General features: G+C 67.8%; 44 protein-coding genes and 1 pseudogene (1 of these 45 only partly in view). 17 read left to right on the top strand and 28 right to left on the bottom strand.

What is annotated here, in order from left to right:
• The first annotated feature begins 233 nt into the window (after positions 1 to 233).
• A complete protein-coding gene (locus Q9R39_RS11020) occupies positions 234 to 587 on the top strand; it encodes a hypothetical protein (RefSeq protein WP_311277483.1) in 354 nt (117 codons plus the stop codon).
• A gap of 42 nt (positions 588 to 629) precedes the next feature.
• Here Q9R39_RS11020 and Q9R39_RS11015 read toward each other — a convergent pair whose 3' ends face one another.
• The 9 genes from Q9R39_RS11015 to Q9R39_RS10975 form a co-directional block, all read right to left on the bottom strand.
• Complete coding sequence (locus Q9R39_RS11015; RefSeq protein ID WP_311277482.1) at positions 630 to 4,076, bottom strand: DEAD/DEAH box helicase family protein; 3,447 nt, start codon at positions 4,074 to 4,076, stop codon at positions 630 to 632.
• A gap of 1,221 nt (positions 4,077 to 5,297) precedes the next feature.
• The gene (locus Q9R39_RS11010) at positions 5,298 to 5,699 is read right to left on the bottom strand and encodes a hypothetical protein (RefSeq protein WP_311277481.1); all 402 of its coding nucleotides are present in this window, start codon (positions 5,697 to 5,699) and stop codon (positions 5,298 to 5,300) included.
• Positions 5,696 to 6,877 carry an ATP/GTP-binding protein gene (locus Q9R39_RS11005; protein ID WP_311277480.1) on the bottom strand — a complete coding sequence of 394 codons (1,182 nt, stop codon included), beginning with the start codon at positions 6,875 to 6,877 and terminating at the stop codon, positions 5,696 to 5,698. Before Q9R39_RS11005 ends, Q9R39_RS11010 begins: the two co-directional genes overlap by 4 nt.
• Before the next feature lie 159 nt (positions 6,878 to 7,036).
• Positions 7,037 to 8,125 carry a 5-methylcytosine-specific restriction endonuclease system specificity protein McrC gene (gene mcrC, locus Q9R39_RS11000; protein WP_311277479.1) on the bottom strand — a complete coding sequence of 363 codons (1,089 nt, stop codon included), beginning with the start codon at positions 8,123 to 8,125 and terminating at the stop codon, positions 7,037 to 7,039.
• A complete protein-coding gene (locus Q9R39_RS10995) occupies positions 8,125 to 9,945 on the bottom strand; it encodes an AAA family ATPase (RefSeq protein ID WP_311277478.1) in 1,821 nt (606 codons plus the stop codon). Before Q9R39_RS10995 ends, mcrC begins: the two co-directional genes overlap by 1 nt.
• On the bottom strand, positions 9,942 to 11,129 hold the full coding sequence (locus Q9R39_RS10990) for a restriction endonuclease subunit S (RefSeq protein WP_311277477.1): 1,188 nt from the start codon (positions 11,127 to 11,129) through the stop codon (positions 9,942 to 9,944). Before Q9R39_RS10990 ends, Q9R39_RS10995 begins: the two co-directional genes overlap by 4 nt.
• The gene (locus Q9R39_RS10985) at positions 11,126 to 12,649 is read right to left on the bottom strand and encodes a class I SAM-dependent DNA methyltransferase (protein WP_311277476.1); all 1,524 of its coding nucleotides are present in this window, start codon (positions 12,647 to 12,649) and stop codon (positions 11,126 to 11,128) included. Before Q9R39_RS10985 ends, Q9R39_RS10990 begins: the two co-directional genes overlap by 4 nt.
• Before the next feature lie 206 nt (positions 12,650 to 12,855).
• Positions 12,856 to 13,458, bottom strand: coding sequence for a TetR/AcrR family transcriptional regulator (locus Q9R39_RS10980; protein ID WP_078113297.1), 603 nt, complete (start codon positions 13,456 to 13,458; stop codon positions 12,856 to 12,858).
• Positions 13,459 to 13,556: 98 nt separating this feature from the next.
• A complete protein-coding gene (locus Q9R39_RS10975) occupies positions 13,557 to 14,720 on the bottom strand; it encodes a glycoside hydrolase family 3 N-terminal domain-containing protein (RefSeq protein WP_311277475.1) in 1,164 nt (387 codons plus the stop codon).
• A 98-nt stretch (positions 14,721 to 14,818) separates the two neighbouring features.
• Here Q9R39_RS10975 and Q9R39_RS10970 point away from each other — a divergent pair, with 98 nt between their 5' ends.
• The 5 genes and pseudogenes from Q9R39_RS10970 to Q9R39_RS10950 all read left to right on the top strand — a co-directional run.
• On the top strand, positions 14,819 to 15,376 hold the full coding sequence (locus Q9R39_RS10970) for a universal stress protein (protein WP_265968519.1): 558 nt from the start codon (positions 14,819 to 14,821) through the stop codon (positions 15,374 to 15,376).
• A 391-nt stretch (positions 15,377 to 15,767) separates the two neighbouring features.
• Entirely contained in the window at positions 15,768 to 16,733 is a 966-nt protein-coding gene (locus tag Q9R39_RS10965; RefSeq protein WP_311277474.1) for a GlxA family transcriptional regulator, read from the top strand.
• 36 nt (positions 16,734 to 16,769) lie between these two features.
• Positions 16,770 to 17,492 (top strand): DJ-1/PfpI family protein, encoded by a 723-nt coding sequence (locus Q9R39_RS10960; protein ID WP_311277473.1) that lies wholly within the window; start codon positions 16,770 to 16,772, stop codon positions 17,490 to 17,492.
• A 75-nt stretch (positions 17,493 to 17,567) separates the two neighbouring features.
• Positions 17,568 to 17,768: a DUF2613 domain-containing protein gene (locus tag Q9R39_RS10955; protein WP_004023745.1), complete on the top strand. Its 201-nt coding sequence runs from the start codon at positions 17,568 to 17,570 to the stop codon at positions 17,766 to 17,768.
• Positions 17,769 to 17,820: 52 nt separating this feature from the next.
• A pseudogene (locus tag Q9R39_RS10950) lies at positions 17,821 to 19,887 on the top strand (DUF3367 domain-containing protein); the annotation flags it as partial.
• 2,111 nt (positions 19,888 to 21,998) lie between these two features.
• On the opposite strand, the gene Q9R39_RS10945 reads toward Q9R39_RS10950, so the two are convergent.
• Positions 21,999 to 23,339: an acyltransferase gene (locus tag Q9R39_RS10945; RefSeq protein ID WP_311277472.1), complete on the bottom strand. Its 1,341-nt coding sequence runs from the start codon at positions 23,337 to 23,339 to the stop codon at positions 21,999 to 22,001.
• 44 nt (positions 23,340 to 23,383) lie between these two features.
• Between Q9R39_RS10945 and Q9R39_RS10940 the strand changes: the two genes are divergently transcribed.
• Positions 23,384 to 24,565 carry a DUF3068 domain-containing protein gene (locus Q9R39_RS10940; RefSeq protein ID WP_311277471.1) on the top strand — a complete coding sequence of 394 codons (1,182 nt, stop codon included), beginning with the start codon at positions 23,384 to 23,386 and terminating at the stop codon, positions 24,563 to 24,565.
• Between the two features lie 12 nt (positions 24,566 to 24,577).
• Here Q9R39_RS10940 and Q9R39_RS10935 read toward each other — a convergent pair whose 3' ends face one another.
• Positions 24,578 to 25,048 (bottom strand): SRPBCC family protein, encoded by a 471-nt coding sequence (locus Q9R39_RS10935; protein ID WP_078113249.1) that lies wholly within the window; start codon positions 25,046 to 25,048, stop codon positions 24,578 to 24,580.
• A gap of 49 nt (positions 25,049 to 25,097) precedes the next feature.
• Entirely contained in the window at positions 25,098 to 26,282 is a 1,185-nt protein-coding gene (locus tag Q9R39_RS10930) for a polysaccharide biosynthesis protein (protein WP_311277470.1), read from the bottom strand.
• 162 nt (positions 26,283 to 26,444) lie between these two features.
• Here Q9R39_RS10930 and Q9R39_RS10925 point away from each other — a divergent pair, with 162 nt between their 5' ends.
• Together Q9R39_RS10925 and Q9R39_RS10920 are read left to right on the top strand one after the other, a co-directional pair.
• Positions 26,445 to 27,383 (top strand): CoA ester lyase, encoded by a 939-nt coding sequence (locus tag Q9R39_RS10925; protein ID WP_058252230.1) that lies wholly within the window; start codon positions 26,445 to 26,447, stop codon positions 27,381 to 27,383.
• 13 nt (positions 27,384 to 27,396) lie between these two features.
• Entirely contained in the window at positions 27,397 to 29,283 is a 1,887-nt protein-coding gene (locus Q9R39_RS10920) for a hypothetical protein (protein ID WP_311277469.1), read from the top strand.
• On the opposite strand, the gene Q9R39_RS10915 is transcribed toward Q9R39_RS10920, so the two are convergent.
• The gene (locus Q9R39_RS10915) at positions 29,240 to 30,400 is read right to left on the bottom strand and encodes a glycosyltransferase family 4 protein (protein WP_311277468.1); all 1,161 of its coding nucleotides are present in this window, start codon (positions 30,398 to 30,400) and stop codon (positions 29,240 to 29,242) included. The genes Q9R39_RS10920 and Q9R39_RS10915 overlap by 44 nt on opposite strands.
• 103 nt (positions 30,401 to 30,503) lie before the next feature.
• On the opposite strand from Q9R39_RS10915, the gene Q9R39_RS10910 reads away from it, so the two are divergent.
• Positions 30,504 to 31,271 carry a class I SAM-dependent methyltransferase gene (locus tag Q9R39_RS10910; protein ID WP_058252233.1) on the top strand — a complete coding sequence of 256 codons (768 nt, stop codon included), beginning with the start codon at positions 30,504 to 30,506 and terminating at the stop codon, positions 31,269 to 31,271.
• Positions 31,272 to 31,377: 106 nt separating this feature from the next.
• On the opposite strand, the gene Q9R39_RS10905 is transcribed toward Q9R39_RS10910, so the two are convergent.
• From Q9R39_RS10905 to Q9R39_RS10870, 8 genes are all read right to left on the bottom strand, one after another.
• Positions 31,378 to 32,199 carry a hypothetical protein gene (locus Q9R39_RS10905; protein ID WP_311277467.1) on the bottom strand — a complete coding sequence of 274 codons (822 nt, stop codon included), beginning with the start codon at positions 32,197 to 32,199 and terminating at the stop codon, positions 31,378 to 31,380.
• A gap of 55 nt (positions 32,200 to 32,254) precedes the next feature.
• Positions 32,255 to 34,801 (bottom strand): FtsX-like permease family protein, encoded by a 2,547-nt coding sequence (locus Q9R39_RS10900; protein ID WP_311277518.1) that lies wholly within the window; start codon positions 34,799 to 34,801, stop codon positions 32,255 to 32,257.
• 21 nt (positions 34,802 to 34,822) lie between these two features.
• Entirely contained in the window at positions 34,823 to 35,638 is an 816-nt protein-coding gene (locus Q9R39_RS10895) for an ABC transporter ATP-binding protein (protein ID WP_058252235.1), read from the bottom strand.
• Positions 35,639 to 35,731: 93 nt separating this feature from the next.
• On the bottom strand, positions 35,732 to 36,739 hold the full coding sequence (locus Q9R39_RS10890; RefSeq protein WP_058252236.1) for an esterase-like activity of phytase family protein: 1,008 nt from the start codon (positions 36,737 to 36,739) through the stop codon (positions 35,732 to 35,734).
• A gap of 75 nt (positions 36,740 to 36,814) precedes the next feature.
• Positions 36,815 to 38,641: a phosphoenolpyruvate carboxykinase (GTP) gene (locus Q9R39_RS10885; RefSeq protein ID WP_058252237.1), complete on the bottom strand. Its 1,827-nt coding sequence runs from the start codon at positions 38,639 to 38,641 to the stop codon at positions 36,815 to 36,817.
• 211 nt (positions 38,642 to 38,852) lie between these two features.
• Positions 38,853 to 39,257 carry a DUF6802 family protein gene (locus tag Q9R39_RS10880; protein WP_396275656.1) on the bottom strand — a complete coding sequence of 135 codons (405 nt, stop codon included), beginning with the start codon at positions 39,255 to 39,257 and terminating at the stop codon, positions 38,853 to 38,855.
• Positions 39,254 to 40,801: a hypothetical protein gene (locus tag Q9R39_RS10875; protein ID WP_311277466.1), complete on the bottom strand. Its 1,548-nt coding sequence runs from the start codon at positions 40,799 to 40,801 to the stop codon at positions 39,254 to 39,256. The genes Q9R39_RS10880 and Q9R39_RS10875 overlap by 4 nt, the downstream gene beginning before the upstream one ends.
• Positions 40,798 to 41,676 carry a hypothetical protein gene (locus Q9R39_RS10870; protein ID WP_311277465.1) on the bottom strand — a complete coding sequence of 293 codons (879 nt, stop codon included), beginning with the start codon at positions 41,674 to 41,676 and terminating at the stop codon, positions 40,798 to 40,800. Before Q9R39_RS10870 ends, Q9R39_RS10875 begins: the two co-directional genes overlap by 4 nt.
• Before the next feature lie 223 nt (positions 41,677 to 41,899).
• Here Q9R39_RS10870 and trmB point away from each other — a divergent pair, with 223 nt between their 5' ends.
• The 3 genes from trmB to Q9R39_RS10855 all read left to right on the top strand — a co-directional run bounded on the left by trmB (position 41,900) and on the right by Q9R39_RS10855 (position 46,835).
• On the top strand, positions 41,900 to 42,691 hold the full coding sequence (gene trmB / locus Q9R39_RS10865) for a tRNA (guanosine(46)-N7)-methyltransferase TrmB (protein ID WP_311277464.1): 792 nt from the start codon (positions 41,900 to 41,902) through the stop codon (positions 42,689 to 42,691).
• A complete protein-coding gene (locus Q9R39_RS10860; protein ID WP_058252241.1) occupies positions 42,684 to 43,355 on the top strand; it encodes an NYN domain-containing protein in 672 nt (223 codons plus the stop codon). Before trmB ends, Q9R39_RS10860 begins: the two co-directional genes overlap by 8 nt.
• A gap of 219 nt (positions 43,356 to 43,574) precedes the next feature.
• Complete coding sequence (locus tag Q9R39_RS10855; RefSeq protein WP_058252242.1) at positions 43,575 to 46,835, top strand: MMPL family transporter; 3,261 nt, start codon at positions 43,575 to 43,577, stop codon at positions 46,833 to 46,835.
• A gap of 179 nt (positions 46,836 to 47,014) precedes the next feature.
• Here Q9R39_RS10855 and Q9R39_RS10850 read toward each other — a convergent pair whose 3' ends face one another.
• From Q9R39_RS10850 to Q9R39_RS10840, 3 genes are read right to left on the bottom strand one after another with little or no spacing between them, the layout of a single operon-like run.
• Positions 47,015 to 47,692: a response regulator transcription factor gene (locus Q9R39_RS10850; protein WP_058252243.1), complete on the bottom strand. Its 678-nt coding sequence runs from the start codon at positions 47,690 to 47,692 to the stop codon at positions 47,015 to 47,017.
• 22 nt (positions 47,693 to 47,714) lie between these two features.
• Complete coding sequence (gene macS / locus Q9R39_RS10845; RefSeq protein ID WP_265968529.1) at positions 47,715 to 48,926, bottom strand: MacS family sensor histidine kinase; 1,212 nt, start codon at positions 48,924 to 48,926, stop codon at positions 47,715 to 47,717.
• Positions 48,923 to 50,248 (bottom strand): AI-2E family transporter, encoded by a 1,326-nt coding sequence (locus Q9R39_RS10840; RefSeq protein WP_265968531.1) that lies wholly within the window; start codon positions 50,246 to 50,248, stop codon positions 48,923 to 48,925. The genes macS and Q9R39_RS10840 overlap by 4 nt, the downstream gene beginning before the upstream one ends.
• 115 nt (positions 50,249 to 50,363) lie before the next feature.
• Between Q9R39_RS10840 and Q9R39_RS10835 the strand changes: the two genes are divergently transcribed.
• The gene (locus Q9R39_RS10835; RefSeq protein ID WP_159371612.1) at positions 50,364 to 51,629 is read left to right on the top strand and encodes a YbhN family protein; all 1,266 of its coding nucleotides are present in this window, start codon (positions 50,364 to 50,366) and stop codon (positions 51,627 to 51,629) included.
• Positions 51,630 to 51,635: 6 nt separating this feature from the next.
• Positions 51,636 to 52,103, top strand: coding sequence for a DUF3054 domain-containing protein (locus tag Q9R39_RS10830; RefSeq protein WP_058252246.1), 468 nt, complete (start codon positions 51,636 to 51,638; stop codon positions 52,101 to 52,103).
• 27 nt (positions 52,104 to 52,130) lie between these two features.
• On the opposite strand, the gene Q9R39_RS10825 is transcribed toward Q9R39_RS10830, so the two are convergent.
• Positions 52,131 to 53,768: an NTF2-like N-terminal transpeptidase domain-containing protein gene (locus tag Q9R39_RS10825; RefSeq protein ID WP_311277463.1), complete on the bottom strand. Its 1,638-nt coding sequence runs from the start codon at positions 53,766 to 53,768 to the stop codon at positions 52,131 to 52,133.
• A gap of 204 nt (positions 53,769 to 53,972) precedes the next feature.
• Here Q9R39_RS10825 and Q9R39_RS10820 point away from each other — a divergent pair, with 204 nt between their 5' ends.
• Positions 53,973 to 54,737: a pirin-like bicupin family protein gene (locus tag Q9R39_RS10820; RefSeq protein ID WP_058252248.1), complete on the top strand. Its 765-nt coding sequence runs from the start codon at positions 53,973 to 53,975 to the stop codon at positions 54,735 to 54,737.
• Between the two features lie 124 nt (positions 54,738 to 54,861).
• On the opposite strand, the gene Q9R39_RS10815 is transcribed toward Q9R39_RS10820, so the two are convergent.
• The 3 genes from Q9R39_RS10815 to Q9R39_RS10805 all read right to left on the bottom strand — a co-directional run bounded on the left by Q9R39_RS10815 (position 54,862) and on the right by Q9R39_RS10805 (position 57,334).
• Positions 54,862 to 55,779: an NAD(P)-dependent oxidoreductase gene (locus Q9R39_RS10815; RefSeq protein WP_211539468.1), complete on the bottom strand. Its 918-nt coding sequence runs from the start codon at positions 55,777 to 55,779 to the stop codon at positions 54,862 to 54,864.
• Positions 55,780 to 55,855: 76 nt separating this feature from the next.
• On the bottom strand, positions 55,856 to 56,575 hold the full coding sequence (locus Q9R39_RS10810; RefSeq protein WP_058252317.1) for a sterol desaturase family protein: 720 nt from the start codon (positions 56,573 to 56,575) through the stop codon (positions 55,856 to 55,858).
• Positions 56,576 to 56,590: 15 nt separating this feature from the next.
• Entirely contained in the window at positions 56,591 to 57,334 is a 744-nt protein-coding gene (locus Q9R39_RS10805) for a FadR/GntR family transcriptional regulator (protein WP_211539467.1), read from the bottom strand.
• 93 nt (positions 57,335 to 57,427) lie between these two features.
• Here Q9R39_RS10805 and Q9R39_RS10800 point away from each other — a divergent pair, with 93 nt between their 5' ends.
• Positions 57,428 to 57,671, top strand: partial view of a pyridoxamine 5'-phosphate oxidase family protein gene (locus Q9R39_RS10800; protein ID WP_211539466.1) — the 5' portion only. The gene runs 203 nt beyond the window's last position; 244 of the gene's 447 nt are visible here — the first part of the coding sequence; the start codon lies at positions 57,428 to 57,430; the stop codon falls past the right edge of the window.

Here is a 57,671-nt window from a genome sequence, read left to right as displayed (position 1 = left end):
CACATTTAAAGGAGGGCTCTACCACTGGTTTGAGAGCTGCCCCTGCACGCCGGTCGGGGGCCGCTCTCGCCTTGGTCAGGGTTTCGCGAGACCTTGAACATATCGGTGCAGGCTTCGTCGGAGCCGAGGCGCGACCCGATGTCGCGCGGCCAGAACTCGCGGGCGGTGACGGCAAGCTGTCACCCAGAGGAGGGGTAATGCTCATGAGAAAGCTCTTCGCGACACTCGCTGCCATGGCAGCCCTGTTCGCCGGAATTGGTACTGCTGCAGCCCATCCCGACGATCCCAGGGAACAGGGAGTGATCGGAGTATGGTACGTCGACGCCACTGGCATCGAGGGTTCGCAGAAGGGCCTGACACGGCTCAACCTGTCAATCAGCCAGTCCAAACTGTTCGCGGATCTCATGGGTTCGGTACCACCGAACGTCCAGGTAGCCATTCCCGGAGTCATTCTCGTCACCCCGAATGCGATCAACAAGTTCTACTACAAGAACGCGGTTGGCAAGTGCGTCTCCTTCCATATCGAACCGACGAGACAACATGAGGTATACGCGGTTGCATGGAATCCAAGCGCCTGCAAACCGTAATACGAAGCACCGCACAGGTCCTTGCGTCGCAACGGCTTTCCCCTACGCCGACTGCCCGCCCGCCTCGTCGAATCCTTCGATGATCTGGACGAGCCGCGACAATCTGTCCATGTCGAAGACCTGGTCCGGCCCCTGCGGCGCCCTGTCGATGAATGGCGGGTCGTACAGCTTGCCCGGTTCCATCGACCCGTTGCGGGTCAGGTAGTCGACGATGAGGCCGACGAAGTCGATCTGGTCGGCAGTGGCGTTGGTTTCGGTGAGGAACGCCGTGAAGCGTTCGTTGACTGCCTGCCGATCGAGTCCGACGAGGGAGCGGATGAACTTCGGCAGGCCGTGTGCGTCGGCGATCGCCTGCTGGAGTTCCTCGGGGGTGCCCGCGCCGCTGCGTCCGAGCAGTTCCTGCAGCGAGTCGAGGTCGCTCTGCGTCAACGGTTTCCCGGTCCGGAGCTTCTGCAGAGCAAGGTTGTCCGGCTGGTACCGGAGGTAGTCGCGGATCTTTGCGGTGAACCGTTCCTTGTCGGTGCCGGTGCGCATGATCGGCATGTCGACTTCTTCGACATCGCCGATGAAGGTGTCGGTGAGTTCGGTGTAGACGATCGGCTGTTTGGTCTTCTCGAGCAGGCCGACGAGTGACCGGATCTCCTTGCGCGCGTCCTCGAGCATTTCCGGCGTGACGTCGACCCACCATTCGTCGGACGCGACTTCGCGCAGGAGCGCTTCCTTGCTCTTGATCTTCGGAATCGTGAGCTGCTCGAGGAGGCCGTCTGCGACCTCCCGCACCCGGTCCCGGCGTCGTGAGAACTTGGTCTCGTCCCCCTCGATGACCGCGAGTTGGCCGCTGAGCATGATCAAGTCGAAACGTTTGGCCATCTCATCGGTGTCGCGGATGGTGGTGGGCAGATCAGCGAGGCTGTCGACGATCTCGCGAACCTTGGGCTCCGACAACGACTCCCATCGCGAGCGATCGCGGTAGGTCTCGACCTGACGACGCCGTGGCCGCACGAGGAAATTGTCGAGATTCATGGACTGAACGTGTCGGTGGAGACCGTCGGCGACGTCGTCTCGAAGGGCGGGATAGCTGTGCGACCGGTCGAGCGCGAAGACGATGTCGGTGCGCTTCTCGAAGAGCTTCTGCGACAGACTCTTGGCGATGGTTCCCTCGGCTGCGTCCGGATGCGCACCGAAGAATTCGACGTTGCCGCACAGGTCGAAGATGAAGAAGTCCTTCTTGTCCTGGTCAGGCCCGTAAAGGCCGGGCCGCAATCGGGTTCCGCGGCCGACCATCTGCCAGAACTTGGTCTTGGACCGGACCGGCTTGAAGAAGACGAGGTTCACGACGTCGGGGACGTCGATGCCGGTGTCCAGCATGTCGACGGAGATGGCGATGTGCGGCTCTGACTCCGGCTGCGAGAATCGATCGATCAGGTCTTGGCCGTGCGAGACGGAGTGGGTGATCACCGCCGCGAAGGTTCCTTTGTACTGGGGATAACTGACGTCGAAGCGTTGCGCGATGAAGTCAGCGTGGCGCTGGTTCTTGGCGAAGATGATCGTCTTGCCGAGGCGGTCGCCGCCCGCAACCTTGTGGCCTTTCGTCATGAGCACTTCGAGGGCCTTGTCGACCGTGTCGGTGTTGAACAGCCATTTGTTGACGGCCTCGGCGTCGACGGCGTCGGGGTACTCATCATGGGAGGCGTCGAGTTCCCAGTCCTGGGCCTCCCAGCGCTTCTTCTCTTCGTCGGAGAGATCGTTGTACTTGATGCCCTGCCGCTGAAACCCGAGAGGCACGTTGACGGCTCGCGGCGGCACGAGGTAGCCGTCTTTGATGGCCTCTTCGAGCTCGTAGTCATCTGTGGGGACCCCGGTTTCGAGCCCGAACAACTGGAAGGTGTTGAAGTCGACGTCGTCCTTCGGCGTGGCGGTGAGGCCCAGGAGGAACGAGTCGAAGTACTCGAAGATTCGGCGATACTTCTGGTACACGGATCGGTGAGCCTCGTCGATGACGACGAGGTCGAAGTATCCGGGGCCGAATCTACGACGGCCGTCGTAGATCTCGTTGATCAGGCCCATCATCGTCGGATAGGTCGACATGTAGACGCGTCCGTCTGTGTTCTTGTCGGTCAGCAGGTTCACCGGCGGGGCCTCGGGTAAAAAGGTCTTGTAGGCATTCACCGCCTGCTTGACCAGTGCCACGCGGTCGGCGAGGAACAGGATGCGCTTCGCCCAGTTCGCGCGCATCAACATGTCAGAGAGTGCGATGACCGTGCGCGTCTTGCCAGACCCGGTCGCCATCACCAGAAGGGCGGACCGCTGACGCTCGCTTTCGAATCTGTCGGTGACCCGCCTGATCGCTCGCGTCTGGTAGTGGCGTTCGACGATGGACGTAGGAACGTCGATCTCGGCGAGCTTCTTGCGCGAGGTTCGGCGCTGAATCTCGAGCTCGAGCTCATCGCGTGTATAGAAGCCTTCGACGAGTCGCGGCGGATAGTTGAGATCGTCATGGAGATAGATCTCGAAGCCATTGGTATAGAAGATGATCGGCCGACGTCCCGTCATCGCCTCCAGGCAGTCCGCATACAGCTTGGCCTGATGTTTGCCGGCGCCGGCATCCTTCGACGTTCGCTTGGCTTCGACGACCGCGAGCGGCAGCCCGTCGCTTCCCCACAGAACGTAGTCGACGTAACCGTTCTTGCCATCCGGCATCCCGGTCACCGGGTACTCGCGGTCCCGCGTTTCGGTCAGAGGCCAACCCGCCTCATGCAACATCAGGTCGATGATGTCGCTGCGGGTTTGGGCTTCGTTGTAGTCGTGGGTGTCCGGGTGCGGGGCGGCCGTGTCCTTTGCTGCAGCGACCTGGGCTCGCAAGGTCGCGACGAGTTCCTCGAGTGTGGCTTTCTCTGCGTCTGCGGCTTTGAGTTGGTCGTCGCGGGCGGTGAGCTGGGCTGTGAGGTCAGCACGCTGTTGGACGGCGTGCGCGAGCTCGGCATCTTTCTGCTCCAGCTGGACGTTCAGTTGCTGCAGTTGGGCAACCGTCTTGGCGACGCCTGGGCCCCCGCCGGGTTTGGGCAGCCGCTCCCGGTCGAGCTGAGATTCCGCTGACGGCCTCGACTCCGGCTTTGACGCGTACTCGCGCGCTAGCCACGACAGGATGTGGAACAGCTCCTCCAGGACGCGGAGGCCGAACTCCTTGCCGACGGGTCGGTCGTCGTGGACTGCAAGGTTGCCGCTCTTCCGGATGAGGTTCATCTTCGGGAACAGCTGCGGAGGCAACAATCGCTGGAAGGCCGGCTCATGAATTCGTGCGGACAGGTCGTCCCGGTACGGGGCCGACAGGTGGTGCGCGGTGTAGAGCCACTTGACTGTCGACTCGAGCGTCCGCCGTGCGTAAAAGCAGGTGGTGCGGGCATCGAACAGCGCGTCGCGCTCTGCGCTCTTGGCGCTGGCGTAGATCTGCGGCCACTCTGCCTGCAGGAAATCGAAGTTGCCTGCCATCGCTGCCTCCTTCACCGTCATAGATCCTGACACATAGACGCCCTGCTGTTGCCGAGCCGGGCAGGGTAGCGAGGCGGTCTGACAGAGATCCGGGATGTCGGATTCGTCCGGAAGTTGTCACCACCGCGTGATCTAATCGGATTGACTTTGCAGACGGCTGGCGAGGGGTGCGCCGGACTGACCACGATGGGGTGACGTTGTCCGGTATCTCCGTGCACGCAATGGCAAACGAGGTCGGATTGCCCGTACGGGCGGTCGTGAAGTTGGCGCGTCGCCTTGGGGATAAGGGCGTGCGCGATCGGTCCAGTCTGGTCAGCTCGGTGGTCGCCGGCCAGATCCGGGAAAGACACAGCATGAAGTCATCTGTGGCACTGCGAACGCGGCGGGACCATCTCGCCAGGAGCGCAAGGTCCCGCCGGCTGTCCAAGGCCGAAGAGCAGGAGTACCGCAAGCTGGTCTCGGTGTTCGGCCTCCCCACAGCGAGTTCCATGCGACCCACCGGTAAGAAGTCGGGTGGGGCGTCAACCACGATGCGCGCACAGACCTCTGGTTCGGAGAAGGCTCCGCGGAAGCAACGAGCCGGCAGCAAGAATGCGGTAAGCGGGCCAGGCATGGCTAGGCCCACCAGCTCTGTCGCGATTGCCACTCTTGCCCAAGAGCTTCACCTGAGTACCGATTACATCGCGATGCTCGCCAGTAGGCATGGCGCTAGGAGTGATGCCGAGCATCCGAAGGTTCCGGGTGACATCGCGAAAGTCATCCGCAGTGCGTATGGACTACGTACGACTGTCGCCAAGCGAAAAAGGTATCAACTGCTCAAACGGCAGTTGGCCAGGAAACCGGGCGTTGGGAAGAGCCACGAGTTCGGCGAGCTCAAGTTCATGTTCGAAGGTAAGAACGAACCGAAAGGATCACGAACCAGACCCGCTACAAAGGCGAAACCCCGGTCGGGACAGGAGCCATCGGCACCGCCACGGCGTGTCTGTCGGCTGTGCCGCAAGGAGTTCTACTCGACGGAGCCATCACACGGGTGTGCCCTCGATCGGCGCACACCCCGATTGAACGACTTGCCGCCGATCAAGCCCGTCAAGAGCAAACGGCAGCGGCGACCCTCTGTCTTCGGACCCGAGTACGACATCTCACCACGTCACAGCAGTATCGAGGTACCTAACGGGCATCCCGGGACCGGGCGCCGCCGCTGACAGTGCTCGCGCTGGGTGATCAGGTGGTATCCCGCGTGTGTCCCTCGCCTTCGGTGTTCCAATCGCGCAGATCCGGTGGGTTGAGGGCGTCCCAAACACTCGCGTAGACCTCAGACACCAAAGGCCATACCATGTGTAGACCGTCCTCGACGGAGTCGACGGCTGCGGCGAGATCGCCGCAGATGACGAACTCGTGGGGGATCACACGACCTGCTGAGTCTTGACGCCCGAGCGGATCTGGAAAGCGCAGCGCGACTTGTCCGCCGTGGCGACGCCATGCGGTCGGCGCGCTCTGGAGATCCCCAAAAGCGCGTTCGTAGTCCGAGAGCGGATCGCCGAGTCCGGCGTTCAATAGAAACCGAAAGCCCCAGGTCCGACCCCGGGTGGCCCAGATCAAGCTGTCGTACTGCGGAGTATTCACTTCGGGTTCTTGATCACTTTGTCGTTGACGCCCTGTTCGAGGTCCAGCTTGAACTGCGTCAGGGTCGCTCGCAGATAGTCGTGCTTCGCCCGGGCCTGCGCGTTCATTTCCTTGAGTTTCGGTCCTGCCAACTGGACTGCTTCTGTCAGGATCGGCAGCGCAATCGCGGCGGCCTTACCTACCCTGGGCATCCTGGCCAGAAACTTCTCGACAGGCGCAAATTTCCCACCAGCTAGGCCAACTGCCAGCAACTCGGCACCGTCGGCAAGCGAGTCGAGCACCTTAAGAGGAATTTGATATCTCCCTTGCCATTGCACACGACGCTCCATCGGAAGAATAGACGCCACAGGAAGTACGAGATCGAGACCAACACGCTGTGTGAGGTCGATGTCGACCGCCTTCGGACCGTCGGACTTGAGTTCAAACTTGGCGGAAGAGAGCAGCATGAAGTCTTCGCCGATGGAAAGGGCCTCGGGAGTCTTGATGAGTTCGGCGACGGTCGACCGAAGGCGCTCGATGTCCTCCCCCGCCGTGAGGATGACCAGATCGCGGAACGTATCGACGTTCCAGTCTGGGAAAAGATCAGCTTTCGACAAGGCCAATATCCACACTCGGGGGAACTCGACAATGGGCCCGTCCGCCAGCAGATCGTCCTTCAGATGCAGAAGCCCATTGCGGAAGTTGAACATGAGTGACTTGAGATACCGCTCTTCCTCACCGGGGTACTCAAGTAACTTCTGTCCGTCTACCAGCAGAATTGCTACGTCGGAACGAAGCAGAGAGCGAAAACTGTCGATACGTCTGTTGCTCTCCTCTGCACTGCTGGGTTCGGTCTCGAACCAGTCGCCGGGGTAGTCGTGCCAAGCGAGCCTAAGGACGTCGAAGGGCCTTTTCTTGGCCGCGTCATTGTCTCCGCCTTTCAACCGGACGGAAAAGTAGTAGGTCGTGGACTTGAAGCGGGTGGTAATCGGCGCCATCGCTCGGTCTCGCATGCCGAGGTAATTTTGGTAGAGCCGACTCCCCTGGCCCATGTCGTCAGCTACGAGATCCCAGAGATCGTTCTTGTACGACCCCTCTTGGGTCGGGCCGAAGAACGACGAAACCAGAACCGTCTTGCCCGACCCGCTCTCGCCGAAGACGGCTATGTGCTGCTCGCGAACTCTTGGGTACTTGGCCATGCCAGGACGGTACAACACGCGTCTGCCAGCACAGCAGCGAAAGGGCAGCTGACCGGCCCGGGCAGGTCCGTCCTGCGGTCGTCGAGCCGGTCAAGGTCGGCGGCGGAGAACCCCGACGGCTCCACCCCTTAACGCGATTGACTATCTCGAGGGCCGACATCAAGTGTTCCGCGGAACACTCAGCAGCGTCTCCCGGATCGCAGCGGCGCTCCCACCTAGGTCCACGGTCAAGAACCGATAGCGATGCCCTTGGATTGTCGCCGATTCATCGACGTGCTGCCCGACCACTGGATATAGCAGCACGCCTTCGGCTGTCGTCGACAGAGCGTCGTTGCCGTGCTGCGATTGCACATACGCATAGAGCTGGAAAATGTGATCGCGGGAAAGCTTGTGAGCGCCGAACTGATTCGGCTTGAGCGCGTCAGCGAACTTGGTTTCCACGATGATGCGCCGCGACTCCGACTGCAGCAGGGTGTCGGTCTTCATGATCGGTAGCACGGCCGCCAGGCCACTGCTCGGGTCGGTGACCTGCCAGTGGTGTTGGACCTCGCCCGGGGCCACCGACCACCCAGCCGGTAACACTGCTCGGTAGAAGCCGCGAACGGCAGCCTCGTAGAGAGTGCGGATCTCCGCGGCTTCACGTTCGGGTTCGCGGTTGTGTTGCGTGCCTGATTCTTCTGCAGGAACAACCATTTGGATGAGGAGTCGTGCCGCGTCGAGTGCTTCGGCATCGTCCTGCTCGTTACGTCCCAGGGTCAGTTGCGCGGCCTCGCGCTGGGTCACCGATTTCGTCGAAACGCCATACTGCGCGAGGGTCTCGGCGAGACCGCGGGCTCGGCGTTCCAGGGTCAAATCACTGACGTGGCGCGCCGCGAGAATAAGTGCGGTCCGCAGCACACGGTTGCGGAGGTTGTCAACAGATAGTTCGTCGAAGCTGCAGGCGACACGACCCTGCGCAAGCAGCATCTTCGACTCGGTGGTGAGGACATCGATCTGGCCGCGCACCCGGGTCAATGTGGCTGAGCAGGATCGATACTGTCGCCCGAGGCTCCGTTGCAGGCGACGCTCGGCGGCGACGACCAGAATTTCGGACACCAGAACGAACAGCTCGTCAGGGTTGGCCTCAACACTGCTACTGCGTAAGTCCTGGTCGCGTTGATAGAGCCGGGAGGCGTACAGCATCAGCAGCCAGAGATTACGCACCGGGATCGCGGTGCTGCCACTGATGATGACCCCCGGCGCGGTCATTACGCGCCGATCAGCTTCGCGGTCTCGGTCTCGACTCTGGTGAGGTCGTCGAACCAGTACTCGCCCAGCAGAGGACGGATCTCCTGCTCGACGACGCCACGCAACCACGCCGACGCGTCGTTGATCGGTGCGTCGGTAGTGGGAGTGAAGAAGCTGTGGCCGATGCAGTATTGCGCACCGAGTGAACGGTCGTCCGCGATCTGAGCGTTGAGCGCGCCTATCCGTGTAGCGAGCCCGGTCAGGACGGTCTTGTCGATGCCGTTGCGCGTGCTCACCCACTCCTGCCACGCAGCGTTGAACTGCGGCGACAGATCGGCGAAGGCGAACCGTCGACGAAGCGCGAAGTCGACAATTGCCAGCGAACGGTCGGCGAGATTCATCGTGCCGATGAGGTAGAGATTCTCGGGGATATACGTCGGTTCCTCGTTGGGCTTGCGGTATGCGAGGGTGAGGGATTCGGAGGCGTCGCGCTTATCGGCTTCGAGAAGGGTTAGTAGCTCACCGAAGATCTGAGCGAGGTTGCCGCGATTGATCTCCTCGATGACCATAACGTGCTTCTTGCCGGGCTCGGCTACCGCGTCCTTGATGATGCCGAGGAAAAGCCCGTCCATCAGCCTCAGTGTGCCGTCACCGCTTGGTCGCCACCCGCGGACGAAGTCCTCGTAGGAGATAGTCGGATGGAACTGCACCGACTGCAGCAACTCTGCGGAACCGCTGCCGATGAGGGCGCGACCCAACCGCTTCGCCAACCATGTCTTACCGGTCCCGGGAGGACCTTGAAGGATGAGGTTCTTCTTTCGCTCGAGCGCAGTCAGGTGGTTCACGAGGCTCGAGCGTGCGTAGAAGCACCCGTCGGCGATGATGTCGTCGACTCCGTAGGTTGGAACTGACGGGGTCTCCTCTTCTGTCGTCTCGTCTTCGCCCTCCTCGACTACGTCGGGGGCGTCGTCTCCAAACCGATCAATCCAGAACTCAGAATTGCGAAACTCGTCATAATCCTGTTCGGCGCCATGGAAGGCAAAGTCGATGAGGGACTTCGACTTCCAATCCAGAGGCTTAACCCTCCATACAGTCTGCTGGTTGGTGTAGAAGTACCATTCGCGAATAGACTCCGACGGAGACCAGTCCACATCGATGCGGTAACCGTCGCCGTAGTTGTGCCTGATCGTACCGACGGCCTTCACCGCCATCACCGAGACGCGATTCCCCTTCGTCTCGAATGGTAGATCGTGTTTACGCGTGAACGCAGCCTTGATCGCTATACGCTCGCCTGGCTTCATCGCTTTTACGAGATCGAGGTACTTTCCCTCGTTCCCGTTGACCCACTGACCCTCGTCGACGAACCGCTGGGTCTGGTCTCCGAGCGGACCGTCGTAACCGTCAATGTCAGCAAAAAAAGCGCCGACAAACCAGGTGGAGTCGAGGTTGTCAGGCGGGACGTTGACCGAAACAGTCGATCGACGCTTCTTCGGGATGTACTCTTGGTAGGCGGGTATCGCCTTGAGGTCGGCTTCTGTGATCTCGATCGGGTGGTCGCGCAGCATCTTGTGCCCGAGCTCCGTGATCTGAGATTCGCCGTTCTTGACCTTCTCGACCGCCCGGGCACGTGTGACGAACGAGAGTGCCCAACCGATGCGGTTGTCCACCTTCCCTTGCCCCGAGTTCAGCGTTACGGCCAGCTGCTCGTCGCCCAGCTCCCCGCGATCGATCACAGCCTGCTTGAGTGCAGCGGTCTTCCATATCTTGCCGTCACTCAGCACCTCCAACACAGGTCGGGCGAACTTCGGCCACGGGGGAACGACGGGTTCGTTGCTGCTCAAAGCTCACCTCGGAACGCACGTGATTGAAGGGAACCAAAGAGGGAATCCAGCTCAGACGAGGAACTCGCGAGTACTTTTTCATGGCCTGCCAGACTGGCGGTCAACGTAGCGAACTCCGCCTGCATCTCAAGCGGCGGCACTTGTATCGGCATCGACTTGATGATTCCCATATTCAGACCCGCCATGATCGCCCCTTTAACCGTTCTAGCCAGGTAGTTCCTCGCGACCGGATGGTGCAGGAAATATGAGTGCAAGAATGCCGATTGCACGATTGATGCATCGGGAGTAATACAGCACAGATGCTTGGTATTGATCGCGACTGGAGTATCGTCAGGCACAATTGCGCATCGCCCGTTGGTGCCCATAATCGTGATGAGCACATCGCCCGGATAAACCGTGTACCTCTTCAGCTGGTCATACTTATCGTAGGTGATGAATCTTGGCTTCCCCCATTTGAACCTATTTTCTACCGCGTTGTCGATGCCAAGAACTGGCACGCCTGCATCCGTAAATTCATCGTGAAGGAGCTGACTTCCGAACGGGCCCGTTCGGATGGCACCCTTCGAACTTGAAGCAACGTCAGCAATCGTCATGCGTGGCCAAGATGGCGCTGGATCACCGAACATGTTTAGGAAGGCGGAAGTTGCTAACTCCTGCACCCTTATCGCGCTGACAGCGCGCCTGGTGCGGAGGGCGTCGGCGTGGTCGAGGATAGCTGCGATGCGGCGTTGTTCGGGGAGGGACGGTAGCGGGACTTCGAGCGCCTTCACGAAGTCGACAGGAACCCGTCGCTGTCCACCGCTACCAGTCATTCTCCGCTCACCATCTACCAGAAACTCTTTACGACGCAGGAAGTGCAGGAGATAGCGCTGATCTACAATCTGGCGATCTCCGCGGATAACGTGAAACTCTGTCGACCCCATTCCTTGTCGGTTATGGAGCTTTGCCTGGGCTATCTTTCCATTCTGGAAGCAAGGGGTTATCTTGGCTAGCAGAATGTCGCCATCAACGAACGGAGTGTATCCCTTCCGCACCTCCGAGAACTCGCGATCAACTCCGGAGGAGGTGGTACCGTCCTCGCGTATATCCGCCATACCCAGGAAGGAAACCGGACCATTCGGAATCGCGGACAAGCGAGGGTTTATCTCGGCAATGTCACCAAGCTGAGCGCTACTCGTTGTCATTCCGCACCCTTAGCCAGCATCTGCCGAAGCTCTGCGAGTCCGGACTGGATGTCTAACTCGACCTTCTCGAGTTCGTCGAGGATCTCCTCAGGGGCTCGATGCTCGACCTCTTCGTGCACGATCTCCTTGTAGCGGTTGAGACTGAGGTCGTAGCCCTGCTCCTCGATAGTGTTCCGCGGAACACAGAAGGACTGTTCCGTGCGAGCACGCTTGAGCTCGGAGCCATCGCGGTCAGACCACCGTCGCAGAACATCGGGCAAGTTGTTCTTCACGTGGTCGCCGTCGGAAAGATCGGCAAATGGTCCGAGCTTGTCCGAGTCCAACAACGGCGACCGCTTGTCGTCGAGCGAATATCCGTCGGCCTGGATGTCGTAGAACCAGACGTCCTCGGTGCCGCCGGAGTTGGTCTTGGTGAAGAACAGGATTGCGGTGGAGACGCCGGCGTATGGCTTGAAGACACCGGACGGGAGTTTCACCACGGCGTCGAGCTTGTGGTCATCGACGAGCATCTGTCGGAGTGTCTTGTGCGCCTTCGTCGATCCGAACAGCACACCATCGGGAACGATGACCGCGGCACGACCGCCAGGCTTCAAGAGCCTAAGGAACAGGGCGAGGAACAGCAGTTCAGTCTTCTTGGTCTTGACTATCTGTTGCAGGTCCTTGGCGGTGTTCTCGTAGTCGAGGCTACCGGCGAACGGCGGGTTCGCCAGGATCATCGAGTACGCGCCGGCGTCACCGGTGTTGGCTTCCGCCAACGAGTCCCGGTAGCGAATGTCTGGTTGCTCGACACCGTGCAGCAGCATGTTCATCGAACCAATACGCAACATGGTGTGGTCGAAGTCGAAACCGTGGAACATGTCGTTGTGAAAGTGCTCGGCTATCTTGCCCGAGTTGATCTCCTCGGCGTGGTGCTCGCGCATGTACTCGGTTGCAGCCACAAGAAATCCACATGTGCCTGAGGCCGGATCGACGATGGTGTCGCCGGGCTCGGGTGCCATCATCTCAACCATCAACTTGATGATGTGACGAGGCGTACGGAACTGGCCGTTCTGCCCGGAACTCGCGATCTTGGCGAGCATGTACTCGTAGACGTCACCCTTGGTGTCGAGATCGCGCATTTCGATCTTGTCGAGCAGGTCCACCACCTTGACCAACATCGCCGCGTTGGGGATCTGCAGGCGCGCGTCCTTCATGAAGTGCGCGTACGTGGAGTCCTCGTCGCGCATCGTCTGGATGAACGGGAAGACCTTCTTGTCCACGGTCTCGAACATCTCGTCGGCGGAGTAGTTCTTGAAGACCGACCATCTAAGTTCTTCGCGATCAACCGGGAATGGGTTGTCCTGTATGGGCTTCTTCGTCAAGTTCGCGCGGTTCAGGGCGCGCGTCTGCTCGTCGTCGAGGCGGCGGATGAACAGCAAGAAGGTGATCTGCTCCATCACCTGCAACGGGTTGGCAATGCCACCCGACCAGAACGCGTCCCAGACCGCGTCGACCTTGCTCTTCTGCTCTCCGGTGATCACTGAATGCACTCCGTACCGTTGTTGGCGAAACCCGAACAGAACTGTATAGCGGAGGGTTGTGACAGTGGTGGGTAGTTCGACCCTTAGGGGACTTGGGCGATTGTCTTACGAACCCTTCGAGGCTCGTCGCTTACGCTCCTCGCACCTCAGGGAGCAGGGGGCGGGCACCTCAGGGAGCGGAAGGCAGGCAACTCGGGAGCACGCACTCAGGCGTCGGTACCGACGCCCTTCAGGCCGCGCCAGGTGATGCCGACGAGGAGGTTGGTGGCCTTCTCGAGGTCGACGTCGCCCTCGGTGATGCGGTCGGCGACGGCCTCGGCGGCGCCGACGATCGCGACGGCGGTGAGTTCGAAGTCGATGTCGCTGTCGACCTCGACGGTCGTGCCCGCCTTGATCAGCTGGGCGACCATCTCGGTGACCCGCTGGCGGCTCTCGGAGACGATGCCGGCGAAACCGGCGGTGCCGATGGCGACGCGGTACAGCACCCGCCAGGACTGCCGGTGCTCGTGCACGAAGCGGAGAAACTCGCGGATCACCGTGACGGCCTGCTCACGCTGCGACAGCGACGGGTCGAAACCGACGCTCATCGCGTCGATGAACAGACCGGACTCGCGGGCGATGCACGCACTGAACAGTTCGTCCTTCGAGCCGTAGTACAAGTACAGCATCGGCTTGGAGATCTGCGCCTCGGATGCAATGGCGTCCATCGAGGTCTCGCGAAAACCGTTCTGCGCGAACACCTTGACGGCAGCATCGAGCATCTGTTGCTCGCGCACCGCGCGGGGCAGGCGCTTGGTTCCGCCCGACATGACCGCCACCTCCGTTCACGACAACCGTTCCGACCGACGATATCAACAACTTACCAATCGGTAAGGTGAAACCCCCGTCGACGCGGGGTCTCAGCAGGTCAACAGTTCACCACACCCTTGGACCGCAGGATGCGCACGACCTTGTCGTCGAGGCGGGCCGGCGCGAGGCGACCGGACGACACCGCACGCTCCAGGTTGTCGAGCACCGAACCGACACGGTCGGTGGACAGCCACAGCGCAACGTCGCCACCGGCGAGGATGAACTTCTCCACCGCCTGCTCGATGGGGTACTGCGCGCTGATCGCCGCCATGCCCGACAGGTCGTCGGAGTAGATCACACCGTTGAACCGCGGACCGTCGTAGCCGACGCCGGTGCGCAGCATCTGGATCGCGGGTCGGCTGATGCTGGCGGGCAACCCCTTCGTCAGACCCGGGACGATCAGGTGGCCGACCATCGCGCCCGCGGTCCCGGGGTCGCGCAGGAGAGTCCGGAACGGCACGAGATCGCTGTCCTGCAGCTCGGCGAGCGACGGGACCGTCACGACACCGAGGTGCGAGTCACCCGAGCCGTGCCCGTGTCCCGGAAAGTGCTTGTACACCGGCGTGATTCCCGCGTCGGCCAGTCCTGCCGCATAGGCGCCCGCGTACTCGGTCACGACCGCCGGGTCGTTGCTGAAGGACCGGTCGCCGATCACCTCGTTGTCGGACTCGTCGCTCACGTCGGCGACCGGCGCGAAATCGACGGTGACACCGAGGCGCTTGAGCTTGCGGCCCACATCCGCCGCGATCGCGCGCACCTGCTCGGGCGTCTTGGTCTGGGCGAGTTCACGGGCCGAGGCGTGGTCGATGCCGAGCGCGGACAGGCGCGACACCCGCCCGCCCTCCTGATCGACGGTGACCATCAGCGGGATCGGCGAGTTCTGCGAAATACGTGCTGCCGCACCGCTCGTCAGAATCGCCTTGTCGGTCCAGCTCCCGACGAAGATCCCGCCGATCTCCTCGTTCTCGACGATCTGCTGCGCGTCGGCCGCCCCGGTGACGCCGACGACGATCAGCTGCGCCAGCTTCTGGCGTACGGACAGTTTCGCGAGTTCGCTTGCACCACAACTGTTTGCGACCGGAACGGTCGTCGGCGACGCCGACGAAGACGTCGAAGCGAGCGACGACGCCGAGTACGAGGGAGTCGGTGGCGGTGAGTCCGGCATCGACGACGCGCACGCCGCCAGCGCCGCGCACAGTACGGCGACCGTCCCTGTCGTCATCGCATTCCGGATCCGGTTGTCACGGATCCCTTCACGACGAATCCGCCGGGGTCTGCGAGTTGGGCCCATGGCACGAGTCTGGCATGTAGTCTGAGCCAATGGACGTGGGGTCCGATTCGTCCGGGTCCGCCACCGCCGGGCGCGGTAGCGGCGGCAACAGTGCCGCACAAACACTGATGATCGCCTATGACGGGTCCCCGAACGCCGACCGCGCCATTCGCTACGCCGGACAATTCCTCCTCGCGCAATCCGCAGTGGTCGTCACCGCCTGGCAGCCCGGCGGCATGACGCCGGCACGTATGTCCACCCTCGCCGGCGGGATGCAGCCGTTCATCGACACCCAACTCGACGCCGGCGTCGACCAGGCGCTCGAAGACGAAGCCGCCTCGATCAACGAGCGCGGCGTGACACTCGCCGCCGAGTGCGGACTGACCGCACGCGGATCGCTCGTGGAGGTGGAGTCGACGGTGTGGGGTGCGCTCGTCGCCGCCGCCGAAGCGCTCGACGTCGATCTCCTGGTCACCGGCACCCGCGGGGCGTCGGGACTGAAGGCACTGCTGCGGTCCAGCGTCGCCGAGAGGGTCCTCAAACATTGCCATCGGCCGGTGTTCATCGTGCCCGCGAAGTGCGAGAAAGAACCGCAGGTCACGTTGTAGGGGATCTCTGCCGGGCAGGGATCTCTGCCGAGGTCACCAAGTGGCTTCGACACGGCGCCTCGCTTCGCTCGGGGCCGGCTCAACCAGCGGGGGGTGGCTTCGACACGGCGCCTCGCTCCGCTCGGAGCCGGCTCAACCAGCGGGGGCGGCACACCCGCCGGGCCGAGCGTCCCCACCTGACGGCCGAGCTAGTCGAGGTCACCAAGTGGCTTCGACACGGCGCCTCGCTCCGCTCGGAGCCGGCTCAACCAGCGGGGGGGGCGAGCCGGCTCGACCAGGGGGGCGGGCCCGCTCAACCGGCGGTGGGGACCAGCTCAATCAACAGTGACGTGTCCTGATCTGTGGGATGCGTGGCCTGGACGCCACGGGCGGCGTCGGAAACGATGTCTGCATGACGCGATCGGTGCTGATTCTCGGGTTCCCCGGGGTACAAGCCCTGGACGTGACGGGACCGGCCGACGTGTTCACCACCGCGTCGTACGCCCTCGCCGACCAGGGCGCGCAGGTCCGCTACGACCTGCGGCTGGTGTCGACGACCGGTCTGCCGGTGGGCACCGGCGTCGGGCTGGAGTTCGTCGCGCAGCCGCTGCCCGACCCGGCCGAGCCGCTCGACATCCTGATCCTCCCCGGCGGCACCGGCGTCCACGACGCCTCCCGCGACCCCGACGTCGTCGACTGGATCCGACGGGCGGCGCAACGGGCACGACGCGTCGTCAGCGTGTGCAACGGCGCGTTCCTCGCTGCCGAGGCCGGCCTCCTCGACGGCAAACGCGCGACGACGCACTGGGCCGTGACCGGGTTGCTCGCCGAGCGGTACCCGTCGATCCAGGTCGACGCCGAGGCCCTGTTCGTGCGCGGCAGCGACCGGGTGTGGAGTTCCGCGGGCGTCACCGCCGGTATCGACCTCTCGCTGGCCCTCATCGAGGAGGACCACGGCACCGAGCTCGCACAGCTCGTCGCGCGGTGGCTCGTCCTCTACATGCGGCGGCCGGGCGGTCAGAGCCAGTTCGCCCCACCGGTGTGGATGCCTCGGGCCCGGCGCACGGCGATCCGCGAGATCCAGGAACGCATCGAGGCCGAGCCGGGCCGGGTGCACCGCGTCGACGATCTCGCCCGCGACGCGTCGATGAGCCCGCGTCATTTCTCCCGCATCTTCACCGACGAGACCGGTGAGGCGCCGGGCGCCTATGTCGAACGGGTCCGGACCGACGCCGCCCGCCGGGCACTCACCCAGAGCGACGACACGATGCCGGTGATCGCCACCCGGTGCGGGTTCGGGTCGGCCGAGACGATGCGGCGCACCTTCGTCCGCCGGCTCGGCGTGCCGCCCGATCAGTACCGCCGCACCTTCCGCTAGACGCACACCGAAGAACCCACGACCCGAAAGGCACCCATGACCCAGATAGCGATCGTCCTCTACCCGCAGTTCACCGCGCTGGACTTCATCGGCCCCTACGAGGTGCTGCGGGCACTGCCCGACACCGAGGTGAGGTTCGTCTGGCACGAACCCGGGCCGGTCGTCGCCGACTCGGGCGTGCTCGTCGTCGGAGCCACGCATTCGTTCGACGAGACCCCATCACCGGACGTTGTCCTGGTGCCAGGTGGTCCCGGTTTCCTGGCCGCCTCGCAGGACGAGAAGGTCCTCGACTGGCTGCGTGCCGTACGGCCGGGCGCCCAGTGGACGACGTCGGTCTGCACCGGCTCGATCATCCTGGCCGCGGCCGGTCTGCTCGACGGGAAGCCGGCCACGACGCACTGGTCGTCGATGGCCGGGCTGTCGCTGCACGGGGCGAAAGCGGTGTCGGACCAGCGGATCGTGCGCGCCGCGCCCGACGACGACCTGGTCACCGCGGCCGGCGTGTCCGCGGGCATCGACCTCGCGCTCTGGCTGGCCGAACAGATCGCCGGGCGTGCGCGCGCGGAGGCGATCCAGCTGATCATCGAGTACGACCCGCAACCCCACCTGGACTCCGGACATCGTTCCAAGGCGTCTGCCAAGACGATCGCGACGTCGACGATGCTGCTCAGCCGCGACGTCGACAAACCCGAGATGGTGAAGTCGAGCGTGCGTCTGTTGTGGGATCGCGCCCTCACGAAAGTGCGTTCCGGACGTTGAGCTCGACACGGTGCACCCGCAGGTGTCAGCGGGTGTCACCCGGAAACGGACTCGGGCGATGGTAGTTTCATCGCCATGACCAACAACCGCCTTGTCGCCGGAGCCGTCGCCGGGGTCGCCGGCATCCTGGTGGGACTCGGCGCGGTGTTCCTCGGCGGGTTCCTGGCCTCCGAGAACAGCCCGTCCACCGATCTGAACAACATCAGCCCGAACAACGGATTCGTCCAGGGTTCGGTGGACTACGGTTCGCGCGGCGGAGCCGGCGAGACCAACTGACACCTCGACGACGCCGCCGGTCCCGGCGTCTCCTGATCGACAGCAGCCGCAACTGAGTACCCCGCCTCCGCCACCGGATCAGTCCGTACTCAGCCGACGCGGTATCGCCGTCGTCGGCGCGATCTCGCTGCTGATCTGCCTGCTGCAGTCACCGGGCCGCATCGCCGCCGACACCAAACTCGACCTCACCGCGAATCCGCTCGGGTTCCTCGCGCGCGCCGCGCATCTGTGGACGCCGAACGCACCGATGGGGCAGGTGCAGAACCAGGCCTACGGGTACTTCTTCCCCCACGGGGCGTTCTTCGCCCTGGGTGACCTTCTCGCCGTTCCGCCGTGGATCGTGCAACGCCTCTGGTGGGCGGTGCTGCTCACCGTCGGCTTCGTCGGCATCGTCCGCCTCGCCGAGATGCTGCGGCTGGGCTCGCCCGCCTCGCGGATCATCGCCGCCACCGTCTTCGTGCTCAGCCCGCGGGTCCTGACCACCCTCGGCTCGATCTCGTCGGAGACCCTGCCGATGATGCTCGCCCCGTGGGTGCTGATCCCGGTGGTGCGGGCACTCGACACGCGGGCCGAGAACGCTGCCCCGCTGTGGCGGGAGGCCGCGCGTGCGTCGGCCGCGGTCGCGCTGATGGGCGCGGTCAACGCCGTCGCGACGCTGGCAGCGCTCGGCGTCGCCGCCCTGTGGTGGCTGCTGCACAGTCCGCGCGACCGACGCTGGTGGCGGTTCGGCGCCTGGACCGCCGCCGGCCTGACCCTGGCGTGCGCGTGGTGGCTCGTCCCGCTGCTGATCCTGTCGCGCGTGAGTCCGCCGTTCCTGGACTACATCGAATCGTCGCGGGTCACCACGCAGTGGACCTCTCTCACCGAGGTGCTGCGCGGGGCGAGTTCGTGGACACCGTTCGTGTCCCCGGAACGGGTCGCCGGGGCAGTGCTCGTCACCCAGCCCGCCGCGGTGCTGGCGACCGGGACCATCGCAGCCGCGGGACTCGCCGGATTGTGCATGCGGCACATGCCGTTCCGCGGCCGTCTCGTCGCGATTCTCGGCGTCGGCCTCGTCCTGATGTGCGTCGGCTACGCGGGTGAACTCGGGTCACCGGTCGCCGAGCAGGTACGCGTCTTCCTCGACGGCTCCGGCGCCCCGCTGCGCAACATCCACAAGTTCGAGCCGCTGCTCCGCATCCCGCTGGTCCTCGGTGTCGCACATCTCCTGGCGCGGGTTCCGCTGCCGGGGAGTGCGGGTCGCCGGGAGACGCTCTCCGCCTTCGCCCAGCCCCAGCGGTCGCGACCGGTCGCCGCGACGATCGTCCTGCTCGTCGCCGTCATCGGCGCCGGGTCGTTGATGTGGACCGGTCAGCTCGCGCCGGACGGTACGTACCAGGCGATTCCACGCCACTGGGAGCAGACCGCCGACTGGCTGGCCGAACACAGCGAACGCGACGACGGCGCCCCGCCCGCCCGCGCGCTGGTCGTCCCCGGCGCCCCGTTCGCCGACCAGCTCTGGGGGCTCACCCGCGACGAACCGCTGCAACCCCTGTCCGACACCCCGTGGGCGGTCCGCGACGCGATCCCGCTCACCCCGCCGGGCGCGATCCGCGCCCTCGACTCCGTACAGCGGGAGATCGCCGCGGGCCGTGGATCGCCCGGTCTCGCCACCACCCTCGCCGGGCAGGGCATCGGTTTCGTCGTCCTCCGAGCCGATCTCGACCCCGACACCTCGCGGTCGGCCCGCCCGCTGCTCGCGCAACAGGCGCTCGACGAGTCGCCCGGGCTCCGTCGCGTCGCCGAGTTCGGTCCGCCGATCGGGCCACCGAGCGTCCGAGGAGTGGTGCGCGACAACGGGCTACGGCCGCCGATGCCCGCGGTGCAGATCTACGCCGTCGGCGAACCGGGCACGCCGACGACCGGCACCGGTCCACGACTCGTCGACACCACCGGGCTCCCCCGCATTGCCGGCGGGCCCGAGGCGATCGCCGAACTGGCCGACGTCCGCGCACGCCAGGGACTTCCCCCGCTCGGACCCGTCGTGCTCGACGCCGACGCCCGCCGCGCCGGGATCGTCGACGGCCCGTTGATCGTGACCGACACACCCGCTGACCGGGAGACCGACTTCGGCCGCGTCGACGACCACAGTTCGGCGATCAGGTCGCCGTCGGACCCGCGTCGGACACAGAACGCCGTCGCCGACTACCCCGTCGACGGCCAACCACTGGTCCACGGGGAATGGTTGTTGGACAACGAGAGCGGCGAAGTCGAGGTGTCGACGTCGGGATCGGCGGCGGACGCGGTCCAGCCCGGGCAGACCTCGCCGGCCAACTCGGCGGCCGCGGCCTTCGACGGCAACCCGCAGAGCGCCTGGGTGAGCGGCGGATTGGAGACCGCGGTCGGACGATGGATGCGCATCGGTTTCACGACGCCGCGCACCGATCTCGCGGTGACCCTGACGACCGCGAAGGCGCTCGGACCTGACGTCACGAGCGCGCTGATCACCACCGAGGCGGGCAGCACGGTGGTCTCCGGTCTCGCTCCCGGCGAACCGGTCACCGTGACCGCCCCCAGCGGCCCCACCGGTTGGCTCCAGATCCGCGCGCTCCGCACCGACGACGGCACGGCGGGAAACCAATTCGCGCTCGGCGAGGTGACGGTCTCCGATCTGCGGACCGCGACGCCGTTGCGGATCCGCCACCGCGTGGTGTTGCCCGAACTCGAGGCCGGCACCGACGTGGCCCAGTGGGTGCTGTACCAGGAGCTGTCCGGGCGGGCGTCGTGCGTCTCCGACCCCGAGCGGCAGATGGCCAGGTGCGCACCGGGTCTCGCACTCTCGCCGGAGACGTCGGCGGTGTTCGGGCGCGCACTCTCGGTGCCGTCGGATGTCACCGTCTCCCCCACCGCGATCCTGCGACCCCGACCCGGCGATGCTCTGGACCGGCTGCTCGCCGAAGACGACCGGGTCACGGCGCGTGGGCCCCGCCCGGTGACCGATCCTCGCGGCGGGCCCGCGGCCGCCGTCGACGGCGACCCCGGAACCTCCTGGACCGCACCGGAGATCCCGGACGAACGGCCATCCCCGGCGCGCGACGCTCGAACAGATGACGACGCAGCAGCCGACGAGAACACTCCCACCCTGGTCTTGGACCTCCCGCGCGAACAGCGGGTCGAGTCGCTGACGATCGCCGCCCCGCGGGGGTATCCCGCGGCGCCCACCGAGGTCGCCGTCGACCTCGGGACCGGTGAACAGATCCGCGAGGTGGACGAGAAGGGCATGGTGCGACTCGATCCCGCGGTTACCGACCGCATCGAGATCACCATCCGCGCACAGTCCGACCTCATCGACGTCAACAGCCTCGGATTCGCCAGTCCCGCACCACCGGGAATCGCCGAGGTCCAGGTGTTCCCGTCGCCGGCGACCGGTACGGACGCCGACCGGATCGTCGAGATCGGTTGCGACGCCGGGATCGGTCTGACCGCCGCGGGTCAGGTCGTCCGGATGTCCGTGCGCGCCACCGCGTCCGAGCTGCGCAGCGGACGGCCGGTGGTCGGGCGCCCGTGCGGCGACGGCCGGCTCGTGCTGCCCGCCGGCCAGCAGGAGGTGTCGGTCAATCCCGGCGACGCCTTCACCGTCGACGCCGTCTCGCTGGTGAACGGTGATCCGGTCTCGGCGCCCGCGTCGACGTCCCCCGCGGTGACCGAGTGGTCGCCGGTGCGGCGCGTGGTGACGGTCGACGCCGGTGCGCAACGACTGCTCGTCGTGCCCGAGAGCACCAACCCGGGGTGGCAGGCGCACCTCGACGGCACGCAGCTACGGCCGGTCGTCGTCGACGGGTGGCAACAGGGGTGGGTCGTCCCCGCCGGTGCAGGCGGAACCATCGAACTCACCTTCCGATTCGACTCGCTGTACCGGTGGGCGCTGGTGATCGGGCTCGCGCTGATGGCGCTGCTGCTCGTCGCCGCGTGGTGGCCGTCGGCGCGTCGCACCCGGGCCGGTGAACCCGTCGTGGTTCCGTCCGGGCGCGGCAACGTGCTCGCCGCGGGGGGTGCGGTGTTCGCCGCGGCGTGGCTGGTGTCCGGCTGGTGGGGACTCGCGGCCGCCGTCGTGGTCGGCACCCTCGCCGCAGCGGTACCGCAGAAGACCGGCGTCACAATCACATTCGTGGCGATGATGACCGCGACCATCGGGCTGGCGGCCGGCCCCTGGCACGCCTCGGGCGGGTACCACGGGTCGCAGTGGTGGGTTCAGCTACCGGCGCTGGTGGCGGTGTCGATGACGGCCTGGCTGGTGTTCTGGTCGGCCGTCGACGACGGGCCTGATGACGACGGGCCTGACGACGACAAGGCGTCGGCCGCGTCGTGGCGCGAACGGTGGCGACGACGATTCTCGCGGTTGCGCAACCAGTTCCGGGCCGGCTCTTCGATGAAGGCATAGCTGGCCGCAGCGACGCCGATCGACAGCCCGAGGGTGATCACGAGCACCAGGAGGGTGTCGCCGCTGAACGGCACGATGCCGAACAGCGGGAAGACCACTGCCAGTATCGCGACGTGCCAGATGAAGATCCCGTACGACCACCTCCCGAGCGCGAGCATCACGCGTGAGGTGAGGATGCGGAACGGCCCGTCGTTGCAGACGAGCGGGGCGAGCAGCGCATATCCGCAGAGCGCGCCGAGAACCATCTTGGTGGCGAACTCGATCTCGGTGACCGCGCCGAGACCGGTCGGGCCGGCGATCCTGGTGCATGCCAGCGCGTAGGCGACGACGAGGACGCCCAGCATGAGCGGGCGGTTCGCGCTGAGGCGGATCGTGCCCGCCATCCAGCGGCCCGTCCCCGACGTGCCGGATGCAGAACCCGATTCCGGTTCACGTTCGAGGACTCCGGCGATCTCGGCCAGGACCAGACCCGCGACGAACCACGGGAGGTGGCCGAACACCCAATTCTTGGTCTCCACACCGTCGGCCACGGGCAGCGAGGTGCCGACCCAGGCCCAGCCGAGGCTCAGCGCACCGAGGAGGACGAGCGCCGGCACCCGCGCACGCAGACGGCTCCCGCGCAGCCGCAGGAGAGCGAAGCCGATGAGCGGCAGCAGTGCGTAGAAGGCGATCTCGACCGAGAGGCTCCACATCTGGGTCAGACCGGCGGTCAGTGTCAGCGGCACGAAGACCTGCGTGAGCGTGAGGTTCGCCAGCCAGACCTGCGCATCCGCTCCCTGCGCCTCGGGGAGCAGCAGGATCACCAGCGTCACCACGACCACGTAGGCCGGCCAGATCCGGACGACGCGGTGGCGGAAGTACCGCGGCACCGACGGATGACCGGTCCCGCGATGCGCGGCGTCGACCCACGGTCGCCAGAGCAGAAAGCCGGAGAGCGCGAAGAACAAGGCGACCGCGAGGTCGAGACGACCGAGGACCGGTCCCAGCACGGGGATCTCGACCGCGCGGGTCTGGAAGGCCACGTGCGTGACCAGGACCCCGATCGCGGCGATGGCCCGCATGCCCTCGAGCTGCGGATAGAACCGCCGGGCGGTAGCCGTTGCGGGCTCGGCGGTGGCGGGGCTGGTGGGGCCGGGGTCGGTGCTGGTCATGCTGCTGACAGGGTAGCCGGGAGGCGTTGCGTACCCTCGCCACCATGTCCTCGCCGTCCTCGTCGCACCCGGAGCCCCATCGCTGGTCGACGGCGGACCTCGCGGGACCGACGCTCATCTTCGTCGGCGCATTCCTGCTCGCGGTGACGATCGCGCTGCCCACCCTGCTCGTCGGCGGGTTCCGCACGATCCCGCTGAGCACCGACTTCACCACCGTCGCCGCGGCCGACGACGCGACGATCTTCGACCGATGCTCGCTGGAGACCCGGACGGCCCGTACCGTCGGCGCCGACCTCGTCCGGCAGCAGCGCGTCGTGGCGGTGCAGCCGTCCGACGAACACCGGGTGACGCTGCAGGCCGGTACGTCGATCCAGGCCGAGAAGCTGCGCATCGACGATCGCGAGGTCGACCCCGGTGATCCGCGCCCCGGTGTCGATGCCGATGACCCGGCACAACCGTGCAACGAGGCGACCGTGAATGCCATCAAGGATCGGGTCACGCTGGACCGGAAGAACGCGCTGCCCCGACTCGCCGCCCGCGGGGCGTCGGAGATCCAGTACGACAGCGGTCAGGCCGCGGTGCTCGTCCCGGACCGTCGCGGCGTCACCTATCTGCTGCCCTTCGACACGGCGACCGCCGACCGCGAGTTCTTCGACCCGATCACCCGCACCACCGTGCCGTTGGTCTACGACGGTGACACCGAGGTGCAGGGTCGCGACGTCGCACGGTTTCGCGCCGAGGTCCCTGACACCGACCTCGCCCGCGAAGCGCTGGGGCGACCGGTCGGCACGAATGTCTCGATCACGCGTCCGGCGTCGTGGTTCGGGTTCGGCGACTCGAGCCGGCCGTTGACCGCGAGCCTCCATCACCGGAGTTCGTGGGATCTCGCCGTCGACACCCGGACCGGCACGATTGTCGACGCCACGATCACCGTCGACGAGGCGTACCGCTTTCCCGACGGCATCCCCGGCGTCCCGACCGGCTTCGAATTGCCGCATCTGCGCGCGACTTTCGGCTACGACGACGACACGCAGGCCCGGATGACGGACCTGGCCGACGATCTCGCGTCCCCGATCCTGATCTGGGGCCGGCTCGTACCGATCGGCACCGCGGTCCTGGGCCTGGTGGCACTGGTGGCCGGATTGATACTGATCAACCCGGCCTGGCTACCCGCCCGGTTCCGGCGCCGGAGTGGCGCGGAAACCGTTGGCGGGCAACCGGAGTGACGGAGACCGGCGTCAGGAGGTCGACTCGGCGGCGAGCCTGCCGAGGGTGTCGTTCAGCTGGTGCTCGGTGACAAGCGGGAACTTGACCTTCTCGAGCAGCTTCTTGTCGGTGACCTTCGACCAGTCGTAGGTGTGGCGCACCAGCGTCTCGTTCGGACCCTGGGACTCCAACTCCCACAGCCATTCCCACCCGGGCGGCTCGGTGCCGGCGGGGGCGGTCTGCCATGCCAGCAGCTTGTCCTTGGCGTAACCGGTGACATGGTTGTCGGTCTTGTAGTCGCCGCCCATGTGGTCGCCCGACATGTTCATCGTGAACACGTCACCGACCTGCTGGATGCGATCGGCGTGGTCCACGCCGCGGATGAAACCCGAACCGTCGAGCGCCTGATGCCGTTCGGGATTGGAGAGGACGTCGAACACCGCGTCGACGGGCGCCTCGATCGTGCGTTGGACAGTGACCTGTGTGCTCTCGTTGTCGCTCATGACACAACACTGCCGAAACTTCGGGCACTCGGCAACGTCCGACCTCAACTCAGCGCGCGACCGCCCACGTCCCCAGCGCGGCGATCGTGGCGGCCACGGCCGCGGTGCCCGCGACCCCGACCACCGAGCCGGTGAGGGTGACGATGACCAGCACCTCGGCGCCCACGACCAGCCAGGTCCCGAGCGCCACGCGCGTCCGGTCGCGCGCGATCGCCGACAGCAAGACGACCTGCAGGACGGCGAGCGCGGCGCCGATGTAGGCGAAGAGCCACAGGATCGGCACCAAGGCGTCGTAGCCGTCCCCGAAGACGAACGGGACGACCGGGCCCGCCGCGCCCGCCAGCACGGTCAGGACGACCCCGATCCCGGCGACCACCGTCACCGCCTGACGCAACGAGGCCGACGACCGTGCTGGGTCGGCGAGACGCGGATAGAAGACGACGCCGATCGCCTGCGGGAGCCAGAAGGCCACCTTCGTCGCGATCGCGCCGAGGGCGTACACCCCGACCTCCTCGGCGTCGAGGACCCGGGGCGAGAGCAGCAGGTCGATCGACGACGCGACGATCAACACCAACTGGACCTGCGACGCGCGGACCACGCTGAGCACCCCGGCGGCTCCCGACGGCGTCCGCCCCGGCCGTCCGGACCGTGACATCGACCAGACCACGAGCCAGACGACGGCCGCCGACGCGGCGGCACCCAGCGTCCCGGCCAGCAGCCCACCGGCCGGTCCGGCTCCGGCGGCGAACGCCCCGATGATCGGGATCGATCGTGCGACTCCGACGACGGCCAGCACCCAGGACAGGGCCCGGAACTCGCCGCGCCCCTGCAGAATGCCCTGACCGGCGGCGATGAGCGCCAGCAGGGGCGCCGAGGCGAGTGCCGCGGCCGTCGTCGCGACGTCGGTGCGCAACAGCAGCGCGACCAGCGGGGTGGCGACGACGGTGAGTACGACGACCCAGCACGTCGTCACCACACCCAGCGCGCGGAGCCGTCCCTCGTCACCGCCGAGCACGACCTCCCGGGCGATCACGTTCTGCAGCGCCATCGCCGGCACACCCAGCACGAGCATCGCCGACAGCAGCACCGCGAACTCGCCGTATTCGCTGACGTCGAGGAAATGCGCACTCGCGACGAGGTGCACCACGTACATGCAGACGTTGGCCACCATCGACCCGATCGCCACCGACCCGACGGCGCCGACCGTGCCCGTCGTCCGGCGCGTCTGCTGCATGGACCAAGTGTGCCGACTACGCCGCCGCGGTCTCGCGCGGGGCGGGTACGAGGTACGCGTGCCGGGTTTTGCACGGGCAGTCGGGCATAGGCAACGATGGGAAGGCTGTTGCCGAACGCGGGTCCCCCCGATCGCGCGTGTCCACCGGACCGAGAGACCGTGATGTACGACGACAACCCCACCTACGACGCCGAGTCGACCGACATCGGTTCGCGCATCGACCCGGTGCTGGCCCGGAGCTGGCTGCTGGTCAACGGCTCCCACTACGCCAAGTTCGAGCCGGCCTCGCGTTCGCGCGCCGACATCGTCGTGCTGGACATCGAGGACGCGGTGGCTCCCAAGGACAAGGTCTCCGCGCGCGACAACGTCGTCCGTTGGCTCGGGCCGAAGGACGGCACCGCCGGCCCCGGCGCCGGAGACTGGGTTCGCGTGAACGGATTCGGCACACCGTGGTGGGCCGATGATCTCGAGGCGCTGTCGCAGACCGCCGTCGGCGGGGTGATGCTGGCGATGGTCGAGTCCGTCGACCACGTCACCGAGACCGCCAAGCGACTGCCCGGCCTGCCGATCGTCGCGCTCGTGGAGACCGCACGCGGGCTGGAACGCATCAGCGAGATCGCGGCCACCAAGGGCACGTTCCGTCTCGCGTTCGGTATCGGGGATTTCCGCCGCGACACCGGCTTCGGCGAGAACCCACAGACCCTGGCCTATGCCCGTTCGCGTTTCACGATCGCCGCGAAGGCCGCCCACCTGCCCAGCGCCATCGACGGCCCGACGGTCGGTTCCAGCGCGCTCAAGCTCAGTGAGGCGACCGCGGTCAGTGCCGAGTTCGGCATGACCGGCAAGATCTGCCTCACCCCGGGCCAGTGCGCGCAGGTCAACGAGGGACTGTCCCCCTCTCAGGACGAGATCACCTGGGCGCGCGAGTTCTTCGCCGAGTTCGAGCGCGACGGCGGCGAGATCCGCAACGGCTCCGACCTGCCGCGGATCGCGCGGGCGACCAAGATCCTGGATCTGGCCCGGTCGTACGGCATCACCGAGTCCGACTACGACGACGACCCGGTGCACGCCCCCGCACCCTCGGACACCCACCACTTCTGATCGGCTCGCCGCGGTGACCCCCCGACGACTGCTGCCGGTTCTGTACGGCACCGGTGTCGCTGCGGCCGCGGCGATCCTGGCACCGCTGCTGCCCGGCCTGATCGGGGCCGGCGACCGGTACCTGCTGTACCGCGATGCGGTGTCCACGCCGCGCACCCATGTCACGGACACCACGCTCGGGATCGGTGACCTGCCGCCTCGCGCCGTGCCGCAGGACTGGTTCCTCGCGATGGTGAGCACCGTCGTCGACGGCGGGATCGTCGTGCTGGCGGTCCTCGCCGCGGCCCTGGTCTGCGCAGGCGTCGGGTACGGACGTTTGGCAGCGCGCCTGGTCCCGGGCGGCGGGCGCACCGGCGCCGCGGCGGCAACGCTCGTCTCGGTGTGGAATCCGTTTGTCGCCGAACGTCTTCTCCAGGGCCACTGGAGCCTGCTGGCGGGTTATGCGGCACTGGGGTGGATTCTCGTCGCGATTCTGGATCTGCGTGGGCGCCCCCCGCTGGTTGAGCCGGCACCGAGCGAAGCCGCCGGGTCGAGTAAGCGACGAAGGAGCGCATCGAGATCGAGGAGCCGAGTCCCCCCGCTGGTTGAGCCGGCACCGAGCGAAGCGAGGAGCCGAGTCGAAGCCACCCGGCGACCGGACGCTCGAGCGGACACCGTCCGAATTCTGCAGTTGGGCGGGCTGTTCGCCGTCGCGGGATTGACACCTACCGGTTCCGTCCTGGCCGGAGTCGTGCTGGCGACGGCGCTCGTGGCCCGTCCGATCGCTCTGCGACCCACGATGGCCGTCGTTGCGCTCTGGCTCCTCAGCACCGTGCCCTGGTTGCTGACGTCGGTGATCTCCGACGCCCCGACCACGTCCGCGGCCGCCGGGGTGGAGGCATTCGGCCTGCGGTCCGAGCCGTGGCTCGGCCCCGTGGGTACGGCCCTGTCGCTGGGCGGGATCTGGAACGCCGACGCGGTGCCGGCGAGTCGGAGCATCGGGTGGGCCGCGGTGGCCACCCTCGGCCTGCTCCTCGTCGTCGCGGTCGGCGCCGGTCACCTGTGGCGTCGTCGCGCGGCGTCGGACCCGCTGGTGCGCGCCATCGCCATCCTCGCGGCGGTGACCGCGATCTTGTTGGTGCTGAGCACTTTCGGACCGGTCCGCACCGGCCTGGGGTTCGTCGTCGAGCACGTCGGTGGCGGCGGACTCCTCCGCGATACGCAGAAGTTCGCCGCACTTCTCGTCCCGGCTGTGGCGGTGTGTGTGGCAGCGGCCGTGGCAGCGGCGAGGCGTCGGGTCCCGTCGGGTTTCGCACTCGCCGCGGTCGCACTGCTCGCGGTCGCGCCGCTCCCCGACCTGGCGTGGGGGGTCGGCGGTGCGGTGCGCGCGATCGACTATCCCGACGAGTGGCGGCAGGTCGCCGAGATCGTGCCGCCGGACCGGGGTTCGGTCGCCCTGTGGCCTCCCGGCACGGTGCGTGAGTACCCCTTCGCGCGCGATCCGTCGCTCGATCCCGCCGCACGGATGCTGCGGGCGCCGGTCGTCGAATCCGGCGAACTCCGAGTGGACGGCAAGGTGATCGACCCGGCCGGGGAACATGCCGCAGCGGTGACGCGGGTGCTGGAGTCCGGCGGGTCGCCGACCGCTCTCGCCGAGCTCGGCGTCGGCTGGGTCCTGGTCGAGAATGGTTCTCCGCCTGGCCAACTCGCGGCCGCCGGACGGCTTGTGTTCGACGGGCCGGATCTGAGGCTGTATCAGGTGGGCGACGCGGCAGATCGCTCCGCCGACGCCACCGACCGTGCGATCGCCATCGGTGCGCACCTCGTATGGGCCGCGCTGCTCATCACCGGCCTCGTCGGTCTCGGCGTCGGTGTGATCAGCGGTGCGAGTCGGACAGCACGGCGTCGAACGTCGCCATGAACCCGTCGCAGGTCGCCGACCACGAGTAGCGGCTGGCCGTGGTCTGCGCGTTCCGGCCGAGTCGATGCGCCTCGTCCGGATTGTCGATGAGTTTCCTCGTTGCGCTGGCCAGTTCGTCGACACCGTCGACGAGGAGCCCGGTGCGCCCGTCGTCGATGGAGTCGGCGAGTCCGGCGGCACTGCGGTAACCGATCGTCGGGACACCGTGCTGGGCGGCTTCGACGACCGCAAGGCCCCATCCCTCCTTGCGCGACGGCATGAGGTGGACCCGGGCCCGGGCGAGCAGTTCGTGCTTGCGGCGTTCGTCGACGTGGCCGTGGAAGGTGACCGCATCGGTCACCGCGAGGTCGGCTGCGGCGCGGTGCAATTCGTCCGACCACCAGCCACCGCCGATGACATCGAGACGGGCGTCGACACCGTCGCGACGCAGCCGGGCGAGTACGGTCAACGCGTCCTCGACCTGCTTGTGGGGCACCAGCCGCGACAGCACGCAGAGTCGTACCGGCACACCGGGAGTCGACGCCCCGGTGCGCGCGGGCGCCTCGATACCGTGAGGTACCGGATCGATCCCGTTGCGCACGACCGCGATCCGCCCGGCATCGACCCCCAGCGCGACGAGTTCGGACTTCGACGGCGTCGAGACCGTGACGTATCGGTTGCGCCGATGGACGCGCGGCGAGACCCGCGACTCGAGGAACCACCCGATGTGGCCGAGCAGACGGCCGGCGACCGGCCACTGCTCGCGATGACAGTGATGGACGAGGACGACCGTCGGAGCCGGTGAGACGAGCGACGAGAAGAACGGGACACCGTTCTGGGTGTCCACGACGACGTCGGGGCGGCACCCCGACAGCGGGCCGAACCCGAGCCGGCCCGCGACGATGGTTGCGAGCATGAGCGGATACACGCTGATCCGTCCGCCGGCGCGGAAAAACCGCATGCCGTCCCGGTGCTCGTGGCGCAGCGACCCCGGGTACGCGGACGTGAGGAAGGTGACGTTCGCGCCGCGTCGAGCCAGTTCGGCGCCCACCCGTTCCAGGTAGGTCTCGCTGCCGCCGCCCTGAGGGTGGCGGGTGTCCCGCCAGCACAGGAGCAGGATGTTCGACGGTGTGCGCATGTTGTCCGTCAGCCTACCGACCAGGCCATGAGCGCCGGAATCCGCCGCGCGACCGCCCGGCGAGGAACCTGTCGCCGAGACACCCCACTAGAGTGACCCGACGATGACGACTTCACTTCCCGGCGGCGCGCGGATGGCCCGGCTCGCCACCCTGCGACGCGCCGCGGGACTGCTGAACGACTTCCGTTACGAACAATCCGATCCCGCGCGCTTCTACGGCGCGCTCGCCGGCGACACCGCTGACATGGTCGAGGCGTTCGTCCCCGACATGGGCGGATCTGTGGTCCTCGACGTGGGCGGCGGTCCCGGATACTTCGCCGACGCCTTCCGGGACCGCGGCGCGCACTACGTCTCCGTCGAACCCGATCCCACCGAAATGCACGCCGGTGGGCTCGAGCATCGCGGATCGGTCCGCGGCTCCGGCCAGGCCCTGCCCTTCGCCGACGGATGCGTCGACGTCTGCCTGTCGTCGAACGTCGTCGAGCACACACCGACGCCGTGGGAGATGGCCGACGAGATGCTGCGGGTGACGCGTCCCGGCGGCGTCGTCATCATCAGCTACACACTGTGGTGGGGACCGTTCGGTGGTCACGAGATGGGCCTGACGCACTATCTCGGCGGCCATCGGGCGGCCCGGCTGTACACCCGACGCCACGGTCATCCACCCAAGAACCTGTACGGCACATCGCTGTTCGCGGTCTCCGCCGCCGACGGGGTGCGCTGGGCCCGATCCGCGACCGGTGCCGGGCGCGCCGACCTCGTCGCGGCATTCCCCCGCTACATCCCGCGCTGGATGTGGTGGGTCATGCGCGTACCCGTGCTCCGGGACGTCCTCGGCACCAACTTGGTGCTCGTCCTGCGTCGACGCTGAAGTGCTCGGAGTCCGGTTGCGTCTGACTGAGCCCACTGCTGGTTGAGCCGGGACTGAGCGAAGCGAAGCCCCGAGTCGAAGCCACCTCCGCACCCAGCGGCCTGAACTACTCGGCGGCGAGGTCCGCGGTGCAGTTGAGGGTGCCGCCCTGACTGGTCGCGGCGGCCAGCTGTTCACCGTCGGCGAGGATGGCGCACGACACCGGTCCGCGGATCACGATGGCCGACATACTCGCGCGGGTTCCCTCGAGCTGCACCCGCTGGGACCACGGCGAGCCGATCGCCGGGATCACCGTCGGCGATCCCTGGCCGCGGGTGAACGTCAGCGCGACGACGTCCCCGTTGCCGGTCAGCTGGTAGGTGATGGTTCCGGAGCGCTGAGTCGTCGTCGTGGTCGACGTCGTCTCCTCGGTGGTCGGGGTGCTCGACGACGTCGTCTCGCTCGTCGTCGCCGGATCACTCGATTCGGTGGTCGACGATGACGCCGCGCTGGTGGAGTCGCCGTCGCCGGAGCGGGTGACCAGCACGACGACGAGACCCAGGACCACGAGTGCGATCAGGGCGACCAGCGCCAGCCCGATGGTCCGGCCCTTCGACCCGGAACCGCGGGGCGGTTCACCACCGGCCGGCGCGTCGTAGGGCGAGGCACCGTAAGGCGACCCGCCGGTGTACTGAGGGTCGGCGTACTGGGGTTCGGTGTAGGGACCCGGATACGGCTGACCCGGCTGATGCGGTTCGGTGTACGGCCCCGGATAGGGCTGACCGGCCTGGTGCGGTTCCGTGTAGGGACCCGGATACGGCTGCCCGGGCTGCTGCTCGGTGTAGGCCTGCGACGGCGGCGCCGACGGGTCGAAGTCCGGATCGAACTGACGGGTCTCCGGCGGACCGTTCCGCGGATCGTTGGGATCGCCCTCTGGTGGTCGGGTCATGCGGACGATTCTGTCATCCCGGACCGATCCCCGACCCGACCACCACGAACCTGCGTCAGATGTCGGCGATCGCCTCGAGCGGTCCGGTGCGCGCCGCGCGGACGGCCGGCCACAACGCGGCCAGCACCCCTACCACCGCCGACGCGATCAGCGTGATCGCGATGAGCGACCACGGGATCACCGGAGCGCCCAGGCCCCACTCGGCGAGCGTGCGTACCAACGCGACGCCGATGACGGTCCCGAGGAGCACACCCAGCACTGCGCCGAAGATCGAGATCAGCACCGACTCGAGGTAGATCGAGCGGCGCACCTGGGCTCGGATCATGCCGATCGCGCGCAACATCCCGATCTCGCGTTTGCGTTCGACCACCGACAGCGCAAGCGTGTTGATGATGCCGAGGACGGCGATCAGCAGTGCCAGCCCGAGCATCGCGTACAGCGTGCCGAGCATCTGATCGATCTGCGACGAGATCTGGCCCTTGAACTGATCCCGGTCCTGGATCTGCACCGTCAGGTAGTCCGACGTCGCATTCTCCAGATCGGTGCGCAGGGTCTCGAGGTCGGTGCCCGGCGCGGCGTTCACGAAGAGCGTGACGTTGACCCGCGCGAAGGGCGGGACCAGCTTCTCGTAGACGTCCGGACCCACGACCCACGGTTGCAGCGCCTCGTTGTCCGCGTAGACGCCCGCGATCGGGACCTGGACCTGCTCGCCCGTCGCGGACGTGAACGTGACCACGTCGCCGCGCTGCCAACCGTTCGCCTTGCCGGTCCGCTCGCTGATCAGCATCCCGTCGGCGGGCAGGTCCGACGACGCGCCGTCCTGCATGTCCATCACGGTCACGCTGTTCAGCGGGCCGCCGAGCGCCGAGAACCCGGTCTCCGACTTGTCGTCGACCTTGGCCTGGACGATGCCGAACGACACCACCTCGGCGACGCCGGGGACACCGTCGATCGCGCCGGTCACCGCGGGCGGCAGGGGCGACTGGTTGGTGCCGGCCACGATGTAGTCGGCCGTGATGCCGGCGTCGACGGCGTCGTCGACCGTGCCCTTGAACGACTGTCCGAGGGTGCCGATGATCGCGACCAGCATCAGCCCGAGGGTGAGCGCGAACGCCGTCGCGGCCGAGCGCCGCGGGTTGCGGACCGCATTGGTCCGGGCGAGGCGCCCGATCATGCCGAAGGGCGCACCGATGACCCGGCCGAGCACGCTGACGAACGGACGCGCGATCGCCGGGCCGATGAGGACGGCCGACAGGACCGCGCCCGCGGCGCCGGCACCCACCGTGATCGCGGGGCCCGCACCTTCACCCATTGCGCCGACCACGATCGCGGCGATCGACGCGACACCGATGACCGCGCCGATGATCGTGCGGTTGCGCAACGAGGCCGACCCCTCGGCGGCCGATGCGCGCATGGCCTCCACGGGCGGCACCCGGGCGGCTCGCGCCGCCGGCACCCATGCGCTGACCATCGTCACCACGACGCCGACCAGGATGCCGGCGAGGATGGCATCCGGACCGATCGCCAGCTCACCGTCCGGCAGGCCCGACGTCGCACTGGTGATGGCCTTCAAGGCGGCCGCCAGCCCGATGCCGATGGCGAGACCGAGCGCTCCGCCGAGGACACCGACGACGAAGGCCTCGAACAGCACCGAGCGCGAGACCTGGCGCTGGCTCGCGCCGACCGCCCGGAGCAGCGCGAACTCCCGATTCCGTTGCGCGACGATCATCGAGAAGGTGTTGTAGATGATGAACGTGCCGACGACCAGACCGATCGCGGCGAACGCCAGCAGGATGTACTGGAAGATCTGCAGGAACTCGTTGACCTGCGCCTTCTGGTCCTCGCGGACCTGGTCACCGGTGCGGACGTCGTAGAGATCGGCGTCGGCGCCGAGTGCGGAGATGATCCGTTCCTGCAACTGTTCCGGGGTGACCCCGGCGACGGCCGACATGTCGACGACGCCGACGTGCTCACCGTCGGTGAACAGGCGGGCCGACGTCGCGGCGTCGAACTGGGCGTTCACGTAACCACCCGTCGAGCTGGGCGCGTCGACGAGGCCGACGACGGTGACCTCGAGCGGCTCCGAGTTGCCCTGCCCGACGACGATCTTCGTCTTCGACCCGACCTTCAGCCCCGCGGCCTCGGCCGCCGAGGTGTTCAAGACGATCTCGCCGGCGTTCTCGGGCCCGCGTCCACCCGGCAGGATCCGCGACTCGTCCGGGTCGAGCGCCTCCGCCGGCGGGATGTAGGTGCTGCCCACGCTCGGGGCGCCACCGGTCTGGATGGCCTTGCCGTCGGAGTCGGCGACCGTGACCAGGCCATTGTTGTTGACGACGAGTTTGTCGATGCCGAACTGGGCACGCTGGTCGCGGAGCTGGTCCACGATCGTGTTCGGCACACCCGGCGACTGCCGGTCGGCCGGGGTCACCTCGACCGCGACACCCTGCGCCGCACTGTCGAAGATGTCATTGAAGGCCTTCGAGATGGACCCGGTGAAGACGATGGACCCGGCCACGAACGAGGTGCCGAGGACGATCGAGAAGAGGGTGAGGAACAGCCGGAGCTTGTGGGCGCGCAGGTTCCGTAGCGAGACCCGGCGCATCACCGTGGAGGACGCCACGGCTCAGAGCGCTTCGGCGGTGTCGGGCGCAGGCACGTTGTCGAGGTTCTTCATGACCTCGAAGACGTCGTCGGCCGACGGCCGGGACAGCTCCTGCACGATCTGGCCGTCGGCCAGGAACACCACTCGATCGGCGTACGACGCCGCGCGCGGATCGTGGGTCACGATGACGACGGTCTGCTTGAACTCGTCGGTCGCCGCCCGCAGGATCGACAGCACCTCGCCCGAGGAGCGGGAGTCCAGGTTGCCCGTCGGCTCGTCGCCGAAGATGATCGACGGCTTGCCGATCAGCGCACGAGCACAGGCCACGCGCTGCTGCTGACCACCGGACAGTTCGCTCGGCAGATGACCGAGCCGGTCGGTGATCCCGAGTCGGGCCACCACGGCGTCGAACCATTCGGTGTCGACGGTGCGGCCGGCGATGTCGACCGGCAGTGTGATGTTCTCCTTGGCCGTCAGCGTCGGCACGAGGTTGAACGCCTGGAACACGAAACCGATGCGGTCGCGACGCAGCATCGTCATCGCCTTGTCCGACAACGCCGTCAGGTCGGTGTCGCCGATGAACACCTTGCCGTCGCTCGCGACGTCGAGACCGGCGAGGCAGTGCATCAGCGTGGACTTACCCGACCCCGACGGCCCCATGATGGCGGTGAACTCGCCCTCCCGGAACGAGATGGAGACGCTCTTCAGGGCCTCGACGGCGGTGTCGCCGACGCCGTACCGCTTGGAAAGGTTGTCTGCCCCGGCAGCAACCGCGTGCTTCGGCGTCCCAAAATCATCGCCACCGTCGTCTCGAGCGGCCACATCAGTCGTCGTCATGCCCTCAACGGTGCCAAATCCTGCGCCGGTTGGCCATCAGGTAACACCCTGACCCCACCCTGACGGCAGTGACGTGGGGCACTGCTGCGGCCTCTACTTCGGGATCTGGACCTCGAAGGAGTGGAGGCGATTGGGCGATCCGACGTTGTCCGACACCACGAGAAGGGTGCGGGTGCGGGTCTTCGCGAACGGGTTGTCGGGGTGCCAGTTGCCCCAGGCGAGTCCCGACATGTTGCCGGTGAGCAAGTGGGGCGTCGCGGTGGTCGAGAAGATGCGGCGCTTGGTCATCGCCTTCTCGCGTCCGCTCAGCTTCTTCTTGTTCGTCACCGAGGTGGCGCCCCGGGTCGTCGTCCAGAAGATGTTCGACAGCTTGCCCGGGCCACGTTCGAGCACGAGGAAGTCCGTCGAGTTGATGGCCAGCACATCGGCGGCCACCTTGTTGGCGTCGGTGCGATAGACGAACTCGCGATTGGTCTTGCCGAAGGTCAGCAGACGGGCCGATCGTGCGGCGTCCTGCCGGAGTCCGCCGGCGGTCAGGACGCTGACCTGACCCTGGGGTCCGACGGCCACGCCGGTGAGTCCGAGCTGGCCTGCCAGACCCGACTTCGACGACGGGCGCCACACCGACGGGAGCGGAAGGTCGCGGAGGACCTGTCCAATGGGCCCGATCTGCCGGACGAACTGGTTGTTGCCGCCGCTGACGACGGTGTAACCGCCCGCGGACTGGCGGATGCCCTCGAACTGGGCCTGTCCGGGCAGCAACGGGAGGAACCACGGGCCGAGGACCGTGCCGCCGCCGTTGATCCGCGGCTGCCCGGTGAAGGACGCGGTCACCGAGGTGTACCCGATCGACGCCGTGAAGAAGCGAGCCGGGAGCACGTCCTCGGCGATCATCACGTAGTTGCCGTTACCGGTCCGATCGATACCGGAGATCCGGTTGACGGTGGGAAGCCCGCTCCCGATCGTCGTCGAATCCGTGAAGAACGCCGTGACCCCGGCCCCGGAAGACGGTGTCGCCGAAGCCGGTTGGACCGCGACCGACGACGCCAGTCCCAGCACGCAGGCAGCGGCGACCGAGGCGCCCCACAGACGTAGTTTCATGAGGGGCACGATACCTCAACCGTCACTTCAGACCCATCCGTACGTTCAGCCTCGGAACCGCGCAGCAAGGCCGCGTCAGGCCAGGCGCTGCTTCAGACCGTCGAGCTCGTCGCGCAACGAGCTCGGCAGCTTCTCGCCGACGAAGTCGAACAGCTCCTCGATGGACGGGATCTCCTCGCGCCACTCGTCGGGGTTGAAGGCGAGCGCCTCCGCGACGTCCTCCGCAGGCACGTCCAGGCCGCTGACGTCGATCGACTCCGGCTTCGCGACGATGCCGATGGGGGTCTCGACACCCTCGGCCTCACCCTCGATGCGCTCGATGATCCACTTCAGCACGCGGCTGTTCTCGCCGAATCCGGGCCACAGGAAGCGCTTGTCGTCGCCCCGACGGAACCAGTTGACGTAGAACACCTTCGGCAGCTTCGACTCGTCGGCGTTCTTGCCGATGTTCACCCAGTGCTGCAGGTAGTCCCCGACGTGGTAGCCCATGAACGGCAGCATCGCCATCGGGTCGCGGCGCACGGTGCCGACCTTGCCCTCGGCCGCGGCGGTCTGCTCGGAGCCGACGGTGGCGCCCATGAAGACACCGGTCTGCCAGTCGCGGGCCTCGGTAACCAGCGGCACCGTGGTCTTGCGGCGGCCGCCGAACAGGATCGCCGAGATCGGCACGCCCTTCGGGTCATCCCACTCGTCGGCCAGCGACGGGCACTGCGAGATCGGGGTGCAGTAGCGCGAATTCGGGTGCGCTGCCTTGTGATCGGACTCCGGCGTCCAGTCGTTGCCGAGCCAGTCGGTGAGGTGCTCGGGCGCCGGGCCGTCGATGTCCTCCCACCAGATGTCGCCATCGTCGGTGCGAGCGACATTGGTGTAGAGGGTGTTTCCGGCCTCGATGGTCTTCATCGCGTTCGGGTTCGAGTCGTAGCTGGTGCCGGGAGCGACACCGAAGAAACCGAATTCGGGGTTGATCGCGTAGAGACGCCCGTCCTCGCCGAAGCGCATCCAGGCGATGTCGTCGCCCACGGTCTCGGCCTTCCAGCCGGGGATCGTCGGCTGGAGCATCGCGAGGTTGGTCTTGCCACAGGCACTCGGGAACGCCGCGGCGATGTAGTACACCTTGTTCGCCGGGCTGGTCAGCTTGAGGATCAGCATGTGCTCGGCCATCCACCCCTCGTCGCGGGCGATGACCGAGGCGATGCGCAGGGCATAGCACTTCTTGCCGAGCAGCGCGTTGCCGCCGTAACCCGATCCGAACGACCAGATCTCGCGGGTCTCGGGGAAGTGGGTGATGTACTTCTCGGTGTTGCAGGGCCACGGCACGTCGGCCTGGCCGTCCTCGAGCGGCGCACCGACGGAGTGCAGCGCCTTCACGAAGAAGCCGTCCTCGCCCAGGATCTCCAGGACGCGGGGGCCGACGCGGGTCATGATCTTCATCGACAGCACGACGTACTCGGAGTCGGTGATCTCGACACCGAGCTTGGGATCGTCGGAGTCCAGCGGGCCCATGCAGAACGGGATGACGAACATCGTGCGACCGCGCATGCTGCCCCGGTAGAGCTCGGTCATCGTCGAACGCATCTCGGCGGGATCGACCCAGTTGTTGGTCGGGCCGGCGTCCTCTTCCTTCTCCGAGCAGATGTAGGTCCGCGACTCCACGCGGGCCACGTCGGCGGGGTCGGAGTTGGCGAGGAAGGAGTTCGGCTTCTTCTCCTCGTTCAGCTTGACCAGGGTGCCGGCCTTCACGAGGTCGGCGGTGAGGCGCTCCCACTCCTCGTCACTGCCGTCGGACCACACCACCCGGTCGGGCTGGGTCAGCTCGGCGACCTCGGCCACCCAGGCCAGCAGTCCCGCGTGCTTCGTCGGAGCGCTACTCGGGTCCAGTCCGGGAATGGTGGCTGCGGTCATCGTTGGGGCCTCCTCCGAGGTGGTGGCCGCTTGAATGGCCACCTGTCAGGTCGTCTCGCGGTCAAGGATACGTCCACCGAGCGGGCGTTAGGTCACGGGGTTCGCCAGGTGCGGTCTATCCCACACCCGACGGACAGGTGACGAAAGTCCCTGGTGATCGCGCGCGCTCGGTCTCGGCGCGGAGCAGTCCGGGTCGGGCGCCGGTCACGTGTCAGCCGATTCGTCCCGATCCGCCGGAGATCCACTGGCCGGTGTCCGGGTCGAGAACCGCGGAACGGAACTCGCCGTCCGCACCGATCTCGGTGATCTTGTCGACCTGCCCGTCCCGATCGCTGTCCGTGTACACCGTAAAGCCGTCGGGCCCGTTGCGGGTGAGCGAATCGTTGATGCCGTCGTTGTCGGTGTCCACCTCGGCGGGTCCGAGATCCCAGATCCGGCCGTCGTCGTGCATCCACAGGTGATCGTCGAGATCGTCGGACGCCGGTGTCTCGTGCAGTGCGGCCACCGAGTCGACCGAGTGCGGGTCGGCGCCCTCGGCCGCGCCGAACGGCGAGGCCTCCTCCGGGCGGGCCGGGTCCGGAAGGTCGTCGGGGAACATCGGGTCCATCGAGATCACTGCTTCCCGTCGTCGTGGCCGGCCCGGGCGACCCCGGCCGTTCCGTCGTCATGCCCTCGGTCACCCCGACGTCCCGCCGGATCATCGGATTCCTCACCCGGGTCGTCGGTGCGGGAGGCGTCCGCCCAGAGCGATTCCGACCGCGCCACCAACTCACGGCGGATCTCCGCCGCGCGCTCGCGACGGGTTCGAGCGTCGCGGACCCCGACCCCGCTGCGCAGTCGGCGGATCTCCTCGTCGAGGCGCGCGACCTCGGCCGCCACCTCTCGGTTCCGGCGTTCGTGCGCCCGGGCGATCTGGCCGGCGATCCGGGTCTCGGCCGCGGTGACGCGCAGGGCGAGCTGGTGATCGAGCGTCGCCCGCGCCTCGGCGAGGAGCTCGGCGGTGCGCGCCTCGCGATCGGAACGCTCCGCAGCACTGCGCCGGACACGGATCACCCACGCCGCCACCGCGACTCCGAGGATCAGGGCGAGCGGCATGCTGACCCACTGCAACGTCTGGACCGACTCCATCGGTGCGACGACGAGGCGTCCCACACCCAGACCGGTCGAGGCCCCGAGGACGACCACCAACGCGTCTTCGGCGCCTGCGCGCCGCGCCCGGCCGCGCGACCGCTCGGTGTGGAGGGGTACCGCGGGCCAGTTCTCGTCGGCCGACGGCTCCGCGTCCAGGCCCACCAGGGCGGTCGACCGGACCGCGTCGACGCGCTCGTCGGCGCGACGACGGACGCCGTCGGCGAGGGCGGCCCAGCCGGTACGGGCCCATGCGCCGTACGCAGAATCCGCGGCGGGAGCGTGGCCGGCGGCGGACGCCGCCAGATCGCGCACCCCGGCGTGCAGTTCCGCCGACGTCTGCGAACGGACGCGCGCGAGTCCGGCGCGTACCGCCGCCAACCGGTCCGGGCGTCCGCGGTCACGTGCGGCGACCAGTTCGCGACGCGTGGCCAGGAGATCGTCGACGGCAGCCTGTGCGGACGCCGATTCGTCGACGCCGCCCGTCGGCGCGCCGAGGAGATGCTCGACCGCCCCGAGGCCCGCCGCGAGCCTTGCCCGCTCGGCGCGGAGCACGCCCGGCGCGTCAGTCGTCTCACGCAGCCACTCCACGAGGGCGTCGATCCCCGACTCGTCCACCGCACCCTCGAGGGCCGCGACCGACGACACCCCGAACAACGGCAGCGTCGCGAACGGGTCGAGGACGGCCCGGTGGGCGCGCACGGTCCGCGGCCACTCCCAGAACGCGTCGATCTTCGTGCACACGATCGCCACGATCCCGACCTGCGCGCGCATCTGCTCGACGAGGAGACGTTCCTCCTCACCGACCGACGACGACGGGTCGACGACCACGACCGCCGCACCGGCCGACGCACGCGAGCGCCCGCCGCGGGCGACGATGTCGAGGTCCGGGGCGAGCGCCCGGCAGGCCTCGACCAGCGTGCGGACGCCCACTCCGTCGGTCCCGACGACCAGCACGTCGGTGCCCGCGTCGACCCCGATGGCGTCGAAGCCGGTCAGCTCCCGCGCGGCGGCGAGTGCCGTGTCGGTCATGTGCCCGCTCCTGCCCCGGCCAGAAGTCGCTCGGCACCGGCGCGGTCGACGCCCGCCGCGGCCGCCTCCTCCAACCGGGCGCGCAACTCGACCTCACGCCAATGCCGAATCCGGTCGACTCGCTCCCCGATCGGTCCCGCGAGATCAGGAACGCCGCTGGCGTCGCGGAGCGCCCGGCTCAGGGCCTCGGCGTTCGCGGCCACGGCGGAACGGGACTCGATGAGCGCGAGCGCGGTGTCGATGCCGAAGGCGTCGAGCCGGCGCAGCAACCCCTGCCGCATCAGCCGTTCGTCGGAACCCGGACGTCCCACGAGGAATCGGCCGGCCATCGACGGCATGCCGACGCCCGCGGCCGCCATCGTCGCCAGCGCGGCGAACTCGGCATCGTCGAGGTCGGCGCAGGCCAGCAACTGCGAGACCGGGTACACCGGCGTGTCCAGACGCCCTGCACACGACGCCGCCACCGCGACCGCCGCATCCCAGTCGCCGTGCGTGTCGGCCTTCCCGAGCACCACGAGCAGCCGGTCGGCCGGGAGGGACGCGAAGAGTTCGCGGTCGGCGCGCCGCGGCGGCCCCGCCAGGACCAGAATCCACAGATCGGTGTCGGCGGCCCCCTGCTCGTCCTCACCGGGCCCGATCACGGTGAGCGACAGCCGTTCTCGCAGCGCACGGGCCATCGTGTCCCGACCGGTCCCGGGCCGGCCGACGACCTGGACGTGCAACGGACGGAGGAAACGCCGGCCCGCACCGGCCAGGACGGGCACGAGCGGCGACACCGGGTCGACGAGGTCGACGAGTCGTCCCTGCTCGGCGGCCGTCCACAACTCGCTCCCGGCGGGCACGCCACGCCGGCCACCGTTCACCGGTGCCCCCACCCCAGCCTCCTCGCCATCCGACCCCTGCGCCTCCCACGACCCGCGTCCACCGCACCGCCACCCCGGGCATCGGCGCACGTGAACCGCGACAGGGCCGAGAATAATCGGGATCCGGGCGAACGGCGGAGACGGCTCCACATCCCCTCGCGGGGCCGGACGGGTCCGCGTCCGCACCGCTGCCGTCCGGGCCGCCGTTCCCCCGCGACTTCGCCGCAACGACACGATGCGCAACGATGGACGCGTGAACAACAGCCCCGACAGGTCCCGGTTGTACCCCCGCGTGACGAGCTTCCGCTTCCGCCGCGGCACGCTGACGACCGGTCAGCAGCGCAACTGGGAGACCCTGTGGCCGGTGCTGGGCCGCGACCTCGAGATCGGGCCGGAGCGGGTCCCCGAGCCGCAACTCGACCTCACCGAACTGTTCGGGCGCGAGGCCCCGAAGGTCCTCGAGATCGGCAGCGGTACCGGCATCTCGACCGCCGCGATGGCCGAGGCCGAACCGGATGTCGACGTCGTGGCCGTCGAGGTCTACAAGCCGGGCCTGGCCCAGCTCCTCGGCCTCGTCGACCGCAACGGCCTGACCAACGTCCGCCTGATCCGCGGCGACGCGGCCATCGTCCTCACCGAGCTCATCCCGTCGTCGAGCCTCACCGGTGTGCGGCTGTTCTTCCCCGACCCGTGGCCCAAATCGCGTCACCACAAGCGACGCTTCGTCCAGACCGGCACACTGGAACTGATCGCGGACCGGCTCGTCCCGGGCGGGGTGCTGCACATCGCGACCGATCACGCCGGTTATGCGGAGTGGATCGCGGAGGCGCTCGCCACCCAGGACGCCGACCGCCCCCACGTCGTGCCGTTGACGCGGGAGTCGCCGATCTCGCTGCAGCGGCCGACGACGAAGTTCGAGGGACGCGCGGAACGCGAGGGCCGCTACGTCAGCGAGTTCGTCTACACGCGGCCCATCCCGCCGGCCACCTCGACCGGCGACACCCCGACGGGAGCCCGCCATGAGTGACCACAGCCCGACCGGCTTCGCCGACACCATCTCCGGCCAAACGGGGACGCGCCGCATGCTGCTGGTGTGGGACGCACCCAACATGGACATGGGCCTCGGCGCCCTGCTCGGTGGACGCCCCACCGCCGCGCACCGTCCCCGGTTCGACGCCCTGGGCCGGTGGCTGCTGCAGCGGACCGCAGATGTGTCCGCTCTCACCGACGGAGGCGGCGCGGTCGAGCCCGAGGCCACCGTGTTCACCAACATCGCCCCTGGTAGCGCCGACGTCGTCCGGCCGTGGGTGGACGCTCTCCGTAATGTCGGTTTCGCCGTGTTCGCCAAGCCGAAACTGTCCGACGACAGCGACGTCGACTCCGACATGCTCGACCACATCGAACTTCGCAGGCACACTGTTGGACTAGCCGGCGTGATAGTGGCGTCCGCCGACGGTCAGGCATTCCGCGAACCGCTGCTCGAGGTGGTCGGCGACGGGGTGCCCGTCACCGTCATCGGGTTCCGCGAGCACGCCAGCTGGGCACTGAGCACCGAAGAACTGGAGTTCATCGATCTCGAGGACATCCCCGGCGTGTTCCGCGAGCCGCTGCCACGCATCGGCCTGGACTCCCTGCCGGACGAGGGCGCCTGGCTCACACCCTTCCGCCCGCTCAGCGCACTATTGCGCTGACTGCGGCGTCGCGGCCCTGCCGAGGTCGTCGGGCGGCGGTCCGCGACCCGGCATCCGACGCCGACACGGGTGTGCCCGCACGTGCCCCCGAGGCCCACGCCTCAGGGATCACTCAGGCAGCACTGTCAGGATCTTCCGGGAAACTGACAGAATCGCCACCGGCGCCCCGAGACGACGGCGCCGAACAGGCCCGACCAGTCGTACACGAAAGGACATCGCGTGTTCCGGTTCATCGGCACATTCGTCTACCGAATGCGCTTCCTCGTCATCGCGGTGCTCATCGCGATGATGGCCGGACTCGGGCTGTACGGTCTCGATCTCGGCAAGCACCTCAGTCAGAGCGGCTGGTTCGATCCGACGTCGGAGTCCGACACCGGTGCGCGCTACGCCGACCAGGCGCTGGGGCGCGACCACACGTCCGACATCATCCTGCTGGTCACCCCGCCGGAGGGCACCCGCGTCGACGACAAGGCGTTCGGCGCGAAGGTCGAGACGTTCGTCGAGGACCTCATCGCGACGCACCCCGACATCGTCGGACGCGCCGATCCCGGTCTATACGACCCGTTCCTCGTCCAGCCCGCGCAGAGCACGCTGCAGGAGCGGCTGTTCACCGAGGACGGCAGACACGCCTTCATCAGCATCGGCGTCGCCGGCAACGACGACACGACGGTCCTCAACAACTACAAGACCATCGAACCGTTCTTCGAGGACATCCCCGAACGCTTCGATCTACCCGGTACGACCTTCGAACTCGCCGGCCTGCAACCGGTCGCCGGATCGATGGCCGAGGGCATGGACAAGGACATCCACCGCGCCGAGGTCCTCGCGCTGCCGCTGGTGGCGATCATGTTGTTCTTCGTGTTCGGCGGCGTCGTTGCCGCCTGCCTGCCCGTCCTCATCGGTGGTCTGACCATCGCCGGTTCGCTGGGCATCATGAAGATCCTCGCGCTCACCACCGAGCTCAACATCTTCGCGCAGTCGGTGGTCACGCTGATCGGTCTCGGCATCGCGATCGACTACGGCCTGTTCATCGTGTCGCGTTTCCGCGAAGAACTCGGTGAAGGCTATTCGACCAAGGCCGCGGTCCGAAGAACCGTGATGACCGCCGGTCAGACGGTGGTCTTCTCCGCGACGATCATCGTCGCCGCCCTGGCGTGTCTGCTGATCATGCCGCAGGGGTTCCTCAAATCCGTCGCCTACGGCGCGATCGCGTCGGTCTCGCTGGCCGCGATCCTGTCGATCACCGTCCTCCCGGCGATCCTGGGCATCCTCGGACCCCGCGTGAACATGCTGTCGATCAGCACGGTCATGAAGTACACCGCCGTTCCGCTGGCCCGGCGCTTCTCCGGCGAGGAACGCGCAGCGGCCATCCAGAACCGCTTCAGCGGTCGCATGAAGACCAGCCAGGAAGTCGAGAACGGCTTCTGGGGCCGACTCGCGACGTGGGTGATGAAGCACCCGGTCAAGACCGCGGTTCCCACCGTGCTCCTGTTGCTCGCGCTGATCATCCCGTTCGGCAGCATCCAGTTCGGCGGGATCAGCGAGAAGTTCCTGCCGCCGGACAACCCCAACCGGGTCGCGCAGGAGAAGTTCGACGAATACTTCCCGAGCGAGCGAACCGAGGCCATCAAGCTCGTCATCATCTACGACGAGTCGAGCCAGGCCGACCAGAACAAGCTCGATGCGATCGCGCAACGCGCCGACGCGGTGCCCGGCTTCACCAACAAGTTCAGCGACGCCGACAAGTCCGACTTCGGGTCGTTCGACGCCGAGCGGTACCCGAACGTGGGCGTCTACCAGGTGTCGGCTGGTCTGGTGGACCGGAACACCGCCGCCCAGGCGATCGAGCAATTACGCGCGATCGACACCGAGGGCCTCACGATGTACGTCTCGGGTACCCCGGCCCTCACCCAGGACTCGATCGACGCGCTGATGCAACGGCTCCCGCTGATGGCGGTCATGCTCGTCCTCATCACCGGCCTGCTGATGTTCCTGCAGTTCGGTTCGATCGTCCTGCCGATCAAGGCCGCGCTCATGACGGCCCTGGGTCTCGGTGCCACGCTCGGCATCCTGACGTGGATCTTCGTCGACGGTCACGGCGCCGAGCTGGCCAACTTCACCCCCGGCCCGCTGTTCGCAGCGGTGCTCGTGCTGATCATCGCCATCGTGTTCGGCCTCTCGACCGACTACGAGGTGTTCCTGCTCTCCCGCATGGTCGAGGCCAGACAGAAGGGCGCGAGCACCACCGAGGCGATCCGCAGCGGCACCGCGCACACCGGCGGCATCATCACCGCGGCCGCCGCGATCCTGGTCGTGGTCACCGGCGCGTTCAGCCTGTCCGAGATCGTGATGATGAAGTACATCGCGTTCGGCATGATCGCCGCGCTGATCCTGGACGCCACGGTGATCCGCATGTTGCTCGTCCCGTCGGTGATGAAGCTGCTCGGGGACGACTGCTGGTGGGCACCGCGGTGGATGCGCGTGGTCCAGCGCAAGATCGGCCTCGGCGAGACCGTCCTCGACGACGAACCCGACGAACAGCGCGACGCCGGTGCCGGCGCCCGCCCGATGAGTGCGGGCACCGTGGTGGCCGAGGCGCCGACCTCGGTGATGGCCGCGGCACGCAGGCAACCGGTCGCCGCCGGCGCGGTCCCCGCCCGAGGTCGTGTCCCGGGCGCCGTCGGTCGCCCCGCCGCACCGGCACGGCCCGCCCCGGACCGACCGCTCACCAACGGTCGCCCGACGGGTCAGGCCCCCGACCAGCGCACAGGTCCCGGTCCCACCCCGACTCCGCCGTCCCCCTCGGGTCCGCCGCCGACCACCACCGGCCGCCCGGGTACTGCGCCGACCCCGCCGCGCACTCCGCCGGCGCGCGTCGGACCGACGCCCGTGCCCGGTGCCCGGGCCCCCGAACCGGCCGGACGCCGTCCCGCGACGCCCTACCGCCGCTCCACCGTGTCGAAGGGTGATCGTCCCGACACCGGCGGCTGGAGCCTCGGCGAGGGTGGCATCCGACTCGGTGACCCCGCACCTCGCTCGGAGAACGGGGACCGTCCGGCGGTCACTCCCCCGTCCGCCCCGCCACGGGTGCCGGAGACCGGGCGGCCGAATCCCGGAACCGCCCGGCCGACGCCGGAGCCGACCGGCCAGCGCTCACCGCTCGGACGCCGGCCCACCCTCGACGAGACCGGTCGTCGCCCCCTGGCCGCCTCGGTCAGCCCCGAGACCTCGACCCCGTCGTCTCGGAGTCGTCGCAGCAACGGTCCGTCGCCGATGGAGCGCGGACTCAGCGCCGATGCGACCCCGGCCGCCGCGCGGTCCGACGCCGGTCCCGCCTCGGGTGAGCAGGATCGCCCGGCCGACGAGTCGAACCGCCGCCGTCGCCCGCGTACCGACCGGCACGCCCGGTCCGACGAGACCGGTGACGACGGCCAGATCAGCGTCCAGGAACTGCTGAAGCGGAGTCGCTCACAGAAGTGACCGCTCGGACCCCCGTTCGCGGCCACGGGTCTCGTAAGCGGATTGATCGCGAGTCATGCTGGTCAAGTCACCCAAGCCGGCAGACGCGCCCGCGAGCGGTTCGCTGACGACCTCGGGGCTCGCCGTCAGCGAGTGACCCGGCGGCACCCGCCACCGTCGAACACGGCCTGGCCGAGGACTCAGTCCTCGTCCAGGCCGTGTTCGATCACGTAGCGGGTCAGTTCCACGCGGTTGCCGAGCTGGAGTTTGCGCAGCGTCGCCTGGACGTGGTTCTCGACGGTCCGGTGACTCAGGTCGAGGCGCCGCGCGATCTGCTTGGCGCTCAGTCCTTTTGCGACCAAACGCAGCACCTCGGTCTCACGCTCGGTGAGCGCGGGCGCGGCGGGTGCGGCGTCGGGCTGCTGGGACATGCGCCGGTACTCGCCCAGCACCAGCCCCGCGAGACCCGGGGTGAAGACCGCCTGGCCGTCGGCCGTCGCCCGGACCGCGTCCACCAGTTCTTCGCGTGACGACGACTTCACCAGATAGCCGCTGGCCCCGGCCTTCACGGCCTCGAGAACGTCGTCGCGCTCACCCGATGCGGACAGCACGAGGATGCGGGTCTTCGGCGAGACCTCCAGGACCGCCGTCGTCGCCTCCGTACCGGTCCCGTCGGTCAGCTGCATGTCCATCAGGACCACATCGGGGGTGACGGCGGCCGCACGTCGACCGGCACTGCCCACGCCGTCCGCGGTGGCGACGACGTCGAATCCCTCGTCGGCGAGATCGCGGGCCACCGCCTCTCGCCAGATCGGGTGGTCGTCGACGACCATGATCCGCAGCGGCGCCCGCCCCTCGTCACTCCGGCCTGCACTCATACTCGATGCTCCCCTTCGCCTTTCAGCTCTCGTACCGCGGGACGGTGAACTCCCATTCCGTACCCGCACCCGGTTCGGTGTCGAGGCGCGCGGCGCCGCCGAGGGATTCGATCCGTCCGACGATCGACTTCGACACCCCGACGCGTCCCTGCGCAACCGCCTCGGCGAGCCGGCCGTCCGGGATGCCGATCCCGTCGTCCCGCACACTCACCACGATGTCCCGCCCCAGATCCTCCACCAGGATGTACGCACGCGCACCGGGACCGGCGTGGTTCACGACGTTGTCGAGCGCGTTGACCACCGCCGCGCGGATCTCCGCGCCCCTCTGCGCTGACACCATGACCGGGTCCGCGGGAGCACTCACCGACACCCGCGCGTCGGCGAAGACGCGCAGGGCGGCGGCGAGATCAACGCTGCATTGCGCATCGGTATCGGCGGCGACGGGTTCGTCCGTGTCGGAGATCAGCCGACGCAGCGTACGCTCCTGCTCCGCCGCGAGGGTGGCGAGTTCACCTGTCGGACCGCCGATCTCGCGTCCGCGACGCGCGATCAGCGCGAGCACCTGGAGTACCCCGTCGTGCACCTCACGGGAGAGCCGTTCGCGTTCCTCGGCAGCCGCGGCGATCCGCGCCGCCCGGGACAGCTGGTCCTGGACCCGACGCGCGTTCGCAGCCGCGAGCCCGACCGCCATGCCGGTCGCCACGATGACGATGATGGTCGCATTCCGACCGAAGTCGAGGTTCAGTTCGCCCTTCACGAAGGTGCTGGTGCCGCCGATGATCAGCCCCGACACGATCCCCCCGACCGGGCCGGTGAGGATCGCGACCGAGATGACCGCGTTGGTGGCCCACAGCGTCGTCGGCCAGGTCTGGTTGTTCCACGCCCACTCCGCGCCGGCGACATACGACGTCGACAACATCAGCGCGCAGACGACGAGCACCTCGGCACCGACCCACACCCGGTTGCGCGCGAACCCGACGAAGTAGCCGATCCCGCTGACCAGCGTCCACGCGGAGAGCAGGCCGAAGAGCACCCAGGCGACGCCGCCGCGGTCGAGGTCGGGATTGACGGCGATGTGGAAGCCGAGTGCGTACAGATAGGACAGCAGCCGGAAGATCTGGGCGCCCCGCCACAGCGGACCGACCGGGTCGTCGTCGATGACACGTGCCAGACGATCCGGATCGGTGTCCCGGTCCGGCGGGCCGACCTCGAGCCCCGGCCACCGGCGCGTCACGTTCCCGCGCCCCGACCGTCCCCGCCCCGGTCACTGCCCTCGCGGTCGGTCTCGACCTCGTCCCGGCGACCATCCGCCGGGCGTTCGGATCCTGGGTTCCCGGCCTTCGAGGGGGTGCCGGGGGCCTCGTGTGCGAGCGTCTCGGCCGCGGCGTCGGGGTCGTCGGTGTCCCACGCCGGTGAATCCGGCTCGGCGACGACCCCCGGGCGCCCGTCCACGGGCTCGGTCGAGTCCCCCTTCAGGCGTCGGATCGCGGTGTTGAAGAACGCGATCAGGGGCACCGCGAGCAGACCACCGATGATGCCGGCCGACACCAGGCCGGCCGCGATCCCGAGCACCACCGCAACCGGATGCAGGCGCACCGACCGCCCAAGCAGGAACGGTTGCAGCACATGGCTTTCGAGCTGCATGACACCGACGACGATGGCGAGGGCGACGACCGCGGCGATCCAGCCCTGGGTCACCAGGGCGACGAGCACCGCCAGCGTGCCGGTGACCAGGGCACCGACGATCGGGATGAAGGCGCCCAGGAAGACCAGCGAGGCCAGCGGAAGCGCCAGGGGCACTTGCAGGATGGCGAGTCCGATCCCGATGCCGCAGGCGTCGACGAAGGCCACCGCGACGGTCGCCCGGACGTACCCGACGAGTGTGCCGAAACCGGCGATACCCGCCTCCCACACCCGATTCCGATTGGTTTCTGGGATGAGCTTGACCGAGAACTGCCAGATCTGACCACCGCCGTAGAGGAAGAAGATCAACAGGAACAACGTCAGCAGGGCGCCGGTGATGATCTCGCTGGCCGTGGTGGCGGTGGCCAGCGCACCACTGGTGACACGGTCCTGGTTGTGCTGGATGAAGTCGAGCGTGTCGGTGCCGAAGTTGCGCACCTGGTCCCGATCGAGCCCGAGAGGCCCGTTGATGAGCCATTCCCTGGTCTTCTCGACGGTCACGGTGACCTGCTCGGCGAGTTCGGGAACACCGTCGATGAACTCGCGGACCACGAAGGTCATGACGGCGGCGAGCAACCCGATCGCGACGACGAGGTTGACGATCACCGCCAGCGAACGCGGCAGACCGCGCCGGTCGAGTGCGTCGACCCCGGGAACCAGCATCGCCGAGATCAGGATGGCGAGGGCGACCGGCACGAGGACTTCCTCGAACTCCCGGAACAGCCTGGTCGCGACGTAAGCGGCCGCGACCAGGAGCAGTAGCCGCCACGCCCACTCCGCCGCCGCGCGTACCTGCGGATGAACCTTCGCCCGGTCGATGGACGCGAGGTCCCGGGCGTCGCGCGGCCGGTCGGCTCGTTCGGCTTCGGTCACGAGAGTCACACTAGTGCTGCACCGCGGGGACAGGACGCCGTACACACCCCCGATTGCGCAGGTCGCCGACGGGGGTCGTCACCGACATCGGCCCCCCTACCCTAGGGTGGCACGTATGTCGTCGGAGGATGTTGGCTCGCCGGGGGGCGCGGCAGCCCCGGTGACCCGTCCTCGGTTCTGGTGGGTCCGATGGGTCCTGCTCACCGTCGTCCTGGTCATCCTCGCCGTCGAAGTCGTTCTCATCTGGCCCGAACTGCGGGGCGCCTGGCTGCGTATCGGTGAGATCGAGTGGCACTGGGTCGCGGCGTGTCTCGTCGCCGCGATGCTGTCGATGGACAGTTTCGCCCAGGTCCAGCGCGCACTGTTGCGCTCGGCGGGCCTGCGGGTCACGCAGTGGAAGTCCCTGTCGGTCATCCTCGCGGCCAACTCGCTGAGCCAGACGATGCCGGGCGGCCAGGTCCTCGCCCCCGCGTTCACCTATCGGGAAACCCGCAAGTGGGGTGCGACACCGGTCATCGCGTCGTGGCAGGTCGTCATGTCGGGCCTGCTCGCCGGCATCGGTCTCGCGGTGCTCGGGTTCGGCGGCGCCCTCCTGGCCGGAGCGAAGACCAGCCCGTTCTCGGTCGTCTTCTCCGTCGCCGGGTTCCTCGCGGTCGCGGTGGTCCTGCAGTACCTGGCCAGTCATCCGGAATCGTTGAAGAGCACCGGGATTCGAGTCCTGGGTTGGGTGAATCAACTCCGGAACAAGCCGGAGGACCACGGCACCGAGAAGTTGTTCGAGACCCTCGAACAGCTCCGGGCGGTGCAACTCACCAAGCGCGACACCTCGGTCGCATTCGGCTGGAGCCTGTTCAACTGGGTCGCCGACGTCGGGTGTCTGATGTTCGCCTGCTGGGCGGTCGACGCCCACCCGAGCATCTCCGGACTGATGGTCGCCTACGCGGCGGGCAAGGCGGTCGGCTCGGCGATCCCCCTGCTGCCGGGCGGCATCGGCGTCGTCGACGCGGTGCTCGTCCCCGCGCTGACCAGCGCCGGGATGCCCGCCGCCGACGCCATCACGGCGGTCCTCATCTACCGGCTGATCAGCTATGTGATCGTGTCGGGCATCGGCTGGGTGGTCATCGGTCTCATGTTCCGTAACCGCATCAAGCGCGACGACACGTTCATCGACGAGGTCGAGCGGGACGCCGACGCCCTCGAACGCTCGGCCGACGACCCGTCGCCCACGACGCCCGACGGTACGGCGCTTCCCATCCCGCCGCCGGATGGTGTCGAACCGCCGCGCCCGGGGGCACCGCCCACGGACGGACCCGACAACCCGCAACGAGGGGACTCCGCACGAACGTCCGACACCGATCCGCCGTCGGACCCGGTACGGTAATCCACCATGCTGAGCTCGAAGACGGACCGGGGCTCCGACGCGACGGCGGAGACGGGGTCCTCGCCGGCGCGCGGAACGGCGACGGGTCCCGTCGCCGCCCTGTTCGACGCCGTGGCGATCACGGTCTTCGTCCTCATCGGCCGGGCCAGTCACGAAGAAGGCTATGCGCTGACCTCGGTGCTGCACACGCTGTGGCCGTTCCTCGCCGGCTGTGCGGCCGGCTGGTCGATCACCTACGTCTACGCGCATGTGCGGTCGAGCGACTTCTTCGGTCACGACTTCCGGCCGGACCGGGTCGTCCCGGTCGGTCTCGTCATCTGGTTCTGCACGGTGACCGTCGCGATGATCCTGCGCTTCATCCTCAGCCAGGGCGTGGCGGTCAGCTTCGTCATCGTCGCGGCCGTGGTGCTCGCGCTCTTCCTGCTCGGCTGGCGAGCCGTCTTCGCCTACCTCGGTCGTCGCGCCGCCGCCTGACGACGAGAGTCGCGAGCGTTCGCAGACCTACTTGATCGTGAAGTACTTCTGCGCGACCTGGAGTGCAGCGGTCCCCGACTTGGGTCCCTCGGTGTAGATGACGACGACCTGACCGCCCTGGAGCCCCACGAACCAGCCGGGCCCCTCGGGGCCGTTGGTGCCGACGAGGGCACGCAGTCCCGGCGCGCGGGTGAGGTCACTGGCGTCGCCGGTGGCGGCTGTGGTGGTCATCGCCTGCAGCACGGGCCGGACGACGGCCGGATCGAGCCCGCCGAGCTCGCCGCCCGCGATCTTCGTCGGCACGTTTTTCAGCACGAACGGCGGCACCGACGAGGACTGCCCGGAGGCGCTACGCGCCATGGCGACACCGAAGGCGGCCATGTTGGTCATCGACATCATGCCCGAGCCGGGACGGTAGTCGATGGTCGCGATCCCGGGACGGTCAGCGGTCGGAACGCTCGCACCGGGCACCGTGAACTGGACGCCGAGCCCGAGCCGGTCGAGCAGTTCGTCGCCACGCTGCTGGTCCGACCCGACGGCTCGCCCGATCGCACCGAAGACGGGATTGAGGGTGGTGCCGACCGGATAGGGCTGGTCGAGGTCGACGCCGCTGTCGATCGCGTACGAGTTCTGCGCCATCCCGGTGATCGCACCGGTCTGCGCGTCGAGGGTCATGATCGTCGCGGGTTGACCGACCTCGACGGCCGCGTCGCCCAGGGACAGCTGGACGCCCTGGTCCATCGTGGTCGGAACGTCGGGTCCGGGAGGACCCTGCTCACCGGCCAGCTTGCGGGGCGCGGCACCCGGACCGAGCATCTCGACCTGCCACCCGGCGGTGGCGTCGCGGATGGCCTGCCAGTAGTTGGTCAGCCCGTCCTCGAGGGGGGAGGACAGGCGCCGGTCCGCCATCACCAGCTGGTCGGACCGGTTGACCACGACACCGGGGACCCGACGCGGGTCGCCGGCCAGCACCTCCATGTCGGAGTCCCGCAGACCGACCGCGGTGATGGCCCGGCCCGGCGTGGCCTCGAGCTTCTCGCGGATGACCTGTCCGGTGATCAGCGGCGCGATGGGCGCGATCACCCTGGCGAGGGCCCGGACCGAGGCGTTCAGGTCGGAGGTGCGGGCTGGGTCGAGCACGATCTCGTTGACCGGCTGGGCATACATGAAGATCCGGCCGGTCCGGCTGCGCACGGTCGGCGCCGGCTTCGCGTCGGTGCGGATCTCGCGCAGCGTGCCACCGGCGGCGAGGCCGGCGTGCAGGATCGCGGGGTCCCAGGTGACCTTCCACCCCGACGACAGCTTCCGCGCGGTACCACCGCTGGTCGATTCGAACACGCGGCCCTTGTCCCAGTTCCACGTGGTCGTGACGGAAAAGGTCGCGGTCCCGTCGCTGTATTCGACCGGATTCTCGACGTCGACGTCGACGCGTTGGGCATCCATCTGTCTCAGAGTGGTGGTGAGACTGTCACCGGCTTGTCCCGGTGCGGTGGTGAACGTGGCGGCCCCGCCGGCGTCCTGGCGGCTGAGGGCGTCGGCGAATGCGTCGATGGCGGCAGCGGCGCCCGTGTCGGTCGAACCGGCGAACCCACAGGAACTCACCATGACCGCGCACGTGACCGCGGCACAAGCGGCTGTCGTCGCGCGCTTGACCCAGATCTTCATGACGACAATTTTCACTCGTGTAACACTCGAAATCGACGCCGCCAGCTTCCATTCGGGGATCAAGCCGGTCACGAACTCATCTCGCCCACGGGACTTTTGACACTCCGCGGCGTGCGCGATCGCCGTCCGAGGACCGACGTCGACAGATCCCGGACCCGGCCGTCCCCGACCGCCCTCACCTTGCCGCACTGCGACAATGGGCGCATGGTTTTCACCGTCTTCCGTGGCGACGATCGTCCGGTCACCGCCACCGACTGGCTGACCTCACGGCACTGCTTCTCCTTCGGCGACCACTACGACCCGTCGAACACGCACTTCGGCGCGCTGCTCGCCGTCAACGACGAGGTCGTCGCACCCGGCGCGGGCTTCGATCTCCACACCCATCAGGAGAGCGAGATCGTGACGTGGGTGGTCGCGGGGACGCTGGTCCACCGCGACTCGGCCGGGCACTCCGGTGTCCTGTACCCCGGCCTGGTACAGCGGATGAGCGCGGGCACCGGCGTCGAACACTCCGAGCGCAACGACTCATGGCCCGACCTGCCCGACGCCGGCACCGAGCCCGTCCGCTACGTCCAGATGTGGCTGATGCCCGACCGCCACGGCCTCGCGCCGTCGTACGCGCAGGCCGATGTCCGCGACCGACTCGCCGCGGGCGGACTCGTACCGATCGCGTCGGGCGTCGCCGATGTCGACGCCGCGGTCTCCGTCGCCAACTCGGGCGCCACCCTGTTCGCGGCGCGACTCCGCCCCGGCGAGACCGTCGAGGTACCCGCTTCCCGGTTCACCCACCTGTTCGTCGTGCACGGACAGATCGAGGTCGACGGGGTCGGCGTCCGGGAGATCGGCGTTCTGGGCCCGGGTGACGCCCTCCGAGGCGTCGACTCCGCGTCGTTCCCGATCCGCGCCGGCGACGACTCCGACGCCGAGGTGCTGGTGTGGTCGATGGCCGCCGGGCTGGGTGGTGCGTGAACCGGACACCAGCCCCTCCCGTGGTCCGGCCGGCGACGTATGGATTTCAACTCGACCGCCAGACTTCGACCGAAGTCTGGCGGTCGAGTTTGAGGTCTGGCAGTGAGGGCGGAACGTCACGAACTCAGGCCGCGACGAGGTCCCGCGCCATCTGCGCGTACCCCTCCCACACCGAGGCGTACCGCGGTCGCCAACCGGCCGCCGACCGAAACCGTCTGTTGGACACCCGAAGCGAACGTGTCAGCGACGTGGTGCGTTCGCCGAGTAGGAGGGCGGCCCGGCCGGGACCGGTCACGTACGGATGTTTGCCGACCGCACCCGCCAGGGCAGCCGTGTGGTGCTTCTTGGTGACCGGTAGGTCGTCGACGATGTTGTAGGTGCCGGAACCGATTTCGAGTGCGGACACCACGGCGTCGGCGGCATCGGCGAGGTGGATCGAGGAGACGTAGGCACCAGGTCGGCCGGCCCGGAAACCGATCCGTCGTCGGGCGAGCGCCATGAGCTGCTCGCTGTGGGCGGCGCCGACGCCGTAGAACAACCCGAACCGGAGCACCACGCCGACCCCACCCGAATCGGTGAACCGGCGGGCCGAGGCCTCGGCGGCGTGGTTGCCCACCGCGATCGGATAGTGGTCGACCGGCGACTCCTCGTCGATCCACCGGTCACCGGCGTCGGTGTACACCATGGCGACCGATTCCTGCACCACCCGCGGCACGCCGGCGGCAAGTGCGGCGTCGACCACCGCGGCCGAGCCCTCCCGCCGGATGCGATGACAGTCCGCCCAGGCCGACTTCCGGACGAACGAGGCGGTCCCCGGAAGGGAGGACGCGAGATTGACGACCGCGCCGCAGCCGTCGAAGTACTGGGCGAGTCCGTGTCGATCGAACAGCGACACCCGAATCGGGGCGGCGCCGTGGGCACGCAGCGCGGAAGCGGCGGCATCCGAGCGCGCCAGCGCACGCACGTCGTGTCCCGCGGCGACCAATGCGGGCACCGCGTATCCCCCGATGGCCCCCGTACCGCCGGTGACGAATACCCGCATGCGGGCGAGTATCCCGGATCGCGTTGCGGTTTGTCCCGGTTACCGGGACAAACCGCACCGACATGTGGTTCGCCGGTCAGTCCCCCGTCTGCGATAGAGCGTGCAGATCCTTTGCGGTGGGCGACTTCTCGACCGTGTCGGGATCTGGATAGGTGTGCAGCAACCGATCCGCGGTGCCCGCGGTGGTGACCGCGAACCAATAGTGCTCGTTGCGGTAGTGGTGGAATCGATGGTTGCGCCACAACCGGCGATAGTAGGCGTGGCGCGGCCGGTAATCGGAGTGGATCAGATAGTGCGTCCATTCATAGACCAGTCCGATCGCCGCGAGCGTCGCCATGAACGTGAGACCGCGCTCGGCACTGGCGAAGACGAGGAGCCCCACCGCGACGGCCGCGAGGACGACCGTGACCAGCACCTGCCACGGGATGAACACCAGGGGGATGTTCCGCGGGTCCGAGTGGTGCTCGCGGTGCTTACGCGCCACCAGCGGATCGATGGTGACCGGTCCCAGGCGCTTCGGCCGCCAGTGCAACACGACGACGTGGATCAGCCATTCGGCCAGCGGGAAGCTCGCGATCATCACGACCGGGACGACCAGATCGGCGATTCCCCACCCGCCCAGCCAAATTCGCGCCGCCGACGAGGTCACCAGGAACGCGGCGATCATCCAGGGCGACGGGTGCCGGAGGAACTCGGCGAATGCGGCACGCAGGGTCGTCGACCGCCGTGATCGCATTCGCCGTTCCTCCGCCGCCACCTGCCGGCGCGCTCTGTGGTCGATGTGGTCGGCGTCGATGCTCTCGGCAGACATTCAGTTCCCCTCTCCGATGTCAGACTCCGCACCCTCGAGTGCCTGACAGAGTTCGAGCAATGCCGCAGTCGCGGGCGCGAGCAGTTCACGGGCAGCGGCCTCGGCGCGGCCGGGTTCGCGAGACGTGATCGCGTCGACGAGCGCGCGATAGCCGTCGATGTTGCCGACCTCCGGCTCCAGCATCGACGCGAGCGCGGGAAGCGCCGGTTCGTACGCGGCGCGGAGCGAGTTGTACATGAGACGGAATGCGATCGAGTCGGCCGCGTCGACGATCGCGCTCCAGAACTCGAGTGCCGCGACCTGCTGTCCGACCGGGTCCGGTTCGGCGGCGAGATCGGCGAGCAGCGCTGTCAGCCTGGCGATCTGGTCGTCGGTCACCCGCCTCGCCGCCAGTCCGGCGACATCCGGGCCGACCGCGGCGCGCGCCTCGACGATCGAGCGAGCGACACTCGGCACGAGCGCGCCGCCCCGGATCAGGAGTCGCGGCAACAGATCGAGGCCACCCGTCCGCGCGATGTCCTGGACCCGTGCGCCGTCGCCCTGCCGAATGGAGACCAGACCGGCCGCCGCCACCCGCTTCAACGCTTCCCGCACGGTGGGCCGCGAGACGCCGAGGATGCGGGCCAGTTCCCGTTCGCTCGGAAGGGTCTCGCCGGCCGGTAGGTCACCCGACAGCACGCCCTCGACGATCTGGTCGAACACGATCTCGGGGGCGCTCTGCTGGGACACGGGCTCGAACGGCATGCACCGACCGTAGAACCAGGAGGACTGGTGGTCAAGTGGTAAGACCAATCGTCCACCGAGGAATGTTCGGTGGGCGCTCGGGTTGTACCCACCATGAGTGACATCGCCGCGCCTTCGTCCAACACCTTGACCGCCGACGATCTGGACTTTCTCAGCCGCCCACTCCTCGGCTTCTTCTCGACGGCGACCGGCCCGACGCCGCCGCAGCCTCGGCCGGTGTGGTTCGAGGCGACCGCGGACGGCGAGATCCAGCTCTTCACCGGTCCCGATTCGCTGAAGGTGCGTCGCCTCAAGGCAGATCCACGCGCCTCGATCGTGGTCGCGACCCCGGTCGAGG

It is taken from the genome of Gordonia sp. AC31 (assembly GCF_031844505.1).
Taxonomy (GTDB): domain Bacteria; phylum Actinomycetota; class Actinomycetes; order Mycobacteriales; family Mycobacteriaceae; genus Gordonia; species Gordonia hongkongensis.
This window is presented reverse-complemented; position numbering and strand designations above follow the sequence as displayed.

Bases quoted from the DNA above. Each gene is read 5' to 3' on its own strand.
- Q9R39_RS11020 (WP_311277483.1), top strand. From the start codon at position 234: ATGGCAGCCCTGTTCGCCGGAATTGGTACTGCTGCAGCCCATCCCGAC.
- Q9R39_RS11015 (WP_311277482.1), bottom strand. From the start codon at position 4,076: ATGGCAGGCAACTTCGATTTCCTGCAGGCAGAGTGGCCGCAGATCTAC.
- Q9R39_RS11005 (WP_311277480.1), bottom strand. From the start codon at position 6,877: ATGGCCAAGTACCCAAGAGTTCGCGAGCAGCACATAGCCGTCTTCGGC.
- mcrC (WP_311277479.1), bottom strand. From the start codon at position 8,125: ATGACCGCGCCGGGGGTCATCATCAGTGGCAGCACCGCGATCCCGGTG.
- Q9R39_RS10990 (WP_311277477.1), bottom strand. From the start codon at position 11,129: ATGACAACGAGTAGCGCTCAGCTTGGTGACATTGCCGAGATAAACCCT.
- Q9R39_RS10980 (WP_078113297.1), bottom strand. From the start codon at position 13,458: ATGTCGGGCGGAACCAAGCGCCTGCCCCGCGCGGTGCGCGAGCAACAG.
- Q9R39_RS10975 (WP_311277475.1), bottom strand. From the start codon at position 14,720: ATGACGACAGGGACGGTCGCCGTACTGTGCGCGGCGCTGGCGGCGTGC.
- Q9R39_RS10970 (WP_265968519.1), top strand. From the start codon at position 14,819: ATGGACGTGGGGTCCGATTCGTCCGGGTCCGCCACCGCCGGGCGCGGT.
- Q9R39_RS10965 (WP_311277474.1), top strand. From the start codon at position 15,768: ATGACGCGATCGGTGCTGATTCTCGGGTTCCCCGGGGTACAAGCCCTG.
- Q9R39_RS10960 (WP_311277473.1), top strand. From the start codon at position 16,770: ATGACCCAGATAGCGATCGTCCTCTACCCGCAGTTCACCGCGCTGGAC.
- Q9R39_RS10955 (WP_004023745.1), top strand. From the start codon at position 17,568: ATGACCAACAACCGCCTTGTCGCCGGAGCCGTCGCCGGGGTCGCCGGC.
- Q9R39_RS10945 (WP_311277472.1), bottom strand. From the start codon at position 23,339: ATGACCAGCACCGACCCCGGCCCCACCAGCCCCGCCACCGCCGAGCCC.
- Q9R39_RS10940 (WP_311277471.1), top strand. From the start codon at position 23,384: ATGTCCTCGCCGTCCTCGTCGCACCCGGAGCCCCATCGCTGGTCGACG.
- Q9R39_RS10935 (WP_078113249.1), bottom strand. From the start codon at position 25,048: ATGAGCGACAACGAGAGCACACAGGTCACTGTCCAACGCACGATCGAG.
- Q9R39_RS10930 (WP_311277470.1), bottom strand. From the start codon at position 26,282: ATGCAGCAGACGCGCCGGACGACGGGCACGGTCGGCGCCGTCGGGTCG.
- Q9R39_RS10925 (WP_058252230.1), top strand. From the start codon at position 26,445: ATGTACGACGACAACCCCACCTACGACGCCGAGTCGACCGACATCGGT.
- Q9R39_RS10915 (WP_311277468.1), bottom strand. From the start codon at position 30,400: ATGCGCACACCGTCGAACATCCTGCTCCTGTGCTGGCGGGACACCCGC.
- Q9R39_RS10910 (WP_058252233.1), top strand. From the start codon at position 30,504: ATGACGACTTCACTTCCCGGCGGCGCGCGGATGGCCCGGCTCGCCACC.
- Q9R39_RS10905 (WP_311277467.1), bottom strand. From the start codon at position 32,199: ATGACCCGACCACCAGAGGGCGATCCCAACGATCCGCGGAACGGTCCG.
- Q9R39_RS10900 (WP_311277518.1), bottom strand. From the start codon at position 34,801: ATGCGCCGGGTCTCGCTACGGAACCTGCGCGCCCACAAGCTCCGGCTG.
- Q9R39_RS10895 (WP_058252235.1), bottom strand. From the start codon at position 35,638: ATGACGACGACTGATGTGGCCGCTCGAGACGACGGTGGCGATGATTTT.
- Q9R39_RS10890 (WP_058252236.1), bottom strand. From the start codon at position 36,739: ATGAAACTACGTCTGTGGGGCGCCTCGGTCGCCGCTGCCTGCGTGCTG.
- Q9R39_RS10885 (WP_058252237.1), bottom strand. From the start codon at position 38,641: ATGACCGCAGCCACCATTCCCGGACTGGACCCGAGTAGCGCTCCGACG.
- Q9R39_RS10875 (WP_311277466.1), bottom strand. From the start codon at position 40,801: ATGACCGACACGGCACTCGCCGCCGCGCGGGAGCTGACCGGCTTCGAC.
- trmB (WP_311277464.1), top strand. From the start codon at position 41,900: ATGCGCAACGATGGACGCGTGAACAACAGCCCCGACAGGTCCCGGTTG.
- Q9R39_RS10860 (WP_058252241.1), top strand. From the start codon at position 42,684: ATGAGTGACCACAGCCCGACCGGCTTCGCCGACACCATCTCCGGCCAA.
- Q9R39_RS10850 (WP_058252243.1), bottom strand. From the start codon at position 47,692: ATGAGTGCAGGCCGGAGTGACGAGGGGCGGGCGCCGCTGCGGATCATG.
- Q9R39_RS10835 (WP_159371612.1), top strand. From the start codon at position 50,364: ATGTCGTCGGAGGATGTTGGCTCGCCGGGGGGCGCGGCAGCCCCGGTG.
- Q9R39_RS10830 (WP_058252246.1), top strand. From the start codon at position 51,636: ATGCTGAGCTCGAAGACGGACCGGGGCTCCGACGCGACGGCGGAGACG.
- Q9R39_RS10825 (WP_311277463.1), bottom strand. From the start codon at position 53,768: ATGAAGATCTGGGTCAAGCGCGCGACGACAGCCGCTTGTGCCGCGGTC.
- Q9R39_RS10820 (WP_058252248.1), top strand. From the start codon at position 53,973: ATGGTTTTCACCGTCTTCCGTGGCGACGATCGTCCGGTCACCGCCACC.
- Q9R39_RS10815 (WP_211539468.1), bottom strand. From the start codon at position 55,779: ATGCGGGTATTCGTCACCGGCGGTACGGGGGCCATCGGGGGATACGCG.
- Q9R39_RS10805 (WP_211539467.1), bottom strand. From the start codon at position 57,334: ATGCCGTTCGAGCCCGTGTCCCAGCAGAGCGCCCCCGAGATCGTGTTC.